This window comes from Abyssisolibacter fermentans (assembly GCF_001559865.1).
GTDB lineage: Bacteria > Bacillota > Clostridia > Tissierellales > MCWD3 > Abyssisolibacter > Abyssisolibacter fermentans.
Genome location: NZ_LOHE01000050.1, coordinates 1 through 42,365, shown reverse-complemented (window position 1 = coordinate 42,365; position 42,365 = coordinate 1). Strand labels below are relative to the sequence as shown.

Genomic DNA, 42,365 nt, shown 5'->3' with positions numbered 1-42,365 from the left:
ACTACTATTATGGAAGTTTTTATACATAAATAAACTAATCACTATTTATTCAATATACTAAACATTTTATATAACGTATATTTATATAGTTATTTTAATAAAAATTTTTCTATATTTAAACTACGCTTCTACTAATTATTAACGCTTTAATATAAATTTTTCCCTTCAAAACTCACTTCCGTTATTTTTGAAAGTTCTGTACTTGCTACTGATGCTATTATTTCATCAGTAAGAGTAATTAAATAATCTCCTATTTGAAGTATGGTTTCTCCTTTTGGAATTAACTCCGTATTTCCTCTTTTTACACCAACAATCAAACACTTTTCTGGCCAGTCAATTTCTCGAATCATTTTACCTTCTGCACGGGATCCAAGACAAACAACGTTTTCAATAATAACTTTTGTATCTGCATCACTCTTATATTTATGACTTTTATTTCTGATCATTACTTCAAGCAGTGACTCATAAATAGGTTCTGAATTTAGCAATTCTGCAACAATATATGCAATAATAGATATAAACGCTAATGATAATAAATGTGTTAAAGACCCTGACATTTCACTTACTAATATACATCCTGTAATAGGTGCTCTAACTATTGCAGTAAAATATCCTGCCATAGCTAGAATTATCATATTTTGTACAAATATTTCATTGAATCCAAAGTACATATGAAGAATATCTGCATATATATTTCCTGTTAATGCTCCAAGCACTAACAATGGCAAGAAAATCCCACCTGGTGCTCCAGAGCCATATGAGATCATCGAAAAAATGAATTTTATACATAATAACACTAATAAAAATTTAATTGTATAATTTCCTACAGACAATTTTTCGACCAATGCATGCCCTCCACCTAATACCTCTGGTAAGATAAACATAAGAATTCCCGCAAAAATAAAAGGAATAAATTTTTTGTATTTTGATGGTATCCATGTCTTTTTGTTGTAATATTTTTGTGTCTTGAGTAAAGTAGAATTATAAAAAGCACCAAAGATTCCTACAATAATCCCAAGTATTAATATGTATGGATAGTAGTTTAATGGTAATGGCTTAAGACCAGTAAAATCAAAAGCTGAATTCAGTCCAATAAAACTCTTTGCTACAAAGTCAGCCGTAACCGAAGCTGTTAAAGCAGTAATCAATACAACAGGAGAAAAATTTTTATGAAGTTCTTCTAGTGAGAACATTACACCTGCCAATGGAGCATTAAATGCTGCTGCAAGACCCGCACTTGCTCCCCCTGTAACAAGAAATTTTTCTTCAAGCTTTTTTCTGTTAAATAATTCACTAACTCCTTTTCCTACTGCAGCTCCAAGCTGTATTGAAGGACCTTCTCTCCCAAGAGAAAGACCAGACCCTATAGCTAGTATTCCTCCTGTAAATTTACAGATTAATACTTTAGCCCAACTCATGTCCATTTTTCTTGCAAGGAATCCTTCAACTTGTGGAATTCCACTCCCTTTGATTAAAGGCACTTTATGCATCATATAATTTATTATAATTGCTATAATTATCAATACTGCAAACCACATTACAGCGTAAATAGTACTTTGTTTACCATAATCAATAACATAATACGTAATTTTGCCTGCTTGAGTGAGTATTAATCTATATGCAACAATAAGCATACCTGTAATTATTCCTACAAGTATGCTTTGAATCACAAGTTTTAGTTTTAAGTTGTGCCTGTGGAGCAAAGTTTGTTTTGTTCTATTGTCGTATTTTTGCATAATATTCACCTTCTACTATTTTTATGTACAAGTTTCATTATAAAGCTTACCCTTCCATTTGACAAGATTATTCACTCATAATTATCATAAATGAAAACAAATAAACTCAAGAACCAAACAAGGGGACGGTTCATTTGTTTGAAATTTTTAGCGTAAATCTTATTATTTTTACACTTTCTCTATATTATATCAATTGATATACTGTTAATTAAATACTACTAAAAAACTATATTTATCAATAGCGCTCTAAGCAGACGTTAAAATTTGTACATATATTCATTCGTCTATAACTGAACCACTATCAAAATTTCAACACTACCTGTAAATATCCAATTATAAGGGACGTAAGCATTATGTTCTTTATTTTTTCTTTTGAAGTATGTAAACTATAACTGCTAAACAGAAAGTAATTAGCTATTCAATTTATAATTCTTATTTTGACACATAAAAACAACCTCTACTGTTAGTCCAGTAGAGATTGTTTTTTAATAGTTATGTCAGAAGCATTAATCATGTTATATTAATACCCAAATAGTTCTAACTAAATTATAAATATTTTTTTATTTCATCTTTTGAAAGAAGTTTACCCATCATTTTTACCTGCTCATCAACCACCAATGCTGGTGTACTCATTACTCCATAACTCATTATATCTTTGATATCCTGTACTTTTTCAATAGTTGCATCAAGTCCCATTTCTTTTACTGCTTCTTTAGCATTAGCCTCTAACTTTTTACATTTTGCACATCCTGAACCTAAAATTTTAATTATCATATTATATTCCTCCTATTATTCATTAATAAAATACTAAATTTCCCATTATCAAACCTACTACGCCAGATAATAAAACTACAAGACATATATAGGTTAATGTCTTTTTTATTCCCATTACTTTTGAAATAACAATCATATTTGGTAAACTAAGTGAAGGACCTGCTAATAATAAAGCAAGAACAGGACCTTTATTCATCCCAAGTTCCATAAAACTATTTACAATTGGTACTTCAGTTAACGTTGCAAAATACATAAATGCACCAAATACTCCCGCAATTAAGTTAGAACCAATTGTATTGTTACCGACAAACTTAACCATAAATGTTTCAGGTATAATTGCAGTTAACACACCTGCTATAAATACTCCTACAATAAATAGTGGTACTATTTTTTTTGCTAAAATCCATGTCTCACTGCACCAATTGAGAAGTTCTTGTTTTTTAAAGTATAAAAATAGTACAACAACTAGTGTAACAAAGAAAACAATTGTAAGAATTGGATGCTTTACACCTGAAATAAGTATTGCAAGTAATATAATGAAAAAAATTAAATTTTGCCACCAAGTTCTTTCATTTTCTTCTTGTATATTAAACATATTTTCATTTGGGTCAATCTCTTCACCCTTTTGATACAAAATAGACATTACTAAGCCAATGATAATAGATAACACAATAGCTGATGTAACTCTAGCAAATCCAATTTCTGTACCGATAAGTTTGAATGTAAAAATAATCGCTAAAACATTAATTGCTGGTCCGGCAAATAAGAATGTAACTGCTGGTCCTATTCCAGCACCTTTTTTTCTTATACTCGCAAACATAGGTAATACAGAACAGGAACACACAGCAAGAATAGCTCCTGAAACTGATGCAATAGCATATGAAATATATTTTTTAGCATTAGGACCAAAATATTTCATTACAGCACCTTTGGACATAAAAGTAGAAATCGCTCCTGATAGGAAAAATGCTATAATAAGAGAAATAACCCTAGCTATAGTTAAATAATCAACTAATGCTTGCCATCCTGATAATAGAATATTCAATTTTCACCCTCCATTTTATTTAAAATACATTAAAATTTATTTTAAATACAGGATTAGGTACCACACCAACCACATGAGCAATATCTTCTCATCATTCCTCACCTACTAATAAAATACCATATTTTATCAATTGTTTTAAAATGCCACTAAAACTCTTTAGTTTTTACCTAAATTTTCGTTTGTAGAATTTTCGCATTTGCAACTATTTAAATACATATTTTTTAGTTTGATTTTTTCAACATCTTTTTTTAATTGCGGATAGTTTTCTATATTTTGTGCAATCTTTTCTATAATGCTACTTAAAACTGGATCTTGTAGATTTAATCTGTAAGAAACAAACTGTTCTTTTCTACAATCCTTTACAAATCCCATATCCCGAAGTTTTGTCAAATGTTTTGATACTTTAGGTTGAGACAATTCAAGTATTCCACATATTTCACATACAAAAAGCTCCTGATAATAAAGAACTATCATTATTCTTAATCGATTTTGATCAGAAAGCATTTTGAAAAATTTATTTAATTCATCCATCCAATCCCTCTTTCATGTTATATACGCATATTAGCATATGACTATAATAACATAATACTCCTTTTTAACTGGATTGTCAAATTAAGGCTATCTAAATTTATATCAAGTTATTTATTTTTATTTGAAATTCTTACTTAACAATCACAACTACAACCACAATTAGTAGAATTTTTCCCTTGTATATCTCCTACATACAATATTGCTCCCACTGGACATAAATTACCACATCCATGACATCCATGAACACAACCATTAGGATTTTCCACTATTGGACGTCCTTCTTTATCTAGTTTATATACGCCGTTGTTGCATTTATTATAACAAGCTTTACATACAATACATTTCTCATAGTCAATTACTGGGTACCATGTTTTTGACATAATATCACTTCCTTTAATTTTAATCTATCTTAAACCCAGATTGTTCATAGAAAATTAAATACCTTTTATAAATGAACCTCATTCTTCGAATGAATAAGCGGCAAATCAGAAACTCATTCCAAGAATGAGTAAGCGATTCACATAAAATCATAGATTTTAGTTCTCTGCTCATGATTAGAAGAATGTCCATTAAATTCTCGACATACCAACTCGGTATGCCTTCGAATTCATTGAAATCTTCTAATTCAGAAACCTACAACATATTATTCAAAGTTATACGAATAATCAGGGTTAATAATAGCAAAACAACTATTATATTTTTTACTATTATTTAATCATTGGCTTAAAATTTTCTTTATATTTCTAAATTAACAAATGTGCAATGCCATTAAATAAATACCCAACCAATATGATAGCAATACCAGTTATACCAACAAAAACTCCGATTAATTTAGGCTTAATAACTTTTTTTAGTAAAATCATCTCAGGTAATGATAACGCTGTTGTAGCCATCATAAATGCAAGTGCTGTTCCTATACCTACACCTTTTGTAATTAACGCTTCTGCAATTGGTATAGTTCCTAATGCATTTGAATAAAGAGGTATTCCAAAAACAACACCTATTAATACACCTATAGGATTGTCTTTTCCCGCATATTGCGCTAATAGTTTTACAACATCACCATTCTCATCTAAGCCATGTATAAATGCGCCTATACCTATACCAATAAGCAAGAATATCCACACTCTTTTGATAATATCTTTAACATTATCAATAGCAAAATGTATTCTTTCTTTATGGCTTATTTTTTCAATGTCTACCTCTCCTAATTTAATTTTATAGACATATTCTTCTACTTGATTTTCCATTTTCAATGAGCCAATAAATATACCTCCAACAACACCAACCATCACACCTGTAATCACATATACTAACGCAATTTTCCAACCAAATGAGGCAAGTAGTATAGCAAATGCGGCTTCATTTACAATAGGTGAAGTTATTAAAAATGAAAATGTAACACCTAATGGTATACCAGCTTCAACAAAGCCAATAAATAAAGGTACAGATGAACAAGAACAAAATGGTGTAACTATACCAAGTAATGATGCCATTATATTTCCTTTTACACCACTAAATCTCTCCAGAATTTTTTTTGTCCTCTCTGGTGGAAAATAACTTCTGATATATGATATTGAAAAAATCATAATACCTAAGAGAATAATGATTTTTATCGTGTCATAAAAGAAAAAATGTACACTTGAACCTAAATGTGTTTCCATAGATATATTTAATATATTTTCAACGAATAATTTTACTAAATAATCTAACCAACTAAACATTTAAATCAACTCCTTCATAATTAATCAAATTTTTTTCTATATATATTACATTGATTTGAATATATTTCTTTATCAACCAATCTTTCACTATCCTCGCTTAACTGTGGATAGTTTTCGATATTATTTACAATATTCATAATCAAATTTGAAAGGACATCATCTTTAATTTTTAACGAATAAAAAATAAATTGCTCCTTCCTTTCATCACTAACAAATCCCTTATCTCGAAGTTTTGCCAAATGTTTTGATACTTTAGGTTGTGAAAGTTCTAAAACACCACAAATTTCACATACACATAACTCTTGCTGTGCTAGTAGTGTAACTATTCTAAGCCTAGTTTTATCTGACATTATTTTGAAAAAGCTTGTAAGTTGGTTCATAGCTATCTCCTTTCTACTGGATTTATTAGTTAATTCTTATATACCCATATGTGTATATAAGAATTATATGCTACAGTTCTTTAATTGTCAACCAAAAAAGAAAGAAAAAAACATACTCTTTCGGATACACTTTTCTTACACTTCATTATAAATAAAAATTTTGCTCAGCTAAATCAAACTAATAATTTTCATAACAAATTCCTACAAACAACCATACATGTTTTCTACATATATTTTCAAATATTCTTCATATCGTAGCTAAAACTTTCTTCCACCTCTTATGATAATAACAACCTTTTGCACTTATACAAACATGGGAAACATTCAGGCTGCTTACCCCAAATACGTATACACCTGATTGTAGCATAAATAAATTGGACTGCTTTCCATATAGCTACCTAAAGTCAAGTATTTCATGGGAAATTTTTCCAAATAGTATGATTATAAGAAAAAACTTAAAAGTATAAAGTAAGTCCATAAATTTCTCTTGATAACCAAAGGTAAAAATGGTAAAATTTGAGTATGTATTTGTAAATTAATATGCTATTCTGCATAATTAAGTAAAATCAGTAATTTAATCCGGAAATTTCGGTTTGAATTTATATGTTCAGTTTGCTGAACAACAACTAAATCTTAGAAGAGAGGTGCTCTTATGAAAAAAAGGAATTTTAGAAATCTTTTATCATTACTTCTTGCATTTACTATGATTTTTGGCACAAGTACAATGACACTCGCAAGCAATACAAACAACAAATCGTCTAACACAGCAAGTAAATCTGTATATTCAGAATTACAAACATCCTACAATGATATTATTAATTACTCAACTTCTAATAATATTCCGTTAAATATGTCCTTAGAAGAATTTATTGACGGATATGATACTACGCAATATAGCAGCGTAAAGGATTATACTGATGCTTATTACAATCTACTGCAGCCTAATAATAATAACATCAGAAGCAGTTCTTCTATTGGCGATAGTTTATGGCAATATAATACTGGAACTTCTTTGCCTCAAAAGGCGAACTATGACAAATATGATTTATTAAATGTTTGCCAAAAGGGCGACATCATTTATGAATCTAAGGGCGGTTTTGGTATAACTGGTCATACTGCCATTGTTGAGGGTATTTTCTATGATAGTACACAAAACCAATACTACATTAGAATTATAGAAGCAATTACTGATGGTGTAGTAAGAAGTGTACTAGATGATGATAGGGTTGATGTAAAAGATGTTACTATTTACAGAGTAAAAGATGCAAGTTCCTTAGACAAAACTAATGCGCTTTCATTCTGTAAAGAACAACTCGGCAAATCTTATTGTTTGGATTTTCAAAAAGACACAAGTGAATATGAAGAAGATTGGTATTGTTCAGAGTTGGTATGGGCAGCATATAAAAATCAAGATATTGATATTGAAACATCTGGATGGCTTAATGAACCAGGCATAACTCCTAGAGATATCACAAGAAGCTCTGAGGTAGAAAATATCAGTTTCGCTAAATAACCCATAAAAAAATAGCTTTCTTATTAAGCTAAAAACATGTTAGGTGCAATTTTAAAAAGCATTAACAATCTAAAGATGATTTCTATATGATCAGGGATCATCTTTTTAAGTTTCATGATATCAATAATGATATGAATAATCATTTTGTTAAAAAGTTTATGTTTGTTGAATTATCAACTTCTTATCACAAATATGAAATTAATGATTGTAACTATTTTTCGAAAATTTTTATATTTTACAAATTACTAGAGAGCCGTTTTTCAGCGTCATATAGACATTGTCTATTTTATAGAATTTTGCTTTACTTAGGCTCTTTCTTATATTACTTTTTCTTAAAAACTGCTGCTAAGACTAACATTGCTATTGTAGTTATCAAGTAAATTAAATATATGCTACCTTGTTACCTCCTATAAAAGACATTTCGGCGTGCTGTAAAGCATACACTACAAAAATTTTTATGATTATAACTAAGATATATCCTATAATCATAAAAATTTTTGACTTGTTATATATTCTTTCTCCTATTTTTCTGACTTGTAGTTTTTCATGTATAGCACCATTTTTATTCTTACAGTATATATACTTACTTTCCTAAATCAATATTGTATTATACTAATACAAAATACATAATTACTATTAATCCCAACACAATGCGATACCACCCAAAAACTTTAAAATCATTTTTCTTTATGTAACTTATTAAGAACTTAATAGCCAATACTGATACAACAAATGCAACTATCATTCCCGTAAGTAAAATTACTGCTTCACTGATTGAAAAAACTAACCCAAATTTCAAAATTTTTAATAGGCTTGCTCCAAACATAACTGGAATAGCTAAAAAAAAGGTGAATTCAGCTGCAACAGTTCTTGATGTTCCTATTAGTATTGCACCAAGTATTGTTGCCCCTGAACGAGATGTACCAGGTATAAGCGCTAACAATTGAAATATACCAATGAATAAAGCTGTTTTATAACTAATCTCTTGTAAACTATCAATTTTAGCTGTTTTGTTTTTATTAAAATTTTCAATCAAAATGAATAAAATACCATACACAATCAGTGTTACTGAAACAGTTTGATAGTTATAGAATAGTTCATCAATTTTGTCATCAAATAGCAAACCAATTATTGCCGCTGGGATACATGCTACAATGATTTTAAGCCACAATGTCATGATATCTTCTTTTATATGCTTTTGCTTAATTGAAAAAGGAAAAAGCTTTTCAAAATACAAAACAACTACCGCCATAATTGCTCCCAGCTGAATAACTACAAAAAACATTTCCTTAAATGCATCACTAACATTCAACTTCATAAATTCATCTACAAGAATCATATGTCCTGTACTACTGATTGGCAACCATTCCGTAATTCCCTCAACGATTCCTAAAATAATCGCTTTTAAAATCTCTATAAATTCCATATAATAATTCCTCCTGTTAAATACTGATTCTTAAAACAACTCATAGTTCAATTTAAATAATAAACCCAGACTATTCATAGAAAATTATGAGCAGTGAACTAAAATCTATGATTTTATGTGAATCGCTTACTCCTATGAAGAAACGGAATAGGAGATTCATTAATAAGTATCCTTCTGATTATAACAAGGCGTAAGATGTCCCTCACCTCTATAGGTAGCGGGTATCGATTATATTTAACAGGCGGTTTGCAATCTTGCACCTTGTTGAAACGGTGTGTTGCAATTACTACGTAATTGCTTTCGTTGTCATAAGATACTATTAAATTCTTGACATGCCAACTCGGTATGCCTCCGAATTCACTGAAATCTTCTAATTTAGAAGCTTACACCATATTATTTAAAGTCAATTAAATAATCATGGATAATGTAATTAATACTAACATATAAAATCATTTAAGTAAACACTGCAATTTCCATTATTCACTAAACTCTTGGTTTGTCTGTTTACTTATACTCATATTTTAACAATGAATTCTTACTATAAACTTTCATAAACCTTAATATTTGCTTACTTTAAATTTCTACATATAAAGTCTACATAACTTGGTTTTTACAGAAAAATGTTAACTACAAACAATAAACCTAAACTAAAGATAATTTAGGCTTTGATATTATAAATACATATTAGATTATAATTGATAAAAATAACGTTTTGTTTATATCAAATCCTCATCTCACTTTTGTTATACAATTTTAGCTCAAAGAAGCTATCTGCAAAATTACTTCTCTGGTATTTTATTATATATTATTGAAATATACTCTGTTGTTTGTACAAAGTTTTAAGCATACAAAAACACCTCCATAATATATAATTCTACATGATTTACATGAAAAATCTTTTGAATTTGCATATCATAGGAAGTGTTTTTCTGTTTTCTCAAAACCGTCACTGTATTAGTTTTACGTTTGTTTTATAATAACTTTAATATTTTATATTATTTCTTATTGATAAGTTTCCTCTTTTAAGATACCTACAAAAGGTAAATTTCTATACTTCTCAGCAAAATCAATACCATATCCTACTACAAATTCATCTGGTATATCAAAGCCCTTATATTTAACATCGATATGTGCTTTTCTTCTTCCTGGTTTATCTAATAGAGTACATATCTTGATTTGCTCTGCACCTCTCGATTTTAAATTGTCAGTTAAATAACTTAACGTCAAGCCCGTATCAATAATATCCTCGACTATTAATACGTTCTTGCCTTCAATACCTTTATCTAAATCTTTTAGAATTTTTACAACACCTGAACTTTCTGTAGAAGATCCATAACTTGACATTGCCATGAAATCTAACTCTATTGGAATAGTCATTTTTCTAATTAAATCAGCAACAAAAACATTGGCTCCTTTTAATACACCTATAACAACTAATTCCTTACCAGCAAAATCCTTAGAAATCTGAGCGCCAAGTTCTGTTACTTTAGCTGCTATATCTTCTTCGGAAAAAAGTACTTCTTTAACATCATTTAACATATTTTTCCCTCTCTTTCTGAATTATGTCAAACAGATTATACCATCAATCCTTGAAGGGACGGTTCAGCTGTTTGAAATTTGATATGTAAATCCTAGCCGTAAATTCTATTACACTTGCAATTTTTCTGATATTCATTATTGCTTTTAATTTTCTTTCCATTTATACTTTGTAATTCAACATTAAAAATTGTATTTATATTGTATATTTAGCTATTAAAATCATCTTGTTCTCAACTATCCTTTATAATCATAACTTATGCAAATGCCTATCCTGTCCCCTTATTTATTTACATACGGTTTATCAGTCAATATTTTCACTTTCTTATAAAGGTCTATTTTACAACTTCATTCTACAAAGCATTTCTATTTTTTAGATATTATTGAATCTTGAAATACTATTTGTTTTACTTAAATAGCTTTCTCTATATTAACAAATATATCATATTATGCTTAATTATTCAATATATTTGTAAAGTATTGTTTTTATTTAGCGAATATTTACAATTAAATCATTTTCTGCATTTTATTCTTTTTCATTTGTCTAAACATCATCATTAGCAACTTTTACGGTAAATTTTATTAAAACTTTTATTAATTGGATTATTTCTTAAATATCTTTCTAGTACTATTAAAAACATAATATTAATAGTAGTTATTTTAGAGAAAAGCTTTGCTATTCTCTTTAGATTTATAGTTAAAGTCATTAATTTCATTTGTGTTAACACGCTTTTTAGACCAAATCCTCTGGCTTTGGTCATTCGGTGAAATCTTTTTATTATCTCTTTTATCTATACATTGATTGATTTTTTTCATTATTTCATCGACAAAAATAAAGCCAACCACTTGTGTAATTTGCTTAATAAATGATTTTATGGTATTTTAATTATATTATTAAATATAGACTCTGTTTGTACACAGTATTAAGCATATAAACACCCCCATAATATATCAATATCCTTTTTTGATTATTGATTGATATATTATGGGCAGTGTTTTTCAACAGGATTATATCATCTTCTATTTGTTTTTTATTTCATGTTCAATTAACCATTTCTTCCTCTCAATTCCACCTGCATACCCTGTAAGTTTTCCTTTTGCACCTATAACTCTATGACAAGGTATTATTATCCATATTTTATTTTTACCATTGGCATTTCCTACTGCTCTTGATGCTTTAGGATTACCTAAAGCTATTGCCATATCTTTATATGTTATCGTTGTTCCATATGGAATTTTCAATAATTCATACCATGTTTCATTTTGAAATTTAGTACCATCAACTTTAAGAGGTAAATTAAATATTTTTCTTTTCCCATTAAAATATTCGTCTAGCTGATTAATCACTTCCTTTACTATTTTATTTTCTTTTGTTTCATAATTTGGGCTATCAACAAATATAACAGATATTACTTCATTTTCTGTGCATATTATTTCAATTAAGCCAATTACCGAACGATAATACCCATAGAATTTTTCAATCATAAAGATACCTCCAAATGTAAAATGTAGCGTAAGCTTCCCATCCTTGCCAATTTTCTGACATAATACGTATTTCATCTAATGTTGGTTTTTCAGATGTATTTAAAATAATCTTCAAAGCATTGTGAATACCTGCATCTGCTATTGGAAAAGCACAATTAATATTAAGACACTTAAGAATTGTATAATCAGCTGTCCAATTACCTATTCCTCTTATTGAAGTTAAAACATTGTGTATTTTTTTATAGTCATTTTGGAGTAACAGTTTTTGCTTGTTTATAGTTCCATCATCAAACAATTTGGCAACTCCAATTAAATATTCAGACTTTCTTTTTGTAAATTGCAATTTTCTTAGATCTTCGACTTTTATTTGAGATATTATGTCTGGTGTAGGAAATATAAAATAGTTAATACCTTCAAAGGTAAGCTTTTCGCCATATTTTTCAACAAGTCTTTTCTTTAATGTGTAAGCAAATTTCAAGTTTATTTGCTGCCCTATAATAGCCCAACATAATCCTTCAAATAAGTCATTAATTTTTATTATTCGTAAACCTCTATATCTGTTAATAAGTATTTTTAAAATTTTATCTTCTTTAACTTTATCATAGAATTGTTGAATATCAGTATCTAAATCAAACATACTCCAAACATATCTCGCTATTTTTTCTTTTATTAACATAGTTGGAATAGTATTTAGAAATGAAATTTTAATTGCGTTATTTTCAGCTATAACTTTAAATAGTATTAATATATTATCAACTTTAATTAATTTATAAAGTTCATTATCTTTGACTCTATGCATACATTCGATATCTGATCTATCAAGATATACCATACAATGGTCAAAATTGAATTCAGATTCATATTCTATTTTTATATATTCATTGCAATCTATAAATTTCATAAATTTCGCACCTATTCTTTCTCCTAAATTATTCTATATTTCAATATCTGAATTATGATAATTACATAGTTATTTTATTATATCAGTTTATTTAATAAATTTGCAAAAAAACAACAAGTCTTTTATATAAACTCAAGTAAATTAGGCTTAATTTTCTACACAACACGTCCCCACCTATTTAAAAAGAGATATTAAATTATAATAATTTAATAATTATGAATTATTTTGTAACATCACTTATTATAGAATGCCTATTAAGGAATAATAATAACAACAGTTTGTGAGTTTGTGGATAGAGTAAAAATTTCAAGATGACAAAAATCGGTCTTTGCTTCATCTATAGCAAGGGGACGGCAAACTACTTAACGTAATCTGACGTCCCCTTGCTTTGCAAATAATCTGATACAATAGCACCTAAATGCCTAGTACCCCTTTGTATTTGCATTAATTTTCATATTATACAACGATTATTTATCATTCCTAATTATGAAGCTTTTATAATACTCTTAGTATTCAGTTCAATATTCTTTCCATTATCTAATTCCCCAGCACGTTTGAATCCTTGTTTTGCTAATATCACTGCTATCACTTCATTGATAACAGCAGCTGCCGCAATCGTTCCTTGTACAATTTCAGCATACTCTGGTGCAGGTTGTATAAGCATATTAACTGCAATCCCAGTGAAAATTAAAGAAACACCTGAGTGTGGTAGTAACGTAAACCCTAAATATTTTTTAACAGTTACAGGTGCTCTAGAAATCACAGCTCCAATATAAGCTCCCCCTAATTTACCAATTGCACGAGATATTATATAGATTACTGTAAATAGTCCTGCCCCTAGAATTAAATGAAAATCTAATGGTGCACCTAAGTTAATAATAAGAATAATCATCGATAATATTACCACTGTATTTATATGTTCCCTTATTTTATCTAATCTTTTTCTTGGTATCATATTTGCAAAAGTAGCTGAAAAAACTACACCTATTAACATTAAATTCATCATTGGTTCTGGCAAAAGATACTCATTAATGTACATACCGATTCCAGTTGTTATCATCACACATGCTAATACTAATAAAATAGTACTTTTTTTATCAACTTCTTTTCTAAGTACAAATGAAGCTAAGAATCCCATTACGATACCTACTATAATCGATAAAACAATCATAAGTGGTGCATAATAAAGCGGAAGACCGCCACCAGCTAAAATATTTGATATGGTTCCTATTATCATAAAGAAAACAATTAATGCAATTACATCATCTAAGATAGCTAACGGCATAAGCGTGCTCGTCACTGGTCCTTTTGTCTTATACTCATTAATAATCGATAACGAAGGTGCTGGTGCTGTTGCTAATGCAATTGCACCAAAAATAAACGCTAAATAAATCGGAATATCCATAACCGCAAATATACATCCAAAAGCCAATGTTACAATCAAAAAAGCACCAAATGCTTCAGTAAAGCATATAGTTAAAATTTGCTTCCCTGATTTTTTTAAATCTTTCCAGATTAATTCAGTACCAATAAACAGTCCTGCTACTATTTCACAAATACTACTGATAATATGAAACCATGTACTATCCATTATACTGTTACTTAACCATCCAAATGCATATGGCCCTATTAACATTCCTGTCAAAAGCCATCCTAAAATTGCTGGCATCTTAACTTTTGCAACTAATTTACCTACCATTATTGCAATGGCAATAAAAACAAACAATAATAATATTTCTTTTGTCATTTCTCTCTTTCCTCCAAAAATTTATTCAACAATCCCATAAAAAATCATGTTGAGCAAATCTACATATTCTTTTGTATATTTCTCGACCATACTAAATTTTTCTACAGCATGTTGTAAATTATCATATTGAATTTTCTTGTGTAAATAATTTCCTAACCCTATGATTACTTCTATAACATCTTCTTTAATAATATTAGGTTTCATATTTAGATCACTTATAATTTCACGCCAAAAATATTTATTTATTTCATTCATTGGTTTTCTTAATGTATTAATCTCGTATATCAAATGTTTTGGTGGATTAAATGTAGCTGTATAAAATATCTGCTTATAATAAGGGAATTTCTTAAAAAATTCAAATCTTTTTTTAACATAAGCCCTTAAATTTTCTTCCATATTTGAATGACTAAATTGAAAGTTTTCTTTTAAATAGCCACTTAAATCAATAAAAAGCTTTTCTACACAAAGAAGAAAAATTTCATCCTTATTTTTGTAATAGTGAAATAATAAACCCTTTGAAATGTTATGATTCTTACAAATATTATTGATAGATGCTGACGAATAATCTTTTTCTCCAAACTCCTTTAAACTTGCTGTTAAAATTCTTTCTCTACTTATTTTATTTTGTTGATCTCTATTTAATTTCATCACCTTCTTCTACTATATTCATAAACCAAACCAAGTGGTCTGTATTATAGTATAGCCTATTATTTGATTAAATTCAATCCTTATAAATGATGGGTGAAGAAAAAATCCCTAAAATATTAATAAAACTTGCTTTGCCTGGTATTGTAGCCATGCTTGTTAATGCTATTTATAATATTGTGGATACAATGTTTGTTGGTATGCTAGGTAATACGAGCGCCATTGGTGCTGTTTCTATAGAATAAAAGTATCTCTTAAATGGACTACCGTTTTTGCTACAATTGTTACAGTGATATTTATGATTTTTGCAGAAGGAATAATTACATTATTCAGTAAGGACCCTGAAGTAATTGATATTGGAGCAAAAACCATCAGAGCTATAAGTTTGTTATTCCCATTATTTGGTTTCCAGCAAGTCTATGCTACACTATTTCAAGCCCTTGGAAAAGGAAAAGAGGTCCTCGTGTTATCACTTTCAAGGCAGGGAATATTCCTTATACCATCTGTGATGATATTGCCTAAGCTATTTGGATTAAATGGAGTGATTTTTAGCCAAACTGTTGCAGACTTTTGTACAATAATAGTAACTGGAATACTTGCTATTAGATTAAATGGAAAATTAAAAGAAGAGGAAAATAGATATAAGCTAAACGGAAATTAGCTTAATAAAATACAATGGTCTGAGTTAGTGCTTATTGCAACAGTTTAGGCCATTGCATTAATATATTTTAACTAAAAACTAAGAAAAATTGATTTCAGTAGAATAGATTCAAGAAAATCCGACTTAAATTGGTCCAGATAAATTAAGAATGTAATTAGAATTTAGGTCAATGTTAGTTTACTATATCCATCCTAGTCAAATAACTTTTACCTCACATTATAAGTAATAAAAATGACTGACACTTCATATCTAGCTTCAGTCATTTTTTATTACTTACTAGAACAGAGACGGTTTTTAGATCCTTTGACATCTTATAACTACATCTTAGCCATAAACCCTGTTATTCTTGCAGTTTAATTCGATATTTATTCTGTTTTTGGATATTTTTTCATATTAATTTATTGTTGATTTCTTAGGCTTCTATTAAAGCACTGTATTTATTAGCTATAGATTTTCGAATATATTCTACGATTTTTCAATTATTTTAACAATTCCATTTGATCCATCAACTTCAAGCATATCACCATCTTTGACAATATCCATAATACCAAGCATTCCGCTTACACAAGGAATACCATACTCCCTGGCTATTATACCACCATGCTGAAGTGGTCCACCTACTTCCATAATAACTCCAGCTGCATTTATAAAAATCGGTGTCCATGATGGTTCTGTTGCTTTTGTTACTAATATCTCACCTGACTTTAATGGCTTCTCATATGGAGTTCTGAGCACCTTAGCTCTACCTCTTACAACACCAGGAGCTATTGCAGAACCAACTAAATCTCCTTCTTCAGCATTAATCTTTGGCTTAAATATCTTACCTCTGCTATTAATTACAAGTGGCCAATCTTTAATATGTGCAACTTTTTTATAAGGCGCAAGGTTTTTATCTCTTATAGCTTTAAGATCAATATCTTCACCATTTTGGGCTTTAGTGATTTCACCTATATGAAGATCAAATATATGCCATTTATCTTCCAGTCTATTCTCCTTAGCAAATTTCTCTCCGATTTCAAGTGCAATATCGTGAAGTTTGGCATATATCATTACAATTATATATTTTGGATGCTCTCTGTAACCAAAAGTTGCCTGATAAATCTCTGCTTGTTTCTTAAACTTTTTATCAAATCCACCTTTTTTCGCTACATTTAGCAGTTTTTCATATGCCTCTTTTCTTTTTGCTTTAACATTTGAAATTTGGCTGTCCTTAACATTGATATTTATAAGTTTCTCATATAGCAACGTAGGGTCTTCGTATACCCTTTTAGAAGCAACATCTATCTCCATAAAACCCCTTGCACCAAATCTAGCTAAATACTCTACATAATCGTTCATAAACTCTTTTGAATACGATCTTTCTTTGATTTTTGTCATAAACTCATCTACTGATTTAGTTAGCTGAAACTCATCATAAGAAGCAAGTTTAAATAACAAATGACCCATTTGACTAGTTGGATTGCCATCTAAATCCATACCTAGTGCAGTTACAAGTTTTTCTACATCCTTACCTTTAAACATTTTTTTGATAGAAGCAAATGCCGCCATTCCTGTGAGCATTAATCCTGCTACATTCATAATAGTTTCAAGGTCTTTCATTGTAAAATCAACTATTTCACTGAATTTTTTCTTTGAGTTTAATTTCTTAAGATGTGATAATATGTTATCTGCTGTAATATTATATTCTTTAACAACTTTTTTATAATCAGAAAATTTTGCTCTTATTGTCGATGGCATCATTCTAAAAGTCATTTTTAACATATTTAATTTTGTTTTTTTCATAGCTTTAGGCATTCTAACAGGTTTATATTCTTTGACTAAATCTATGTCAGCAAATATTTTTTTGACATTCTCATCATAACTTTCAATAAACTTTTTAGTTGCAAAAGAACCCCAACCTGCCATGAGATTAGAAACATTAACATATTGTCTTCCATGAATAGATGGCATACCTCCATCTATCGAAGTTGGCATAATACCACCTTTTAACTCATTTATAATTCTAGCCCATAGATCCATACCAAGAACAGACATACTCTCTGTAAACCCTTGTGTAAGTCCCATTACATCAATATAAATTTTTTTCTTCTCTAAAGGTTTTGTTATAAGTTCGTCAAATAACGGAATGTAAGTTGTAATAGGTCTTGATTGTAATAAATATAATTTATTGTTTTCAAAAGCCCATTCAGTATCCATTGGCTTTCCATAATGCTTTTCACATTTTTTAATAAGTCTTGATAGCTTTAAGATCTGTATATCAGCAAGTGCCTGATCTTTCAAATTGTGATTATCTTTTTGGATAGTACCGCCATCATCTTTAAGCCACAGTGCAGTTTGTTTATCCCCTACTATCTTTTCAATAATTTCATTTTTCAAACTATCCACAACATAAGTATCAGGTGTTACGATTCCTGATACTATACTTTCTCCAAGTCCAAAAGAAGCATTAATTATAACTTCATCATAACAATTGTTATTTGGATTAAGTGAAAAACCTACACCGCTCACATCCGAAGCAATTTGTCTTTGAACCACAACAGCTATGCATGTGTTTTCAAGATTTATGTTGTTTTGCTTTTTATATTCCATAACCCTAAAATTAAAACAAGATGAAAACGCTGAAGCTATAGCTCTTTCAAGCCTGTTTTTTGTTACACCAAGCAACGTCTCATACATGCCAGCAAAGCTAGTACCTTCCAAGTCTTCTTCTGGCGAAGATGAACGAACAGCATAAACAGTACCTGATTCAAATTGGTTTAAAGCTTTTCCAATTTCTATCTTTTGTTGTTCATTAAACATTAACTGTGCTGCTTTTGATTTTATTACTTTACACTGTTCTCTTGTCACATTTAAAAGTAATTCTGACCATTCACTTGAATCTTTAATTTCTTGAAGCCACGGATTAAAAAAATCAACAGACAAGGCAAAACCAGATGGAACTGGAAAACCTGCTCTTGTAGTTTCTATAAGTGCTTTAGCCTTTCCACCAACTTCATTCAATTTCGGATTATCTTCCGCCCTAAAATGATAGATTTTTTTAGTCATTTATTCCCCCTCCTTTTTATATTTCAGTTTTATATAACTATTTGAAGAATTGCTTTCTAAAAAATTCAAAGTATTCATCACATTTATTAACTAATAATTTCATTTCAAAATTTTCACTGCTTGTTCTCGTCATATCCAAATATTCATTTATAATTCCTTTTAAAGTAAATGTAATTACACTTATCATTTTTTCAATATCAATATCATCTTTTACCTGACTAAAATCTAAGTTGTAAGTATAAAATTTTTCTCTTATTCCAGGGAAAATTTCTTCTGTTTGACTATCAATAATAGATCTAGTAAGTTTACCATACTTAGCATAAAAATCTATCATATAAGGAAATCGCTTAATTTCCTGTAATTTAATAATTAATCCTTGACGCATACGATTTAGAATATCTGAATCTTCCCAATTTATATTCTCTTTTAAATCAATCATAATCACTTTAACAGAAAAATACAAAAGAAAATCAAATAACTCCTGCTTATCCTTGAAATAATGATACAATAATCCCCTTGATATCCCAGCTTGTGTAACCACCATATTCGTTGATGCTTTTTCTAAATCATTATTACTAAACACTTTAAATGCACTATTTACTATCCTATATACCTTCTCATTATTTATGTCTATATGTTCAAATCTCTTATTCATAATAATTTATCTCCTTACAAATGAAATTGACAACTTCTGTCTAATTCCATTTTATTCTTTTAGACAGAAGTTGTCAATCGTTTATATTTTAGCATATTTTAATTTTTTTCATTGTTTCTTTTAATTTCTATAATAGGTTTTCTTACTAATATATTACCTAATGCTTTTTTATCAAATGGAATTAAAGGCCATGTATATCTTTGACCATTAATATTTTTAGTAGTTATAAACATTATACTTATTAATATTATACCTCCAATAAATCCATATAAATTAAATACACCGGTTAACAGCAACAATAATAATCTAAACATTCTAATTGCCATTGAAAATTCTATGCTAGGTGTAGTAAATGTTCCTAAACTTACTATAACCATATATAGTATTGTTTCGGGAACTAACAAACCTACTTCAATAGCTAATTCACCAATCAATAAACCTCCAATAATACTTAATGAAGTTGATAAGGTATTAGGAGTATGAATTGATGCTAGACGCAAACCATCAAGTCCAACTTCTAATATTATAAATTGAATGAATAGAGGAATTAGTATTTCCTCTTTAGGGCCTAAAAACTCTAATGCTTCAGGTAATAATTCCTTATTATTTACTAATAAAAGCCACAAAGGACTTAATATTAGTGAGAAACACATAAATAAGAACCTTACCCATCTGAGATATGTACCAACGGATGGATTTTGATAATAATCCTCTGCATGTTGTGTAAAATGAAACATAGTTACTGGCACTATTAAAACACTTGGCGATGTATCTACAACAATTGCAATATGACCTTCAAGTAAATGAGCTGCAACTACATCTGGTCTTTCAGAAAATCTCGCTTGTGGCATTGGATTATACCACTTTTTCTTTATTAATAACTCCTCAAGTGATTTTTCTCCCATTATTAAAGCATCTACATCAATTTCACTTATTTTTTTATTAATTATATTTAACAGATTTTTATCCACTAAATCATCTATATATGATGTAACAACATCAGTTTTAGTACGCCTGCCTACTGATTTCATCTCAAAGATTAATTTTTCATCTCTAATTCTTCTTCTTATTAAAGCAGTATTAAATACTACTGTTTCCACTAATCCATCCCTCGAACCCCTTGTTACCTTTTCTAAATCAGGCTCCTCAGGTCCTCTTACAGGATATGTTCTAGCATCTATTATAATACCTTTATTTTCACCATCTATTATTAATCCAACTGCTCCAGATAATACTGAAGTTTGAAGCTCATTTAAATCCTCAAATAAACCTACTTCAATATAAGAGATATTTTTATCTATAAAATCCTTAACATCTTTTAAATTCATATTTTCTTTTTTCAATTCTTGAAGATGCGATAATAACCAAACCATGATGTCATCTTTTGCAAATCCATCAATAAAAACTAAATACGCTTTCCTATCTCCAAAAATTAAGTCACGAGCTATAATATCAAAGCTTTTTTCTATTGGAAGTATATTATTTATTGCATTTTTATTTTCTTCTAATTTTTTAGAAAGTTTCATGACTAACACCTCAATGTTGTAAAATTAATATATTTCTAATATATTTTTATCTACATTGGAGTGTTTTATGCTGAGTTTGTATATAATTGTGTTTTTGTAGGGTAAGCTATCGTAATATCGATTGTATCTTATTTTGAATAGATCTCTTACTAGAATATGCTATTTAGAATCAAAGCTTTTTAAAAAGTTTTGAATTACTTGTTTACTAATATAACAGCTTGTCTCATCACTAGTTAACTTATAACATAATAATTTCAATTCATCAAATGATATTAATTGTTTTAAAAAAGCTCTCTTAATTACACCAAGAATCCCTAAATATTTAACATTTAACTCTGAGCATGCTTTTCTAACTAATCCATCATTACTATTACAATAAAATGTATACTGTTTGACAATTGAAATAGCATCTTATCTTGTATGGATAAATTTCTAAATTTCGGTGTACTGGCCAACGTATAATAAGTATTATATCCAATTTCATCTTGTAAATCAGATATTTTAAAATCATACATTTCTAGTTCTAATATTATTTCCTTGCATATTTCTTGTTCATAAGAAAAATATATCTTCTCCTATATTAAATTTGTTCCTATCAATTTTCCCACTACTTATGGGAAATTTTTTTCTATTTCCTTTTAAAAAGTCCTTGAAAAATTGTATAGTACTTTCTTTTGTCTTAAAAACTAATTCTTTTGTTGTCGATAAATATACAAATATCATTTTTCAACCTCCCTTAATTCATCAATTCAACATTATTATATCGAACACATCCATTCTATTAAATATAACTATAATCAATCAACTATTTGGTAAATTATATTTATTTAAACCATTTCCTTTACTTTAAAATATTAAATAATACAGACTCAAGGTATTTTTTATTAACTTTAAAACTCTTTTGTCTTTTATTTTACATGTAGTAACCTTTATCCCCTGTAACCGCTGTATTTACTTTATGGAGTTCAGCAGTTTTGGACTTTTCTTTGTTTAGCAAGCTCATCCGCTACGAGTCAGCCTTTTATACAGTTTCTGTTCGTCGTTTCGGGATTTCACCTCCGACTTTCTTCAGATTCCACCTCACGATTAACACCCTTATCTTTAGCTAACAGTTCCTATTACCAATCTTTAGCGGATTTTCACCACCAAGTTGTTGCCCATGGTGGGCACAAAATAAATACCGTATCTGCAATAGCATAATACGGTATTATGAGGTATGGTTAATCTCCACTTTTGCAAACTAGTTGTGCCCACAGACCATCTACATTTCTAACTATAAATTAATTTTCTTTTGTGCCTGCACTTAGTATCAATGATGTTTTACAAGGTGTTGCATCAAAACTTAAATTTCCAGTATCATTTCCTACATTTTTTAAAACAGATCTTTCTTTACTTATCTTTCATATTGTTAAATCCCATTTTTCTTACTAAATTGCAAGAAAAATTTTTGCTCCACCTTTTGCTTGACTTAAGTGATCATATAATTGCATTCTTGTCGTACTGGACAAATGAAGCATTTAGGTTTAGCACCACATATTTCAACATACCCTTTTGCACAAAATAACCATAAGTATGAATCAATCTCAGCAGCAGAATAATTTGTTTCTCGTGTTAAAAGCTCTACTGCCTTTAATGCTTCTTGTTCTGTTGGTTCAACTTTAGAACAAATTCCTAATCGCTTTGCACTTAGTATTCTTTTAATATGAACATCAGGCTTTATCTCATTAATTCCAACGTTTCGCAAATATTCTAAAGCTAGAGCAAGTCCCATATACTTTATCTTGTACTTAGGACTTTTAGACAATTTTGTAGCTACCTCAATTGGCGGTGCACTTGTCACAAAATTATCTAAAGTTTTAAACTCATATTCTATTTCAAGTAACTTATAAATGTTTTGATGTAAATAAGACATTTGTTTATTCAGTGATATATTACCACACTTCAATTTTAGAATACCATCAATATAATAATTAGCATTATGGGTTAATATCTTTTTATAATCATAATTAAAAAGCAAAGAATCAATTTCTTTCAAATGAGGAACCACTAGATACCACGGCCTTTGATTAGTAAGTAATGAGTATATTACCCCTTTTAAATGTTCACTAAAATTAAATATTTTACCATTTTGACGTAATTCTATTTGCATTAAATGATTCATATTATCTCTTAAATTTATTTTAGTATTTTTTACCGTATTAACTATTTCACTTATTAACCACTGATAATCTTTCATTTGCCTTTAACCATCCTAATCAATTTATTAACACTAGATTGTCCAATATATAATATTTACGTTATAGCCCACCGTTTATTTTTTATCATCTCAACTATTCTTGAGTTTTTATATTCCTAATTAAATCAACACATCGATTATATATAGTATTCTGTGAAGAATCATATGTAAGAACAACTCCTGCAATTTTCTGCTTTAAATAATAATACATATCTATCAAATCAGACCTACTAGGATACATAGAATTAATATTAATAGATTGGAAAAATCCAGTAGCTATATAAACTGGCTTTTGATTATGAATTGCATCTATAAATTTGTCAATATAGTATCCAAACTCATATTCTCCTGTACTATTTAACAAGTCCCCACGTGCAATCATAATACAATCACTTTGATTTACAATTGACTGAATTTCTTTTAATGCCTTTATTGATTCAAGTTTGGCCATGATTAGTGTGTTTTCTGGTATTTTGTACCTTAACTTAAAATCAATTATATCTTGTCCACACTCAACAAAGGATAATGCGATAACTTTTGGTTTTATCATTTGAACCAATGGAATATAATCATCATATGTATTACTATCAAAATTAAAGCATGACTTAGAATACACCGCTTTTTTATATGGTATAATTCCAGGAATAGTTGCTGTTAAATACAATTGTTCATTAGATTTTTCATCTACTTTAAATCTAGCACTATTTTCGCCAACTGTAACAATTTCACCTTTCTTTGTATGATTAATAAATTGAGATCCAGAAACTTTAAATTGTAATATTTCTGGTTGACTAATCCATTCTTTTGTTATTATGATTTTTTCTCCCTTATAAATTTTAAAAAAATCACAATCGTCACCGCTTACTTTTGCTATACGCTCTTTTTGAATAGGAAGTTTAAATTCTAATCTTGGTTTTTCTTTTGGAATTGGTAAATCTAATAAAATCTGTGGGTAGTAATGATTAATTTCGTAATACACTTTTCTCAAATTAATGATTTCTTTGATATAATTCTCAACTAAAACTCGTGTACAATTTATACGTAATAACTTTGTATTAGTATCACCATAACATTTTAGGCATTCTCTATAGTGTTCTGTATTTTGATAATATGTTGTGGGAACGATATCTATCATTCTTTTATTTCTCCTTTCCCAAATAAAAGTACTGTTTATTAATTTATACTCACTATGTCTTAATTAAATTGTTCTACTATAAATTGTTGTATCTTATCAACAGAATTATTGCAATAACAATTTAACTTTTTCCATTGTACACTATCATAAATCTTTATTCTATTGTAGTAACTTGCTACCGAAGATTGAAATTTAATAAAATTTTCCTTATCAGTATTATTATTGTAACAAAAACCTTTTTCAATGCTTTCTATTTTTCCTTTTTTACTTTTCCATGCTTTTTCGGGCGTTTGTTCACATAAAAGTACTACATCAGGTTTCTTAACTGTATTCTTGAATTTTTCAACCCAATCAAATTCAATTCCTAAGGCAGCACTATACACTATTGTAGAGTAAATATATCGATCAAAAAAAATAATATAATTTCGAGACAGATAATTATCTATCTGAGGTTGTAATATAACATATTCAGCCAAAGATAAATATAAATGTACATATGCATTATAAGATAACTGATTTTGTCCTTTTATCAAATTGTCAATAATTTGTTTAATTGGTTTAAAAGATGCTTCTGATAATATTATCGTTTTAAAACCACATTTATCTAATCTCATTGACATATTTGTAATAAAACTACTTTTCCCAGAACCATCTATTCCTTCAACCGCTATCATTAATCCTGACATACTATTTCCTCTCACTTTTATATCGCTAAAAAATTTCCATGACTTTTTGATAAGAAGAGTTAATTTCTTGTTCAATTTTACCATTTGATTCTACAATGATTGTTTTATTTAAATCTAGTATACAATTATATTCAATTGCAATCATCCGTAATAATTGTTTTTGTTCCTCTGTCACATTACATTTATCTCTTTTCTTTAGACGTTCAACAATTTGATCAATTGTACAAGTTAAATATATTGTGCAATCCGGCCTTGGCATATTAGAAATATTTATATAATTATTAATTGTATTTTTTAGGTATTCTATATATGTATTGCTTTTCTTAATGCAGCAAGTTTGACGTATTCTAGCAATCTCAACAGCTAATATTGAGTATATGTAATTATCATATAAAACCACTGCACCTTGATTTAATAAAGGTTTAACATTTTTTTCAATATCCATTATTATTTCTGACATTAATAAATGAATTTCAGACAATAATGGATAGTCAAAAAAGCGTTTTTTTTCAACTAATTCACGACAAAAACGTGTAATATCACTACTCCTTTGACATATATTAAACCCACCTAATACTGCAACATTAATATTCTTTTTTATAAATTTTTCACTGAGAATCTTAGCAAAAGTTGTTTTTCCTACACCACTAATACCTTCAATTGCAATTAAACATCCGTTATGCTTTATCATAACTTTTCCTTTTTAATTTCAAAAACTCATCTAATTTTTGTAGAAATTCTTCAAATGTAAAACATACTTGTGAAGAATTACTTAGCATTAAATTCACATTAGTTATCTCTCCTGCAATTCTAATATCTTCACCTATTGCAATAATTGGTTTTTCCCTAGCAAAACCATATCCCATTTCCCATGCGGTTCCTGAATCAACATCTGTTCCATGTAATACAGCAACAATAAACTCACATTCATCAATAGCCTTAACATCATTAATATAAAAAAATTCCGTTTCATGTCCATCTGAAGGGCATAACCCTGCATCACGATGTGGCAAATATGTTGTCAATCCTCTACTATCTAGTTCATTGTCTATTTTTTCTAAAAACCATCTATCTCCTTGCGTAAACAATGGACCAGCTATATATACTTGTTTCAACAAAATCACCAACCCCCTTTTTAATTCATTTTATATATATTTTACATTATATATATTTTTTTGTCAATATTGTTATACATGACAATATAACCAATATTTATCATTAAATATATTATTTTTCGAATTACTTACAGCTTGTATATTGCTACCCGTTGAATGCAATCTTAAGCTTAGATGAATTTTAACACCTACTTATAAATCTCTGAATTTTACCCAATTCATATGGTTTGCAATAATCAAACGCTAGTTATCTATAAATTTGATTTGTGATTTTATTGTAATTATGATATATTTTTCTTGTAAACATATGTATATTATGCAAAATAAGCGAAAACAAAAATTGATACTTTTTATCATCACTTAACCCCTATTCATTCATATATAAAATAGAATTTATAATTAATATCGAAAACTAACAGATAAACTTTGATATAATCTTTCACTCAAAAAAGTAAAAAAATTCAAAAAAGCATATGAAAAAACTTCATTTTGCGTTAGCATAAAAACAGAAATATGTGATATTATACCTAAAAATATATAGCCGTTAGCTGGTTATCATAGTGCTGATTCATCAAATGAATTAAAAACTGGTCCTATTTCTAAAGCAATATTCAATAAAGATACTTTACCGTCACAACCTACGATCAAAAGCAAATACCAAATTAGGAAAAGTACAATTTAAGCAATTTGAAAGTTTTAATCTAAATTATTTTCTGATATATAATATTGAAATTCCTCTGAGCAAATAATTTTAGATATTGATTCTATAATTTCCAAATCTACGATAATCATATGGAATTACCTATATTATCACTATAGCTCTAAAGATCATCCATAAAAAATCTTCCCCCAAAACGAAAGACAACATATAGTCATTGACAAATATCCCGCTTTAAAAAACGGTAATTATTTTACAAAATTTAGCATATGTGGTCGATGGCATACTTCTATTTGTTTGGAAACATATTTAACAAATTACATAATTCGAATTTTTATCAAGAATAGATATTATTCTGCTTTCTCAGCCGTGTTTTGTAGTTTTACTATATGTATATAAATGATCAATATTAAAAATTTATACAGTGATTCTATACAATAGAGTGCCTTGAGCACAGCGAAAGGAGTCAGGTTAGAATGAAAGAAAAAGTTAAATTTTTAGTTATATCTGCTATGATTGCTGCCATGTACACATCATTAACACTAATATTACAGCCTATTAGTTATGGTTTTATGCAAATAAGAGTATCCGAAGTATTAACAGTTATGCCATTTTTCACTCTAGCAGCAATACCAGGATTAACAATAGGTTGCTTGATCTCTAATATTGTTGGCGGTAATGGAATATTAGATATAATATTTGGTACATTAGCAACATTCATCGCCGCACTTTTGTCATCTAAAATGAAAAAAATATATTTGGTACCACTACCACCTGTATTAATTAATGCAGTTATAATAGGTATAATGATAAGCTATTTATTAAATATTAATGTTGGATTAACGATGGTGTGGATAGGATTAGGTCAGTTAATAGCTTGTTATGGCCTAGGTTATCCTTTTATGAAAATGCTTACAAAATATAAATTTATAAATAAGTTAGATGTTTAATCTTGATATATTTTAATATTAAATATTTTTGTGATTTTTGTTGGTTTTTAATCAAATTGTATACTAACGAAATAATGTGAATTTATAAAAATAATTTATAAGATAAATAGTAAAATCCCCTGATTTACATCTAGTACAAACAATAAATCTGAATGGTATGTATTCCCAATACACATTTGAACTTGTTGATCATCTTAATTTAGTAATTAATTCAAATAACCGTCAGTTTATATACTATCTATATATTAATAATAGAGACAGTTTTTTATATGAACTCTACAATCCTCTCTTATACCTCAACAGGCTTACATAGTATTATAACAGCATAAAGTTATATAATTATAGTCAATACTGTACTGGTTAATACTATTTTGTATTATGAATTTTTCAATACAATATTTAAATTTACTTTTATTTTATTCTATTTGTTTTTAATTATGAGTAAGCTAAGCAGGTAATTGGCAGACTACAGATTAATTACAATGGCTATCAAAGCATTAAATAGTTTAGGAATTGATATGAGCAGAGAATTTGATATTGAAGGAAGAAAATTTAAATATAATTCTAGTCGTCAAAGAATCACTTGGAAACAGGAAATTATTCCGAAAAAAACATCTAAGAGGACAATATTTATAATAAAAATTAAATAAATTGGCGAGAATAAAAGACTTCTTACCAACTTATTTTTATGCTTAAACATTACTTAATGTACGTTTTAAGAATTCTTGCGTACGTTTTTGTGTTGGATTATTGAATATATGTTCTGGACTTCCTTGTTCTGCAATAACCCCTTTATCCATGAATACTACACGATCAGATACTTCTCTTGCAAAATCCATTTCATGCGTTACAACTAACATTGTTAACCCAGACTCAGCAAGCTTTTTCATAACTTTGAGAACTTCTCCAACCATCTCTGGATCAAGAGCTGATGTTGGTTCGTCAAATAATATAACATCAGGTTCCATAGAAAGTGCTCTAGCAATAGCTACACGTTGTTTTTGTCCTCCTGATAGTTGATTTGGTTTTGCATTAATATATTGACTCATTCCTACAACATCCAAATATTTGATTGCAACTTTTTCTGCTTCTTCTCTTGATCGTTTTAAAACCTTTAATTGACCTACGATACAATTGTTAATGACATTATGATTATTAAATAAATTAAATTGTTGAAATACCATACCTAGTTTTGTTCGATATGCATAAATATCATGCATACTATCTAAGATATTTTTTCCTTTATAGATAATCTCACCACCACTTGGCTTTTCCAAAAGATTTATACAGCGAAGAAGAGTTGATTTACCCGACCCAGACGAACCTATAATAGAAATTACTTCTCCTTTATTCACTGAAAAATCAATATCTCTTAATACTTCATGTGAGCCAAAAGACTTGCTTAAATGTCGTATATCTATTATCTTTTCCATACTTAACCTCCTTTGTTTAAAATTAATTACCTTTATTCTCCGTCTTGTGCAACATATCTTCAGGCGTTTCTACTTGCATTTGATTACCGCACATAATATAATGATCTTCTCCATCTATTTTCTTTTCGATATAACGTAAAATTCTTGTTATAGTAAAAGTCATTATAAAATATAAAATACAAGCAACAAAGAATGATTCAAAATATCTAAAATTGTTTCCTGCAATTGATTTCGTTTGGAAATATAATTCTGTTACTGAAATTACGTTAAGCACTGAAGTATCTTTTATATTTATAACAAATTCATTTCCTGTTGCTGGCAGTATATTTCTTATTACTTGTGGCAGTACAACGTTCATCATAGTTTGTATATGATTCATTCCTATCGCGTGAGCTGCTTCAAATTGCCCCTTATCAATGGAAACAATACCTCCACGAACAATTTCTGACATATATGCTCCTGTATTAACAGATACAATAAAAATTGCCGCTGCTAGTTTATTCATATGAATATCGAATGCTAAAGCAGATCCATAGTAAATTACCATAGCTTGAACTATCATAGGTGTTCCTCTAAAGAACTCTATATAAATTGAAAAAATAATATTAGCAAATTTAAGAATTATTCTCTTTAAACCTTTTTCAGGCATTGGTGTAGTACGAACCACACCTACTAATAAACCAATTATAGAGCCTAAAACAGTACCGATAATAGAAATCAAGAGTGTTACGCCAGCTCCACGAATAAACATTGGCCAGTTTTCTGTTATAATTCTTGATATCCAATCTAAACTCATAGCTTACCTCCTTTATTACGATAAAACCGGTTGCATCAAAAATGCACCCGGTTTAAAATTAATTAACTGCTGGTTGATTCTTAACTGCATCGTCCATTATACTTTTTTGTTCTTCTACAGAAATACCTTTTAATATCTCATTTATTTTTTTAGTTAATTCACTGCCTTTTTTAACTCCTACAGCTATTGCAGTATCATCCTCAGATGTAACAAATCCATCACTAAATTCAATCATTTTGAAATTCTCATTTGCTGTTTCTGCACTTACTCCTTCTGGACGCTCTGAAATATATCCATCAATCATTCCAGATTCAAGAGCAACTCTCATAGCTGGGAAATTATCCATAGCTTGCTCTTTAACTACACCTTCTATTTGATCAATTACAGAATAATGGAATGTGTTTAATTGAGCAGTTATCTTTGCTCCTTCAAAATCTTGAATAGAAGTAGCTCCTTCATACTTTCCACCATTCTTAACAATCATAACTAAATCTGATTTATAATAGTTATCTGTAAAATCTATTGTTTCTTTACGTTTTTCTGTTGGTGACATTCCAGCAACAATAGCATCAATCTTGCCAGATAATAATGCTGGTACAAGTCCATCCCATTCAACCTTAACAATCACTAATTCTTTTCCTAAACCTTTAGCGATTTTCTTTGCCATCTCTACATCATATCCACCTGCGTATTCTGCAGCACCATCAATTTTAACAGCACCATTTGAATCGCCTGTTTGTGTCCAGTTAAAAGGAGCATATCCTGCTTCAAGACCTACTCTAAACACTTCACTTTTTTGGCTCTCTGTATCTGTATTGCTAGATCCACATCCTGCTAATGGCATAACTAATAGTGCCATTATAATCATTAATACTATTCCTTTTTTCATTCTAAATCTCTCCTTTTTATTATTTAGTTAAATACCTACGTTTCGTATGTGTTGCACTGTGTTGTCAAGTTGTTATAGAGATTTAGGCAAACAAAAAAGACATGAAGTAAGCTCATGTCCCTATATACATAGTTCCCCATATAGCCTCTTCTTTCTCAAATGAGATAGTACAACTCAATAAACCGAGATATTTATTGAGACAGTCCTACAGCTATTAACCGTAGACCCAGCAAATAATACTTGAGGGTATTATAAGCTTCGGCGATATTTCCTATCCCTTAGTATCAAAGCTCCTCAAACTCCACTAAGGTCTGTTAAACGTCGCGCCTCTACCTCACTTCAAAAGCGAGGTCTTATTAAATTATGTTTTATATATTATAATATTATTTGACATTTGTCAATATTTTTTGCTAAATTTCTCTTTTTTATAAATTGCAATATTAAATGTCGCATTAAATTTGTTAAGTTATTCCATGTTTAATTTTGTAAATAGTATATGCTGATACTACCATACATAAATGCTATTAAGAATATAATACACTCACCGCTCTACATTCAACTATCTTAATTGTAGTGCAAATATTAATACTAAAATAAGGCATATAGGAACAGCAACAGCAATAAATAAGCTTTGATTTTCTAATCCTTTTAGAATTTTTTGTATACTTCTCCTCAAGCCAATAGGTGCATGTATATAAATTTTCATCTTGACATATAAGTTTTAAATATGTTAATATTAGGTTATTATTATATTATTAATTTAAGGAGTTGAGAGTTTTAATGTACAGATATGATGTTCTTACAATTGATTTAATTTAACTAAGGCGGGACTATGCCCTTTTTTAGCTAAATCAATTTGATAAGAATTTTCATAAATAGTACACTTGCTCTTTTTTTGTTGTCTAAAAATATGATTTAAACACAATAAAAGTTTTATTAAACATATTATCTAATATAAATACATTAAGAGTATTTTAGTGTATAAGTGTAAAATTCTTATTATTTGATTGATTTGCAATTTAAGTTAAATCAATTTAAGAATTTTCATTAAGTACATTAAATACTCTTTTTCTATTTTATAATAATATAATTATAATTTAAGTATTAAGGAAAGGGAATTTTATGTTCTCTTTCTTTTTTTATGTATGAAAGTCTAAAAATAAGAATTAGACTCTTTACTCTTAATTAGGAGATGATATAAATGATTTTACAGTTGAACGATATAGGTATAAGTTTTGGAGGAGAAACTTTGCTTAATAAAATAAATATGAAAATAGAGAAAGCAGAAAAAATAGGATTAATTGGCGTTAATGGTGCTGGTAAATCTACAATATTAAGAATAATATCAGGTGAACTTCTACCAGAAACAGGTCAAATATTTCTTAAGAAAAATACTACTATCGGATATTTAAAACAAGATGGTGGACTTAATATTAACAATAGTATTAATGAAGAAATGCTTGAAGTTTTTAGACCTTTATTAAATATAAAAGAACAACTTAAAAAATTAGAACTTGAAATGTCAAAAGAAGAAATATACAGTAATGCTGATAAACTTGAACGCATAATGAAATCATATAGTTCTAAGCTTGAATATTTTAATACCCACGAAGGATATCAAATTAATTCTAAAATTAATTATGTGTTAAATGGAATGGGATTTAAAGATTTTGATTTTAATATGAGAATTAAAAATTTAAGTGGTGGACAAAAGACTAAGCTGGCTTTAGCTAAATTGCTACTAGAAAAACCAGATATTTTGTTACTTGATGAACCTACTAATCACCTTGATTTTAAAACAATGTCTTGGCTTGAAAACCATATTAAAAACTATAAAGGGGCCGTATTAGTTGTATCACATGATAGATACTTATTAGATTTTCTAGTTAACAGTATATATGAAGTAGAAAGAGGACATATAAAAAAATATACTGGGAACTATACAGATTTTGTTACTAAAAAAGCTAAAACAAAACTTCTTCATGAAAAAAAATATATAGAACAACAAGCTCAAATTAATAAATTACAAACATTTATAGATAAGAATATTGTAAGAGCAACATCTTCCAAAGCTGCTAAAAACAAAAGACATGCTTTAAATAGAATAGAAAGAATTGAAAAACCTGATAAAGATTTAAAAAAAGTCAATATCAATTTCAATATTAATAAGAAATCTCATAAATATGTGCTTAACATTAAAGATGCAGTAATTTCTGTAGGAAAGCCTAATAATAGAATTGATTTAATACAAAACCTTAATTTAAATATTTTAAGAGGAGATAAAATCGCATTTATTGGTGAAAACGGTACAGGCAAATCAACTTTATTAAAGACTTTAATAGGTGATAACATTTTAGAAAAAGGTTCATTCACTTGGGGTAAAGAAGTTCAAATAGGTTATTTTGCTCAAGAACATGAAAAATTGAATAAGAGAAATTCAATTTATGCTGAAATTAGAAGTGATTTTCCTAAGTTAACTGATACAGAAATTAGAACTAAGCTTGGTAATTTCTTATTTACTAAAGATGACGTTTTTAAAACTATAAAAGATTTGAGTGGTGGTGAAAAAGCACGTGTTGCATTGACTAAATTGATGCTTAAAAAATCAAACTTTTTAATTTTAGATGAACCAACTAATCATTTAGATTTAAATAGCAAAGAAATATTAGAAAAAGCTTTACTTAAATTTGAAGGAACTATCCTTTTTGTTTCACATGATAGATATTTTATTAATAAATTAGCTAATAGCGTTATATTACTTGATAAAAATGAAGTAAAAAGTTTTGATGGAAATTATGATGATTATCTAAATAAAATAAATGAATAAAATAATTCTAAGTAAGTCTAAGCAGCCAAAGCTCTAAATTCAAGAGTGCTTTAGCTGCTTAATTCCTTCTTTCATTATGTCATCTATTGATATATCGCTATATTTACGTTAGCTTCTTCTATTACTTGTCTATCTGATAAATTATATAGGTACTGTAATATTTAATAATTTTATCATCATTTCAGGTTCTTTAGCTGGTCTTCCATAGTATACACAATAGTTATCCTTAAACATATCATTGATAAAACTATAGTCATCTACTTTTCCAATTTGTTTAAATAAATGATTTTCTGGTATTTTATTATAGATTATTGAATATATGTTCTGTTGTTTGTACTCAATTTTAACCATACAAAAACACATTCATATATATAATTTAACATTCATATGAAAAGTCCTTTTTGATTTTCAAATTTATATATTATAAAAAGTGTTTTTCAGCAGTTTCGAATCATCCCTACTTGATGATTATTATAGTTCCCCCTTAGTCTAAAACCAAGAGGGAACTATTATTTGCAAACATATTATTATCTAATTAGTTTTACTGATCCTGTGTTAAAGTTAAATTTGTTCCTCCAACACTTAAATCAAAGAAATAATTACCACTTCCTCTGTACGAATACGCTTTGAGTTTATATATACCTGTACTTGTAGGTGTAAAACTTAGCTGTTCTTGCCTTGAAGTACCTATAGAACGTTTTAGTTGATTTCCGTTTGAATCATATAAATATATGTCAAAATCAGTACTTGAGTCCCAATCAGGCATTATAAAAGTTACAGAAATTGGATAGCTAGTATCATTAACAGTAAATTCCCACATATCTGCTGAACCTGTATTTGCTAAAGTTTCTGAATTATATATATGGTTAGGCAAAGTCAAATTACTTCCGCTGTAATTACCTGCTTGTTTAACAGCGTTATATCCATCTATTTTACCATAACCATAATCAATATCTTGACCGTTTGGACCCCAGTCCTGAGCTGTAGTTGTCAATATATTTCTTATTTGAGAAGGTGTTAAATTAGAATTAGCATCTAACATCAATGCTATTACACCAGCAGTAAATGGAGTAGCCATACTTGTTCCACTTTTACTTACATAACTACTTGTTGTATTTGCTTGTGGTGCAGTAATATTTGTACCTGGTGAACAAATATCAGGTTTTATTCTATCATCAGCAGTATATCCTCTACTTGAATAATAAGCAAGTTGAAATCCGCCTTCTCCAACATCTACCATACTTCCAACTGTTAAAGCATCGGCAGCTGCTCCCGGTGAACCTATCGTATATTTTGCAGACCCACTGTTTCCAGCAGCTACAGCAACTATAATACCATTTGCATAAGCATTGTTTACTGCTAATGATGCAGCATCTGTTCCATCTGAACTACCTGAAGTTCCTAAACTCAAATTAATAACATCGATGCCATAAGTGTTCTTATTTGTAACACACCAGTCTATTGCAGCAGTTACATCACTCATAGAACCTGAACCATTAGAGTCAAGTACCTTAAGTCCTACTAATGCAGCACCTTTAGCAACACCCTGATATATTGCATTTCCATCTCCTTCTCCTGCTATTATTCCAGAAACATGGGTACCATGTCCATTGTCATCATAAGGAGAATTTTGGTTATTAACGTAGTCTTTCCATCCAATAACTTTTCCATTATCTAAATCAACATGTCCTTCATCAATCCCCGTATCTATTACAGCGATAACTACATCATTTGCTGAATAGCTATTTATATTTCCATCTCTATTCCCATCTACACCAAAGTCATTACAAGCCTTTTCTGTTCCATACCAATATCTAGCTGTATTCATAAATGCTTTAACTTCTTCGTCATATTCTATTTGCTGTACAATATCAAGTTTAGATAATTTATTAATTTGATTCTTATTCAACTTCATAGTTGCTGCGGGTATGTTTTTAAATTCGTACTTAGTATTATAATCACCTAACACTTTTTTAACTTGGTCTTTGACACCATCAAATTTTTCCTTAAATACTACAGTGACAAAAAGTTTTTCATCACTCTTAGTTTCTTTCATTTTTTCTTCTAAGCTTTCAACTAGCTTGTCTCCATCAGCATCATAAATCTTATTTATTTCCTTGACTTCCAAATTTGCTATTGGTTTGTTAGTTATAAATTCTACTTCATTTGCAAATCCATAGCTACCAATTGATACTAACATAAACATACATAATAAAGTCACGAGCATTTTTTTGTTTTTAAATACATTATTCATCTAATTACCTCCTATTTGTTTTTTTTAAAACTATTATCTTCTCAAGCTTACTAACGTACTACTTATACAATGAGAACACCTCCCTAATTTTAAATAATTTTAGTAAGCTGATTCTTTATTTTAAAAGCAAACTATTTGCTTTTATTTTCAATATTTACTATATTTTACCATATTTATATCTCCCTTGTCAAGCCATTTACCATTGTATTTCAATTATAATTATTTCAACTAGCTTTCAAAAAATAATTGCTTTTGAGTATTTTTACTCGTCTTTTATCAAAAACAATTTACAAAGGAGCAAGCAATCGAAGTTTTACGCACATAAAAAACACAACAATCAAATTTATAACGATTATTGTGTTTTTTACTCTTATATCAATCAATAGAACTGTTCCTAGCGATCAAGTACAAAATAATAATGTCATTTTAGTTAGATTCCTATATATATCTATTGCATGTAATATGAGGAATAATTTTCTTATTATAAATACAAAAAAACCATTACTACTCAAAATGAACTATCCTTTTTGATTTACATTTTAGTAATAAAAAGTATAGCTCTTTTATATGGTTTATCATAAAAACCTATACTTTTTTATACTAAATATTTTAATCCTTATTATAGTTATTATGTTATTTTTATGCAAACAAATGAACCGTCCCTTTGTTTACTGTACTTGGCATATCTATCACCTCATGATTATTCTAACAGATTGTTTCAATAGAAGCGATAACTCCGTCTCCTTGCTTCATGCAATCACCTAGAAAAAATCTAGAAAGTAAAAATATCTACATTGACATTTTCAACAGACAAGAATATTATCATATTAGTATTTAATAACTAAAATAAGGGGGATAACTATGGATATAAAAAAATTAAACGTTCACACACAGAACCATGAATTTATATTCCAGAAGAAGGAATAGGTATTCGTATTAAAGAGCTTTTTATCACAACTGAATACGGCTACGAAGTATTAAATACATATACAAAAGATGTATTTATTGTTCCTGAACACAATAGAGATAAGGAGGTTTGTTATGAAGATTACTAAAGGCTATATGCCATATCTAGAATATAAAACTTACTATCGTATAGTAGGTGAATGTACAGGAAATAAAAAGCCATTGGTTTTATTACACGGGGGACCTGGTTCTACACATAATTATTTCGAAGTACTTGATAAAATTGCGGAAGATGGACGTGCGGTTATTATGTATGACCAATTAGGATGCGGATTGTCTAAAACACCTTCCCATCCTGACTTGTGGTGTGCCAAAACATGGATTGAAGAATTAATCCAATTACGTAACCATTTAGACTTAGACAAAATTCACTTATTGGGACAATCCTGGGGAGGAATGCAGGCAATTCAATACGCTTGCGAATACAAACCACAAGGAATCAAGAGCTATATCTTATCTAGTACTTTACCATCTGCTGCATTATGGGAAAAAGAACAGCGTCGAAGAGTTACATACCTTCCAAAGGAAATGCAGGATGCCATTGCGAAAGCAGAAAAATCTGGAGATTTTTCGTCAAAAGAATATCAGGAAGCAGAAGCAGAATTCATGCTTCGTCACTGTGCAGACCCAGTAGGACTAGATTCACCAGAATGCTTAAAACGTCCAAAGGTTGCTGGAACAGAGTCTTATCTAACTGCATGGGGACAGAATGAGTTCAGCCCATCTGGTACATTAAAAAATTTTGATTTTTTGAAAGAGATTGAAGATATTCAAGAGCCTTGTCTAATCACCAGCGGTTTACTTGATCTTTGTTCACCACTTATTGCAAAAATTATGTATGATAAGATTCCAAATTCAGAATGGGAATTATTTGAATTCAGCCGCCATATGCCATTCGTAGAAGAAAATGAAAAATATATAGAAGTACTTATTAAATGGTTGAATAAAAACGACTAATCTAGTATAACTCTCACTGTGATAATTATAAAGCGGCAATGCTCTTACACTTTAATAGATTTTTGAAGTACTGTCTTTTGGACAAACTCAATTAATTGACTACACTTTATATATATATAAGGGCTATACACTAATTATGAAGTGTAACAGCCCATATATATATTTTGTAAATTTGATTTGAATTTAGGAAATAAAGTTAATCTACTACATCTATTGAATAGCACTTAAAAATAACCATTGGATTTGTTTCACCTATATCCCCATCATATACTACTTTAATAGTGCTTCCAACATGTAACTGTTCAATAGTTACGATGTTATCGTTAATACGAATAACCGTATTTTCACTTATTATAATACTATAATCTATTGGGCTATCGTCAACTTTTATTACAATGTCTGCATCATAGATCTCTTGTATCACGCCATGTAATGTATGCTCCACCTGCGAATTCTTAGTAGTGAAGATAGTCACTACTAGAAGTATAGAAACTACTCCAACTGCATATATTATTTTTTTCATGCATTATCTCCCTCATTTTAATAATAAATTATTATTGCGTAACATATCCCTGATTTACTAACCAATCAAAAAGTGTCTTTGTAATTCTTCTTCCTACATTATAAGTATCGTCATTTGCTCCTGCAATATGAATTCCTATTGATTGATATCCATACGTTGAACCACTATAAAAACATATAGGTGAGCCACTTTGTCCTCCCATTGTATCTGCATTATGCTTAAATGTACGCGTGGAAACGTCATAAGTTGTACCACTATCGCTCCACATTGTTCCTGAAGGTTTATCTCCAGGATAACCTGTAACTGTTATGCTTTTATTATTGATTCCACTGTCAGATGATGGAACATGCAACCCTAACCAACCAGAAGTATTACCAATATTTGAATTTAATTCAACAATTCCATAATCGTATTCGTTTCCTGTCCCACTATATTTACTATCAACATAATGCGTTGTTGCAGTAGCAGAAATAGGTTTGCTTGAACCATTTCTTCCTGGATATGCTGTAATCGTATCTACCGTTTTACTTGGTTTTTTTATGGCATGACCAGAGCATATAGAACATTCGGAGAAACCATATATCCAGTACTACCATATGAAGATCCATCTGTAAATTTTACACTTACATAGGCAATAGCATAATATGGATGCGCTGTAGTGTTAGTAATTTGAGTTCGATTATCGTCTCCAACTATTGAAGATATTGAAAAGTCATCGGGTTTCCACCCTAGACTATTGCGTTCTTCAACTGTAAACGCATTAATATTTGATATCTCTATCGTACTTTCTTCTTTTGTTAAGTGATCATATTTGATTAGCGTAATTGTTTCTCCGACATTCCCAGTGTTGCCACTTGCATACATATTCGATGTTAATATGATAGCAGCAATTAACATCAAGCTTAATAATTTTTTCTTTTTTTTCTTCCTCCTATAATTTAATAAATTTCATTATTATTATATACTATAGGTTGTAAGAAATTTGTTAAAATAAGACTATCATTTCATTTTTTTCAATTGCTACTACATACTATCCATATTTACATATCACCCACTTTTTAACTCTATCTGTTACGCCAATTAAGGTTTGATATAATTCATCAAGGCAAAAGGTCGTTATTAGTAAATAATACTTGTTATCGTTTCTTAATATACTCCTCCTTTGGAATCAAAACGAACCGTCCCTTTTGATGTTATTTTTATGCAAATAAATGAACCGTCCCCTTGTTTTACGTTTATGTGTTCATTTATATGCTCATTTATGTGCTCATAACGTTCAGCATTGTTTTTTACAGTCACTTTTGTCATAAAAGCCACTTTTTCGTTTTTAGGTGCTGGCAGTCCAATTGATTCCATTTCAATAAACATTCGATCCACACCTTCGCCAAATTCTTTTACATAGATGTAGTCTTTTAAAAATCCTGCAATCTTTGGATTTCTTGAAAAATGAATATTCCTCATGTTATCTAATTTCACAAGTCTAGGTAATATTCCAGGACTTTCAACTACGATTCATACCCGACATTTTAACTAATCTATCCACATTATCTATACCTTCAATCATTCTATTATCTATTACATTAAAGTCTTTTACTAAGTTTTGTGGTAACATATCTACAAAAAGCATATTTGCACCTGAACTTAAAGCATTCAAGTTTCCTTGAACATCTGCCAAGCCATTCTTTACATCCTCCCCTGGCTGTTGCGCTGTAATATTTACATTAGGCATCATCATTCTTAATATAGCTATTTCTTTTATTGTAGTTTCTAAACTCCCTCTGCCACCTTCCTTTGCAAGTGGTGTATTAGGAACTGGCATATAAGGAATAATTGGTGCCCAGCTAATATCAAGTTTTTTCATTAGCATTATATCATCAGCTACATGTTCTAGGGTATGATGTGGCAACCCGATAATATTACCAGAGGCTAAACTCATTGTACTATTTTTTATATATTCTATACATCTCATTCTGTTTTCAAAAGTTGTAGATGGCTTTATTTTTGCGAAAGTATCTTGATCTGAAGTTTCAAATTTTAGTACATATTCATCTAATCCTGCAGTTTCTAAAGCTTTATATTTTTCAAGACTAAATTCACCTGCTGCTAAACTTACAAATAATCCTAATTTTTTGCCATACTCGACCATTGTAATTATATCTTTAAAATCATATTTTGGATCTTCCCCTGAAATAAGAAATATCCTTCGTAATCCTAGTTTTTTTACAGATTCTTCAGCTTTCTTTATATCTTCAATTCCCATTCTATATCTTTTCAGTCCAGAATTACCAGCTCTCATCCCACAATATGTGCATTGATTCTTACATATATTATCATAACCAAGCAAAGCTGTAACAACAATAGTATTATTGTTATGATTTATATGAGTCTCTTTTGCCTTAATCTTTATATTAAGGTTAAATTCTTCATATGGCATCCTTAATATTTCAAGTACTTCTGCTTTTGTTTGTATTTTCATCAAATCTTACCTCTTCTCCATTTTTTATCTTAATATAATTTATGATTAATTCTTAAAAAGTTAATTAATTACTCATACTATACTATGCATAATATTCTGTAATAAATCTCATACCAATATATATTAGTAATCTTAAACTAAAATATTTATTGCTTAATAATTTTTCTTTTTTGCAATATCTCTATTGCAATAACAGCTACAGCACCACCAATTAATGAAATTAAAATTTGAGGTGCTGTAAAAGCCATACCTATCATTTTAGCACTTTGTACTGAAATATCCAATTTGAGCATATATATTAATTTTGTAGCTGAAAAACTTAGGAATAAAACTTTTACTAAAGTAGCAAGTATAATTCCTGTACATAACCCAATGGTTCCCTTTTTCATAGTAATTGCAAACCCAACTGCAAATAGTATATTTCCAATAACTATAAATGGAGCAAATGGAATTAACGGTGATGCTAAAGCGCCTAATGGTATTGCAGTTACTGGTATGAGTATACTTATAAGTATGCCAAATAATAAACCACAACTATATGTAGTAAGTAAAATAACAGTGCAAATTAATGGACCTATAAGCAATGGATTGATCTGAACGAATGTTCTTCCTATAAGTTGAAGTATAATTGCAAAAGCTAAAAATATTGATGCTTGTACAAGTTTTTTTATGTTGTTCGTATTTTTCATTTTTTTAAACCCCCTATCAATTATTTTAATGCCTAATTTAAAATTATAAATAATTCATTCAAATTTTCCGCATTAAAAAACTCTCCTTTTGTAAAGGAAAGTTAACTATAAAATACTCATAAGCAATACTTAATCATAGCTTATCAGTTCTCATATACACTAATTCCTTCACAAATCAGACTAATCTTTTCTGCAAGGTCATACTTTGTATTTAACAAATTATTCAAGGATTGCCTCAAAAAATTTGAAATCATTATTTAAATTTATCATATATTTTTACTAATAGAATTATACTCCTATTCAAAATATGTGTCAATGAACTTCTAAAATGATGATAGCGTTAATTTACTGTAGGAAATATAGGGATAGAAAAACCCCTTAGTGATAATGTAAGAATTATTTTGTTTTATTATAACATATTTCCTGTTAACGCGTATTCATGTCT

41 protein-coding genes and 1 riboswitch are annotated in these 42,365 nt (G+C 29.0%); of the genes, 7 read left to right on the top strand and 34 right to left on the bottom strand.

The genetic code is table 11. The features are described from left to right. Window positions 1-146: 146 nt before the first annotated feature. The 7 genes from AYC61_RS08115 to AYC61_RS08085 form a co-directional block, all read right to left on the bottom strand. Window positions 147-1,736: a ClC family H(+)/Cl(-) exchange transporter gene (locus tag AYC61_RS08115; protein WP_066499522.1), complete on the bottom strand. Its 1,590-nt coding sequence runs from the start codon at window positions 1,734-1,736 to the stop codon at window positions 147-149. A gap of 546 nt (window positions 1,737-2,282) precedes the next feature. Further along, window positions 2,283-2,510 carry a thioredoxin family protein gene (locus AYC61_RS08110; protein WP_066499520.1) on the bottom strand — a complete coding sequence of 76 codons (228 nt, stop codon included), beginning with the start codon at window positions 2,508-2,510 and terminating at the stop codon, window positions 2,283-2,285. Window positions 2,511-2,532: 22 nt separating this feature from the next. Further along, a complete protein-coding gene (locus tag AYC61_RS08105) occupies window positions 2,533-3,555 on the bottom strand; it encodes a permease (RefSeq protein ID WP_066499518.1) in 1,023 nt (340 codons plus the stop codon). A 156-nt stretch (window positions 3,556-3,711) separates the two neighbouring features. Beyond that, window positions 3,712-4,086, bottom strand: coding sequence for an ArsR/SmtB family transcription factor (locus AYC61_RS08100; protein ID WP_066499516.1), 375 nt, complete (start codon window positions 4,084-4,086; stop codon window positions 3,712-3,714). A gap of 134 nt (window positions 4,087-4,220) precedes the next feature. Further along, window positions 4,221-4,466, bottom strand: coding sequence for a 4Fe-4S dicluster domain-containing protein (locus tag AYC61_RS08095; protein ID WP_066499513.1), 246 nt, complete (start codon window positions 4,464-4,466; stop codon window positions 4,221-4,223). Window positions 4,467-4,829: 363 nt separating this feature from the next. Continuing rightward, complete coding sequence (locus AYC61_RS08090; RefSeq protein WP_066499511.1) at window positions 4,830-5,810, bottom strand: permease; 981 nt, start codon at window positions 5,808-5,810, stop codon at window positions 4,830-4,832. Window positions 5,811-5,830: 20 nt separating this feature from the next. Next, window positions 5,831-6,190 (bottom strand): ArsR/SmtB family transcription factor, encoded by a 360-nt coding sequence (locus AYC61_RS08085; protein WP_066499509.1) that lies wholly within the window; start codon window positions 6,188-6,190, stop codon window positions 5,831-5,833. Between the two features lie 652 nt (window positions 6,191-6,842). Here AYC61_RS08085 and AYC61_RS08080 point away from each other — a divergent pair. After that, a complete protein-coding gene (locus AYC61_RS08080) occupies window positions 6,843-7,703 on the top strand; it encodes a YiiX/YebB-like N1pC/P60 family cysteine hydrolase (protein WP_066499507.1) in 861 nt (286 codons plus the stop codon). Window positions 7,704-8,310: 607 nt separating this feature from the next. On the opposite strand, the gene AYC61_RS08075 is transcribed toward AYC61_RS08080, so the two are convergent. The 6 genes from AYC61_RS08075 to AYC61_RS08050 form a co-directional block, all read right to left on the bottom strand. Beyond that, complete coding sequence (locus tag AYC61_RS08075) at window positions 8,311-9,129, bottom strand: undecaprenyl-diphosphate phosphatase (RefSeq protein WP_066499505.1); 819 nt, start codon at window positions 9,127-9,129, stop codon at window positions 8,311-8,313. A 1,002-nt stretch (window positions 9,130-10,131) separates the two neighbouring features. Further along, the gene (gene hpt, locus AYC61_RS08070; protein ID WP_066499503.1) at window positions 10,132-10,668 is read right to left on the bottom strand and encodes a hypoxanthine phosphoribosyltransferase; all 537 of its coding nucleotides are present in this window, start codon (window positions 10,666-10,668) and stop codon (window positions 10,132-10,134) included. Window positions 10,669-11,685: 1,017 nt separating this feature from the next. Then, a complete protein-coding gene (locus AYC61_RS08065; protein ID WP_066499497.1) occupies window positions 11,686-12,150 on the bottom strand; it encodes a methylated-DNA--[protein]-cysteine S-methyltransferase in 465 nt (154 codons plus the stop codon). Further along, entirely contained in the window at window positions 12,143-13,051 is a 909-nt protein-coding gene (locus tag AYC61_RS08060; protein ID WP_066499496.1) for a DNA-3-methyladenine glycosylase 2, read from the bottom strand. Before AYC61_RS08060 ends, AYC61_RS08065 begins: the two co-directional genes overlap by 8 nt. 484 nt (window positions 13,052-13,535) lie before the next feature. Beyond that, window positions 13,536-14,798 carry a cation:proton antiporter gene (locus AYC61_RS08055; protein WP_066499494.1) on the bottom strand — a complete coding sequence of 421 codons (1,263 nt, stop codon included), beginning with the start codon at window positions 14,796-14,798 and terminating at the stop codon, window positions 13,536-13,538. 21 nt (window positions 14,799-14,819) lie between these two features. Then, window positions 14,820-15,446, bottom strand: coding sequence for a TetR/AcrR family transcriptional regulator (locus tag AYC61_RS08050; protein WP_066499492.1), 627 nt, complete (start codon window positions 15,444-15,446; stop codon window positions 14,820-14,822). Window positions 15,447-15,532: 86 nt separating this feature from the next. Between AYC61_RS08050 and AYC61_RS21165 the strand changes: the two genes are divergently transcribed. Both AYC61_RS21165 and AYC61_RS08045 read left to right on the top strand, forming a co-directional pair. Continuing rightward, window positions 15,533-15,688: a hypothetical protein gene (locus tag AYC61_RS21165; protein ID WP_162265456.1), complete on the top strand. Its 156-nt coding sequence runs from the start codon at window positions 15,533-15,535 to the stop codon at window positions 15,686-15,688. Beyond that, a complete protein-coding gene (locus tag AYC61_RS08045; protein WP_082759858.1) occupies window positions 15,685-16,104 on the top strand; it encodes an MATE family efflux transporter in 420 nt (139 codons plus the stop codon). Before AYC61_RS21165 ends, AYC61_RS08045 begins: the two co-directional genes overlap by 4 nt. A gap of 465 nt (window positions 16,105-16,569) precedes the next feature. Here AYC61_RS08045 and AYC61_RS08040 read toward each other — a convergent pair whose 3' ends face one another. From AYC61_RS08040 to AYC61_RS08005, 9 genes are all read right to left on the bottom strand, one after another. Further along, window positions 16,570-19,149 (bottom strand): PEP/pyruvate-binding domain-containing protein, encoded by a 2,580-nt coding sequence (locus AYC61_RS08040; RefSeq protein ID WP_066499475.1) that lies wholly within the window; start codon window positions 19,147-19,149, stop codon window positions 16,570-16,572. Window positions 19,150-19,186: 37 nt separating this feature from the next. Further along, window positions 19,187-19,804 (bottom strand): TetR/AcrR family transcriptional regulator, encoded by a 618-nt coding sequence (locus AYC61_RS08035; RefSeq protein ID WP_066499465.1) that lies wholly within the window; start codon window positions 19,802-19,804, stop codon window positions 19,187-19,189. Between the two features lie 98 nt (window positions 19,805-19,902). Further along, the gene (locus AYC61_RS08030) at window positions 19,903-21,330 is read right to left on the bottom strand and encodes a spore germination protein (RefSeq protein ID WP_066499457.1); all 1,428 of its coding nucleotides are present in this window, start codon (window positions 21,328-21,330) and stop codon (window positions 19,903-19,905) included. 552 nt (window positions 21,331-21,882) lie between these two features. Continuing rightward, window positions 21,883-22,053, bottom strand: coding sequence for a hypothetical protein (locus AYC61_RS21160; protein WP_156456394.1), 171 nt, complete (start codon window positions 22,051-22,053; stop codon window positions 21,883-21,885). Between the two features lie 745 nt (window positions 22,054-22,798). Continuing rightward, on the bottom strand, window positions 22,799-23,566 hold the full coding sequence (locus AYC61_RS08025) for a hypothetical protein (RefSeq protein WP_066499454.1): 768 nt from the start codon (window positions 23,564-23,566) through the stop codon (window positions 22,799-22,801). 94 nt (window positions 23,567-23,660) lie between these two features. Continuing rightward, a complete protein-coding gene (locus tag AYC61_RS08020; protein ID WP_066499451.1) occupies window positions 23,661-24,701 on the bottom strand; it encodes a pyruvate kinase in 1,041 nt (346 codons plus the stop codon). Between the two features lie 59 nt (window positions 24,702-24,760). After that, window positions 24,761-25,387, bottom strand: coding sequence for a dTMP kinase (locus AYC61_RS08015; protein ID WP_066499449.1), 627 nt, complete (start codon window positions 25,385-25,387; stop codon window positions 24,761-24,763). A 25-nt stretch (window positions 25,388-25,412) separates the two neighbouring features. Beyond that, complete coding sequence (locus AYC61_RS08010) at window positions 25,413-26,078, bottom strand: deoxynucleoside kinase (RefSeq protein ID WP_066499435.1); 666 nt, start codon at window positions 26,076-26,078, stop codon at window positions 25,413-25,415. Next, on the bottom strand, window positions 26,065-26,505 hold the full coding sequence (locus tag AYC61_RS08005) for a nucleoside 2-deoxyribosyltransferase (protein ID WP_066499432.1): 441 nt from the start codon (window positions 26,503-26,505) through the stop codon (window positions 26,065-26,067). The genes AYC61_RS08010 and AYC61_RS08005 overlap by 14 nt, the downstream gene beginning before the upstream one ends. Window positions 26,506-27,636: 1,131 nt before the next feature. Between AYC61_RS08005 and AYC61_RS08000 the strand changes: the two genes are divergently transcribed. Beyond that, window positions 27,637-28,110: a QueT transporter family protein gene (locus tag AYC61_RS08000; RefSeq protein WP_066499429.1), complete on the top strand. Its 474-nt coding sequence runs from the start codon at window positions 27,637-27,639 to the stop codon at window positions 28,108-28,110. 458 nt (window positions 28,111-28,568) lie between these two features. Further along, the gene (locus AYC61_RS07995; protein WP_066499422.1) at window positions 28,569-28,760 is read left to right on the top strand and encodes a hypothetical protein; all 192 of its coding nucleotides are present in this window, start codon (window positions 28,569-28,571) and stop codon (window positions 28,758-28,760) included. 42 nt (window positions 28,761-28,802) lie between these two features. Here the strand turns inward: AYC61_RS07995 and AYC61_RS07990 are convergent, their stop codons facing one another. From AYC61_RS07990 to AYC61_RS21565, 4 genes are all read right to left on the bottom strand, one after another. Next, a complete protein-coding gene (locus AYC61_RS07990; protein WP_066499420.1) occupies window positions 28,803-29,543 on the bottom strand; it encodes an amino acid ABC transporter ATP-binding protein in 741 nt (246 codons plus the stop codon). Window positions 29,544-29,565: 22 nt separating this feature from the next. Beyond that, window positions 29,566-30,339: an amino acid ABC transporter permease gene (locus tag AYC61_RS07985; RefSeq protein ID WP_066499418.1), complete on the bottom strand. Its 774-nt coding sequence runs from the start codon at window positions 30,337-30,339 to the stop codon at window positions 29,566-29,568. 58 nt (window positions 30,340-30,397) lie between these two features. After that, window positions 30,398-31,183 carry a transporter substrate-binding domain-containing protein gene (locus AYC61_RS07980; protein WP_338026027.1) on the bottom strand — a complete coding sequence of 262 codons (786 nt, stop codon included), beginning with the start codon at window positions 31,181-31,183 and terminating at the stop codon, window positions 30,398-30,400. 202 nt (window positions 31,184-31,385) lie between these two features. Beyond that, window positions 31,386-31,568, bottom strand: a riboswitch (Lysine riboswitch). 219 nt (window positions 31,569-31,787) lie between these two features. Beyond that, window positions 31,788-31,934 (bottom strand): hypothetical protein, encoded by a 147-nt coding sequence (locus AYC61_RS21565; RefSeq protein ID WP_162265454.1) that lies wholly within the window; start codon window positions 31,932-31,934, stop codon window positions 31,788-31,790. 495 nt (window positions 31,935-32,429) lie between these two features. Between AYC61_RS21565 and AYC61_RS07975 the strand changes: the two genes are divergently transcribed. Beyond that, a complete protein-coding gene (locus AYC61_RS07975) occupies window positions 32,430-34,055 on the top strand; it encodes an ABC-F family ATP-binding cassette domain-containing protein (protein ID WP_066499412.1) in 1,626 nt (541 codons plus the stop codon). Between the two features lie 141 nt (window positions 34,056-34,196). Here the strand turns inward: AYC61_RS07975 and AYC61_RS07970 are convergent, their stop codons facing one another. Continuing rightward, a complete protein-coding gene (locus AYC61_RS07970) occupies window positions 34,197-34,406 on the bottom strand; it encodes a transposase (RefSeq protein ID WP_066499409.1) in 210 nt (69 codons plus the stop codon). 190 nt (window positions 34,407-34,596) lie between these two features. After that, a complete protein-coding gene (locus AYC61_RS07965) occupies window positions 34,597-36,309 on the bottom strand; it encodes a S8 family serine peptidase (protein WP_066499407.1) in 1,713 nt (570 codons plus the stop codon). 1,041 nt (window positions 36,310-37,350) lie between these two features. Between AYC61_RS07965 and pepI the strand changes: the two genes are divergently transcribed. Next, window positions 37,351-38,232 (top strand): proline iminopeptidase, encoded by an 882-nt coding sequence (gene pepI, locus AYC61_RS07960; RefSeq protein ID WP_066499405.1) that lies wholly within the window; start codon window positions 37,351-37,353, stop codon window positions 38,230-38,232. Window positions 38,233-38,428: 196 nt separating this feature from the next. Here the strand turns inward: pepI and AYC61_RS07955 are convergent, their stop codons facing one another. The 6 genes from AYC61_RS07955 to AYC61_RS07930 all read right to left on the bottom strand — a co-directional run bounded on the left by AYC61_RS07955 (window position 38,429) and on the right by AYC61_RS07930 (window position 41,920). Beyond that, window positions 38,429-38,755, bottom strand: coding sequence for a hypothetical protein (locus AYC61_RS07955; RefSeq protein WP_066499403.1), 327 nt, complete (start codon window positions 38,753-38,755; stop codon window positions 38,429-38,431). 31 nt (window positions 38,756-38,786) lie between these two features. Then, on the bottom strand, window positions 38,787-39,107 hold the full coding sequence (locus AYC61_RS07950; protein WP_066499396.1) for a trypsin-like serine peptidase: 321 nt from the start codon (window positions 39,105-39,107) through the stop codon (window positions 38,787-38,789). A gap of 185 nt (window positions 39,108-39,292) precedes the next feature. Then, window positions 39,293-39,619, bottom strand: coding sequence for a hypothetical protein (locus tag AYC61_RS07945; RefSeq protein WP_156456393.1), 327 nt, complete (start codon window positions 39,617-39,619; stop codon window positions 39,293-39,295). A gap of 282 nt (window positions 39,620-39,901) precedes the next feature. Next, window positions 39,902-40,231, bottom strand: a complete 330-nt coding sequence (locus AYC61_RS07940; protein WP_242866763.1) for an ATP-binding protein — start codon at window positions 40,229-40,231, stop codon at window positions 39,902-39,904. A gap of 25 nt (window positions 40,232-40,256) precedes the next feature. Beyond that, entirely contained in the window at window positions 40,257-41,231 is a 975-nt protein-coding gene (locus AYC61_RS07935; protein WP_066499389.1) for a biotin synthase BioB, read from the bottom strand. A gap of 146 nt (window positions 41,232-41,377) precedes the next feature. Beyond that, on the bottom strand, window positions 41,378-41,920 hold the full coding sequence (locus AYC61_RS07930; protein ID WP_066499386.1) for an ECF transporter S component: 543 nt from the start codon (window positions 41,918-41,920) through the stop codon (window positions 41,378-41,380). Window positions 41,921-42,365 lie beyond the last annotated feature (445 nt).

Coding starts and splice junctions, on each gene's coding strand:
- AYC61_RS08115 (WP_066499522.1), bottom strand. CDS start 1,736: ATGCAAAAATACGACAATAGAACAAAACAAACTTTGCTCCACAGGCAC.
- AYC61_RS08110 (WP_066499520.1), bottom strand. CDS start 2,510: ATGATAATTAAAATTTTAGGTTCAGGATGTGCAAAATGTAAAAAGTTA.
- AYC61_RS08100 (WP_066499516.1), bottom strand. CDS start 4,086: ATGGATGAATTAAATAAATTTTTCAAAATGCTTTCTGATCAAAATCGA.
- AYC61_RS08095 (WP_066499513.1), bottom strand. CDS start 4,466: ATGTCAAAAACATGGTACCCAGTAATTGACTATGAGAAATGTATTGTA.
- AYC61_RS08090 (WP_066499511.1), bottom strand. CDS start 5,810: ATGTTTAGTTGGTTAGATTATTTAGTAAAATTATTCGTTGAAAATATA.
- AYC61_RS08085 (WP_066499509.1), bottom strand. CDS start 6,190: ATGAACCAACTTACAAGCTTTTTCAAAATAATGTCAGATAAAACTAGG.
- AYC61_RS08080 (WP_066499507.1), top strand. CDS start 6,843: ATGAAAAAAAGGAATTTTAGAAATCTTTTATCATTACTTCTTGCATTT.
- AYC61_RS08075 (WP_066499505.1), bottom strand. CDS start 9,129: ATGGAATTTATAGAGATTTTAAAAGCGATTATTTTAGGAATCGTTGAG.
- hpt (WP_066499503.1), bottom strand. CDS start 10,668: ATGTTAAATGATGTTAAAGAAGTACTTTTTTCCGAAGAAGATATAGCA.
- AYC61_RS08065 (WP_066499497.1), bottom strand. CDS start 12,150: ATGATTGAAAAATTCTATGGGTATTATCGTTCGGTAATTGGCTTAATT.
- AYC61_RS08060 (WP_066499496.1), bottom strand. CDS start 13,051: ATGAAATTTATAGATTGCAATGAATATATAAAAATAGAATATGAATCT.
- AYC61_RS08055 (WP_066499494.1), bottom strand. CDS start 14,798: ATGACAAAAGAAATATTATTATTGTTTGTTTTTATTGCCATTGCAATA.
- AYC61_RS08050 (WP_066499492.1), bottom strand. CDS start 15,446: ATGAAATTAAATAGAGATCAACAAAATAAAATAAGTAGAGAAAGAATT.
- AYC61_RS21165 (WP_162265456.1), top strand. CDS start 15,533: ATGATGGGTGAAGAAAAAATCCCTAAAATATTAATAAAACTTGCTTTG.
- AYC61_RS08040 (WP_066499475.1), bottom strand. CDS start 19,149: ATGACTAAAAAAATCTATCATTTTAGGGCGGAAGATAATCCGAAATTG.
- AYC61_RS08035 (WP_066499465.1), bottom strand. CDS start 19,804: ATGAATAAGAGATTTGAACATATAGACATAAATAATGAGAAGGTATAT.
- AYC61_RS08030 (WP_066499457.1), bottom strand. CDS start 21,330: ATGAAACTTTCTAAAAAATTAGAAGAAAATAAAAATGCAATAAATAAT.
- AYC61_RS21160 (WP_156456394.1), bottom strand. CDS start 22,053: ATGATATTTGTATATTTATCGACAACAAAAGAATTAGTTTTTAAGACA.
- AYC61_RS08025 (WP_066499454.1), bottom strand. CDS start 23,566: ATGAAAGATTATCAGTGGTTAATAAGTGAAATAGTTAATACGGTAAAA.
- AYC61_RS08020 (WP_066499451.1), bottom strand. CDS start 24,701: ATGATAGATATCGTTCCCACAACATATTATCAAAATACAGAACACTAT.
- AYC61_RS08015 (WP_066499449.1), bottom strand. CDS start 25,387: ATGTCAGGATTAATGATAGCGGTTGAAGGAATAGATGGTTCTGGGAAA.
- AYC61_RS08010 (WP_066499435.1), bottom strand. CDS start 26,078: ATGATAAAGCATAACGGATGTTTAATTGCAATTGAAGGTATTAGTGGT.
- AYC61_RS08000 (WP_066499429.1), top strand. CDS start 27,637: ATGAAAGAAAAAGTTAAATTTTTAGTTATATCTGCTATGATTGCTGCC.
- AYC61_RS07990 (WP_066499420.1), bottom strand. CDS start 29,543: ATGGAAAAGATAATAGATATACGACATTTAAGCAAGTCTTTTGGCTCA.
- AYC61_RS07985 (WP_066499418.1), bottom strand. CDS start 30,339: ATGAGTTTAGATTGGATATCAAGAATTATAACAGAAAACTGGCCAATG.
- AYC61_RS07980 (WP_338026027.1), bottom strand. CDS start 31,183: ATGCCATTAGCAGGATGTGGATCTAGCAATACAGATACAGAGAGCCAA.
- AYC61_RS21565 (WP_162265454.1), bottom strand. CDS start 31,934: ATGAAAATTTATATACATGCACCTATTGGCTTGAGGAGAAGTATACAA.
- AYC61_RS07975 (WP_066499412.1), top strand. CDS start 32,430: ATGATTTTACAGTTGAACGATATAGGTATAAGTTTTGGAGGAGAAACT.
- AYC61_RS07970 (WP_066499409.1), bottom strand. CDS start 34,406: ATGGTTAAAATTGAGTACAAACAACAGAACATATATTCAATAATCTAT.
- AYC61_RS07965 (WP_066499407.1), bottom strand. CDS start 36,309: ATGAATAATGTATTTAAAAACAAAAAAATGCTCGTGACTTTATTATGT.
- pepI (WP_066499405.1), top strand. CDS start 37,351: ATGAAGATTACTAAAGGCTATATGCCATATCTAGAATATAAAACTTAC.
- AYC61_RS07955 (WP_066499403.1), bottom strand. CDS start 38,755: ATGAAAAAAATAATATATGCAGTTGGAGTAGTTTCTATACTTCTAGTA.
- AYC61_RS07945 (WP_156456393.1), bottom strand. CDS start 39,619: ATGTATGCAAGTGGCAACACTGGGAATGTCGGAGAAACAATTACGCTA.
- AYC61_RS07935 (WP_066499389.1), bottom strand. CDS start 41,231: ATGAAAATACAAACAAAAGCAGAAGTACTTGAAATATTAAGGATGCCA.
- AYC61_RS07930 (WP_066499386.1), bottom strand. CDS start 41,920: ATGAAAAATACGAACAACATAAAAAAACTTGTACAAGCATCAATATTT.